54 protein-coding genes, 1 pseudogene, 1 riboswitch and 1 other annotated feature (2 of these 57 only partly in view) are annotated in these 57671 nt (G+C 37.1%); of the genes and pseudogenes, 11 read left to right on the top strand and 44 right to left on the bottom strand.

Annotation, left to right across the window (positions count from 1 at the left end):
* On the bottom strand, window positions 1-531 hold the beginning of the coding sequence (locus IGL17_RS09485; protein ID WP_016618277.1) for a nucleobase:cation symporter-2 family protein. 801 nt of this gene lie to the left of the window's left edge; the window shows 531 of its 1332 coding nt (coding positions 1-531); it begins with the start codon at window positions 529-531; its stop codon lies off the left edge, out of view.
* Window positions 532-534: 3 nt separating this feature from the next.
* A complete protein-coding gene (gene guaD / locus IGL17_RS09490; protein WP_002367060.1) occupies window positions 535-1920 on the bottom strand; it encodes a guanine deaminase in 1386 nt (461 codons plus the stop codon).
* 219 nt (window positions 1921-2139) lie between these two features.
* Between guaD and IGL17_RS09495 the strand changes: the two genes are divergently transcribed.
* Window positions 2140-2766 carry an MBL fold metallo-hydrolase gene (locus IGL17_RS09495; protein WP_002356716.1) on the top strand — a complete coding sequence of 209 codons (627 nt, stop codon included), beginning with the start codon at window positions 2140-2142 and terminating at the stop codon, window positions 2764-2766.
* Between the two features lie 40 nt (window positions 2767-2806).
* Window positions 2807-3511: a histidine phosphatase family protein gene (locus IGL17_RS09500; RefSeq protein ID WP_002364444.1), complete on the top strand. Its 705-nt coding sequence runs from the start codon at window positions 2807-2809 to the stop codon at window positions 3509-3511.
* 55 nt (window positions 3512-3566) lie between these two features.
* On the opposite strand, the gene IGL17_RS09505 is transcribed toward IGL17_RS09500, so the two are convergent.
* The 5 genes from IGL17_RS09505 to IGL17_RS09525 form a co-directional block, all read right to left on the bottom strand.
* The gene (locus tag IGL17_RS09505) at window positions 3567-4415 is read right to left on the bottom strand and encodes a MurR/RpiR family transcriptional regulator (protein WP_002391571.1); all 849 of its coding nucleotides are present in this window, start codon (window positions 4413-4415) and stop codon (window positions 3567-3569) included.
* Between the two features lie 87 nt (window positions 4416-4502).
* Window positions 4503-5957 carry a PTS transporter subunit EIIC gene (locus IGL17_RS09510; RefSeq protein WP_010776007.1) on the bottom strand — a complete coding sequence of 485 codons (1455 nt, stop codon included), beginning with the start codon at window positions 5955-5957 and terminating at the stop codon, window positions 4503-4505.
* A gap of 22 nt (window positions 5958-5979) precedes the next feature.
* A complete protein-coding gene (gene murQ / locus IGL17_RS09515; RefSeq protein ID WP_002381571.1) occupies window positions 5980-6870 on the bottom strand; it encodes an N-acetylmuramic acid 6-phosphate etherase in 891 nt (296 codons plus the stop codon).
* On the bottom strand, window positions 6845-7954 hold the full coding sequence (locus tag IGL17_RS09520; RefSeq protein ID WP_002367067.1) for a DUF871 domain-containing protein: 1110 nt from the start codon (window positions 7952-7954) through the stop codon (window positions 6845-6847). Before IGL17_RS09520 ends, murQ begins: the two co-directional genes overlap by 26 nt.
* A gap of 350 nt (window positions 7955-8304) precedes the next feature.
* Window positions 8305-8865: a PTS sugar transporter subunit IIA gene (locus IGL17_RS09525; protein ID WP_002380597.1), complete on the bottom strand. Its 561-nt coding sequence runs from the start codon at window positions 8863-8865 to the stop codon at window positions 8305-8307.
* 115 nt (window positions 8866-8980) lie between these two features.
* Between IGL17_RS09525 and IGL17_RS09530 the strand changes: the two genes are divergently transcribed.
* Window positions 8981-9811 carry an undecaprenyl-diphosphate phosphatase gene (locus IGL17_RS09530; RefSeq protein ID WP_002356708.1) on the top strand — a complete coding sequence of 277 codons (831 nt, stop codon included), beginning with the start codon at window positions 8981-8983 and terminating at the stop codon, window positions 9809-9811.
* Between the two features lie 38 nt (window positions 9812-9849).
* On the opposite strand, the gene IGL17_RS09535 is transcribed toward IGL17_RS09530, so the two are convergent.
* The 3 genes from IGL17_RS09535 to IGL17_RS09545 are packed head-to-tail and all read right to left on the bottom strand — an operon-like array spanning window position 9850 to window position 12324.
* Entirely contained in the window at window positions 9850-10635 is a 786-nt protein-coding gene (locus tag IGL17_RS09535) for a ChbG/HpnK family deacetylase (protein WP_010713209.1), read from the bottom strand.
* Between the two features lie 18 nt (window positions 10636-10653).
* Window positions 10654-11277 (bottom strand): DUF47 domain-containing protein, encoded by a 624-nt coding sequence (locus IGL17_RS09540; protein ID WP_002356705.1) that lies wholly within the window; start codon window positions 11275-11277, stop codon window positions 10654-10656.
* A 12-nt stretch (window positions 11278-11289) separates the two neighbouring features.
* Window positions 11290-12324, bottom strand: a complete 1035-nt coding sequence (locus tag IGL17_RS09545) for an inorganic phosphate transporter (RefSeq protein WP_002356704.1) — start codon at window positions 12322-12324, stop codon at window positions 11290-11292.
* A 210-nt stretch (window positions 12325-12534) separates the two neighbouring features.
* Between IGL17_RS09545 and rpsT the strand changes: the two genes are divergently transcribed.
* The gene (gene rpsT, locus IGL17_RS09550; protein ID WP_002356703.1) at window positions 12535-12786 is read left to right on the top strand and encodes a 30S ribosomal protein S20; all 252 of its coding nucleotides are present in this window, start codon (window positions 12535-12537) and stop codon (window positions 12784-12786) included.
* A gap of 86 nt (window positions 12787-12872) precedes the next feature.
* Here rpsT and IGL17_RS09555 read toward each other — a convergent pair whose 3' ends face one another.
* Window positions 12873-13430, bottom strand: coding sequence for an acyl-CoA thioesterase (locus tag IGL17_RS09555; RefSeq protein WP_002382741.1), 558 nt, complete (start codon window positions 13428-13430; stop codon window positions 12873-12875).
* 168 nt (window positions 13431-13598) lie between these two features.
* Here IGL17_RS09555 and IGL17_RS09560 point away from each other — a divergent pair, with 168 nt between their 5' ends.
* The gene (locus IGL17_RS09560; RefSeq protein WP_002382740.1) at window positions 13599-14540 is read left to right on the top strand and encodes a 2-dehydropantoate 2-reductase; all 942 of its coding nucleotides are present in this window, start codon (window positions 13599-13601) and stop codon (window positions 14538-14540) included.
* Window positions 14541-14591: 51 nt separating this feature from the next.
* Here the strand turns inward: IGL17_RS09560 and holA are convergent, their stop codons facing one another.
* The 22 genes from holA to IGL17_RS09670 form a co-directional block, all read right to left on the bottom strand.
* Window positions 14592-15620, bottom strand: a complete 1029-nt coding sequence (gene holA, locus IGL17_RS09565) for a DNA polymerase III subunit delta (RefSeq protein ID WP_016618279.1) — start codon at window positions 15618-15620, stop codon at window positions 14592-14594.
* A 57-nt stretch (window positions 15621-15677) separates the two neighbouring features.
* Entirely contained in the window at window positions 15678-17942 is a 2265-nt protein-coding gene (locus IGL17_RS09570) for a DNA internalization-related competence protein ComEC/Rec2 (protein ID WP_181038356.1), read from the bottom strand.
* Window positions 17943-17976: 34 nt separating this feature from the next.
* Window positions 17977-18480, bottom strand: coding sequence for a ComE operon protein 2 (locus IGL17_RS09575; RefSeq protein WP_002395327.1), 504 nt, complete (start codon window positions 18478-18480; stop codon window positions 17977-17979).
* Window positions 18481-18602: 122 nt separating this feature from the next.
* Window positions 18603-19280, bottom strand: a complete 678-nt coding sequence (locus IGL17_RS09580) for a helix-hairpin-helix domain-containing protein (RefSeq protein WP_016618281.1) — start codon at window positions 19278-19280, stop codon at window positions 18603-18605.
* A gap of 62 nt (window positions 19281-19342) precedes the next feature.
* Window positions 19343-20413 carry a SepM family pheromone-processing serine protease gene (locus IGL17_RS09585; RefSeq protein ID WP_002382735.1) on the bottom strand — a complete coding sequence of 357 codons (1071 nt, stop codon included), beginning with the start codon at window positions 20411-20413 and terminating at the stop codon, window positions 19343-19345.
* Window positions 20400-20891: a pantetheine-phosphate adenylyltransferase gene (coaD, locus tag IGL17_RS09590; RefSeq protein WP_002356693.1), complete on the bottom strand. Its 492-nt coding sequence runs from the start codon at window positions 20889-20891 to the stop codon at window positions 20400-20402. Before coaD ends, IGL17_RS09585 begins: the two co-directional genes overlap by 14 nt.
* Before the next feature lies 1 nt (window position 20892).
* A complete protein-coding gene (gene rsmD, locus IGL17_RS09595; RefSeq protein ID WP_002414371.1) occupies window positions 20893-21486 on the bottom strand; it encodes a 16S rRNA (guanine(966)-N(2))-methyltransferase RsmD in 594 nt (197 codons plus the stop codon).
* A 59-nt stretch (window positions 21487-21545) separates the two neighbouring features.
* A complete protein-coding gene (locus tag IGL17_RS09600; protein ID WP_002359714.1) occupies window positions 21546-21896 on the bottom strand; it encodes a YlbG family protein in 351 nt (116 codons plus the stop codon).
* Window positions 21886-22320 carry a YlbF family regulator gene (locus tag IGL17_RS09605; RefSeq protein WP_002356689.1) on the bottom strand — a complete coding sequence of 145 codons (435 nt, stop codon included), beginning with the start codon at window positions 22318-22320 and terminating at the stop codon, window positions 21886-21888. The genes IGL17_RS09600 and IGL17_RS09605 overlap by 11 nt, the downstream gene beginning before the upstream one ends.
* Window positions 22317-23441: a CAP-associated domain-containing protein gene (locus IGL17_RS09610; protein ID WP_078126813.1), complete on the bottom strand. Its 1125-nt coding sequence runs from the start codon at window positions 23439-23441 to the stop codon at window positions 22317-22319. Before IGL17_RS09610 ends, IGL17_RS09605 begins: the two co-directional genes overlap by 4 nt.
* A 16-nt stretch (window positions 23442-23457) precedes the next feature.
* Complete coding sequence (locus IGL17_RS09615) at window positions 23458-26886, bottom strand: pyruvate carboxylase (protein ID WP_025193359.1); 3429 nt, start codon at window positions 26884-26886, stop codon at window positions 23458-23460.
* Between the two features lie 32 nt (window positions 26887-26918).
* Complete coding sequence (locus IGL17_RS09620) at window positions 26919-28127, bottom strand: FtsW/RodA/SpoVE family cell cycle protein (RefSeq protein WP_002356686.1); 1209 nt, start codon at window positions 28125-28127, stop codon at window positions 26919-26921.
* Between the two features lie 3 nt (window positions 28128-28130).
* Window positions 28131-28436 carry a YlaN family protein gene (locus IGL17_RS09625; protein ID WP_002356684.1) on the bottom strand — a complete coding sequence of 102 codons (306 nt, stop codon included), beginning with the start codon at window positions 28434-28436 and terminating at the stop codon, window positions 28131-28133.
* Between the two features lie 226 nt (window positions 28437-28662).
* Entirely contained in the window at window positions 28663-30432 is a 1770-nt protein-coding gene (gene recQ, locus IGL17_RS09630; RefSeq protein ID WP_002356683.1) for a DNA helicase RecQ, read from the bottom strand.
* Between the two features lie 317 nt (window positions 30433-30749).
* Window positions 30750-32585: a translational GTPase TypA gene (typA, locus tag IGL17_RS09635; protein WP_002356682.1), complete on the bottom strand. Its 1836-nt coding sequence runs from the start codon at window positions 32583-32585 to the stop codon at window positions 30750-30752.
* Between the two features lie 220 nt (window positions 32586-32805).
* Window positions 32806-33588 (bottom strand): inositol monophosphatase family protein, encoded by a 783-nt coding sequence (locus IGL17_RS09640; protein ID WP_438839745.1) that lies wholly within the window; start codon window positions 33586-33588, stop codon window positions 32806-32808.
* Entirely contained in the window at window positions 33589-33867 is a 279-nt protein-coding gene (locus IGL17_RS09645) for a UPF0223 family protein (RefSeq protein WP_002356679.1), read from the bottom strand. It lies immediately after the preceding gene.
* A 49-nt stretch (window positions 33868-33916) separates the two neighbouring features.
* Window positions 33917-35182 carry a voltage-gated chloride channel family protein gene (locus tag IGL17_RS09650; protein WP_002384204.1) on the bottom strand — a complete coding sequence of 422 codons (1266 nt, stop codon included), beginning with the start codon at window positions 35180-35182 and terminating at the stop codon, window positions 33917-33919.
* A gap of 76 nt (window positions 35183-35258) precedes the next feature.
* Window positions 35259-35328, bottom strand: a riboswitch (Fluoride riboswitch).
* 50 nt (window positions 35329-35378) lie between these two features.
* Window positions 35379-36629 carry a glycosyltransferase family 2 protein gene (locus IGL17_RS09655; RefSeq protein WP_016618284.1) on the bottom strand — a complete coding sequence of 417 codons (1251 nt, stop codon included), beginning with the start codon at window positions 36627-36629 and terminating at the stop codon, window positions 35379-35381.
* On the bottom strand, window positions 36626-36769 hold the full coding sequence (locus IGL17_RS09660) for a hypothetical protein (RefSeq protein ID WP_002400869.1): 144 nt from the start codon (window positions 36767-36769) through the stop codon (window positions 36626-36628). Before IGL17_RS09660 ends, IGL17_RS09655 begins: the two co-directional genes overlap by 4 nt.
* Before the next feature lie 28 nt (window positions 36770-36797).
* A complete protein-coding gene (locus tag IGL17_RS09665; RefSeq protein ID WP_104674523.1) occupies window positions 36798-41048 on the bottom strand; it encodes a SpaA isopeptide-forming pilin-related protein in 4251 nt (1416 codons plus the stop codon).
* Window positions 41032-41310 carry a hypothetical protein gene (locus IGL17_RS09670; RefSeq protein ID WP_010707303.1) on the bottom strand — a complete coding sequence of 93 codons (279 nt, stop codon included), beginning with the start codon at window positions 41308-41310 and terminating at the stop codon, window positions 41032-41034. The genes IGL17_RS09665 and IGL17_RS09670 overlap by 17 nt, the downstream gene beginning before the upstream one ends.
* A 178-nt stretch (window positions 41311-41488) precedes the next feature.
* Here IGL17_RS09670 and IGL17_RS09675 point away from each other — a divergent pair, with 178 nt between their 5' ends.
* Window positions 41489-41821 carry a helix-turn-helix domain-containing protein gene (locus IGL17_RS09675; RefSeq protein WP_016618386.1) on the top strand — a complete coding sequence of 111 codons (333 nt, stop codon included), beginning with the start codon at window positions 41489-41491 and terminating at the stop codon, window positions 41819-41821.
* 80 nt (window positions 41822-41901) lie between these two features.
* Here IGL17_RS09675 and IGL17_RS09680 read toward each other — a convergent pair whose 3' ends face one another.
* From IGL17_RS09680 to pbp4, 7 genes are all read right to left on the bottom strand, one after another.
* The gene (locus IGL17_RS09680; RefSeq protein WP_002356666.1) at window positions 41902-42402 is read right to left on the bottom strand and encodes an HD domain-containing protein; all 501 of its coding nucleotides are present in this window, start codon (window positions 42400-42402) and stop codon (window positions 41902-41904) included.
* Between the two features lie 155 nt (window positions 42403-42557).
* Window positions 42558-44249 (bottom strand): arginine--tRNA ligase, encoded by a 1692-nt coding sequence (gene argS / locus IGL17_RS09685; protein ID WP_002367081.1) that lies wholly within the window; start codon window positions 44247-44249, stop codon window positions 42558-42560.
* A 72-nt stretch (window positions 44250-44321) separates the two neighbouring features.
* Window positions 44322-44525: a binding site (T-box leader), on the bottom strand.
* 42 nt (window positions 44526-44567) lie between these two features.
* A complete protein-coding gene (tsaD, locus tag IGL17_RS09690; protein WP_002374298.1) occupies window positions 44568-45614 on the bottom strand; it encodes a tRNA (adenosine(37)-N6)-threonylcarbamoyltransferase complex transferase subunit TsaD in 1047 nt (348 codons plus the stop codon).
* A complete protein-coding gene (rimI, locus tag IGL17_RS09695) occupies window positions 45611-46075 on the bottom strand; it encodes a ribosomal protein S18-alanine N-acetyltransferase (RefSeq protein ID WP_002359702.1) in 465 nt (154 codons plus the stop codon). The genes tsaD and rimI (IGL17_RS09695) overlap by 4 nt, the downstream gene beginning before the upstream one ends.
* A gap of 7 nt (window positions 46076-46082) precedes the next feature.
* Window positions 46083-46637: a ribosomal protein S18-alanine N-acetyltransferase gene (gene rimI, locus IGL17_RS09700; RefSeq protein WP_002387121.1), complete on the bottom strand. Its 555-nt coding sequence runs from the start codon at window positions 46635-46637 to the stop codon at window positions 46083-46085.
* Window positions 46609-47328, bottom strand: coding sequence for a tRNA (adenosine(37)-N6)-threonylcarbamoyltransferase complex dimerization subunit type 1 TsaB (gene tsaB, locus IGL17_RS09705; RefSeq protein WP_033624272.1), 720 nt, complete (start codon window positions 47326-47328; stop codon window positions 46609-46611). The genes rimI (IGL17_RS09700) and tsaB overlap by 29 nt, the downstream gene beginning before the upstream one ends.
* 115 nt (window positions 47329-47443) lie before the next feature.
* A complete protein-coding gene (gene pbp4 / locus IGL17_RS09710; protein ID WP_010712696.1) occupies window positions 47444-49486 on the bottom strand; it encodes a penicillin-binding protein PBP4(5) in 2043 nt (680 codons plus the stop codon).
* A gap of 207 nt (window positions 49487-49693) precedes the next feature.
* On the opposite strand from pbp4, the gene IGL17_RS09715 reads away from it, so the two are divergent.
* From IGL17_RS09715 to IGL17_RS09735, 5 genes are all read left to right on the top strand, one after another.
* Window positions 49694-50926: an SPFH domain-containing protein gene (locus IGL17_RS09715; protein WP_002356656.1), complete on the top strand. Its 1233-nt coding sequence runs from the start codon at window positions 49694-49696 to the stop codon at window positions 50924-50926.
* Between the two features lie 103 nt (window positions 50927-51029).
* Window positions 51030-52175, top strand: a complete 1146-nt coding sequence (locus tag IGL17_RS09720; protein ID WP_002359695.1) for a hypothetical protein — start codon at window positions 51030-51032, stop codon at window positions 52173-52175.
* The gene (locus IGL17_RS09725) at window positions 52172-52981 is read left to right on the top strand and encodes a TPM domain-containing protein (RefSeq protein ID WP_016618388.1); all 810 of its coding nucleotides are present in this window, start codon (window positions 52172-52174) and stop codon (window positions 52979-52981) included. The genes IGL17_RS09720 and IGL17_RS09725 overlap by 4 nt, the downstream gene beginning before the upstream one ends.
* A gap of 222 nt (window positions 52982-53203) precedes the next feature.
* Entirely contained in the window at window positions 53204-53755 is a 552-nt protein-coding gene (locus IGL17_RS09730; RefSeq protein WP_010783600.1) for a DUF5067 domain-containing protein, read from the top strand.
* Between the two features lie 101 nt (window positions 53756-53856).
* Window positions 53857-54969: an SHOCT domain-containing protein gene (locus IGL17_RS09735; protein ID WP_016618389.1), complete on the top strand. Its 1113-nt coding sequence runs from the start codon at window positions 53857-53859 to the stop codon at window positions 54967-54969.
* A 23-nt stretch (window positions 54970-54992) separates the two neighbouring features.
* Here IGL17_RS09735 and IGL17_RS09740 read toward each other — a convergent pair whose 3' ends face one another.
* From IGL17_RS09740 to IGL17_RS09755, 4 genes and pseudogenes are all read right to left on the bottom strand, one after another.
* Window positions 54993-55724, bottom strand: coding sequence for an HAD family hydrolase (locus IGL17_RS09740; RefSeq protein ID WP_016618390.1), 732 nt, complete (start codon window positions 55722-55724; stop codon window positions 54993-54995).
* A 146-nt stretch (window positions 55725-55870) separates the two neighbouring features.
* Window positions 55871-56097: pseudogene (locus IGL17_RS09745) on the bottom strand (hypothetical protein).
* An 87-nt stretch (window positions 56098-56184) separates the two neighbouring features.
* Window positions 56185-56835: a hypothetical protein gene (locus IGL17_RS09750; protein ID WP_010823866.1), complete on the bottom strand. Its 651-nt coding sequence runs from the start codon at window positions 56833-56835 to the stop codon at window positions 56185-56187.
* Between the two features lie 763 nt (window positions 56836-57598).
* A protein-coding gene (locus tag IGL17_RS09755; protein WP_002397120.1) for a phosphatidate cytidylyltransferase crosses the window boundary here: on the bottom strand, window positions 57599-57671 show its 3' portion. 728 nt of this gene lie beyond the right edge of the window; 73 of the gene's 801 nt are visible here — the last part of the coding sequence; its start codon lies off the right edge, out of view; its stop codon occupies window positions 57599-57601.

Consider the following 57671-nt stretch of genomic DNA (forward strand, 5'->3'; position numbering starts at 1 on the left):
TAATAAAATATTTTGTCCTAATTCCCCTTTTGCGTGGTAAATATTATCCGATAAAGCGACTGGCATTAACGAAAGCCCCACCACAAAAATAATTGTTCCTCCCACAATTGGTGGAACAAATTTAGTGATTAAACGATTAAAGATACCAGTAAATCCTAATATAATAACAACAATTGCCCCCACTAAACTAGCACCTAAAACTGCGCCCCAGCCATTTCCTTGTTGGTTATTGGCAAAATAAATTCCTGCAATTGCCCCGATTGGAATAAATGAAGGGCCTTGCGCAACTGGTAATCTCATACAAAAATGAGATTGAATAATCGTGGCAAGTCCTGCTGCTATGAATGTTGCTTGGATTAAAGAAGACGTTTGTGCTGTGCTAATCCCAATAATTGAAGCAATGATCACAGGTACGACGTACACGTCCATTGCTAAGACATGCTGAATCCCTAACATAGTGGCCTGCCCAAAAGATACTGAATCTTCTGGCCCCACTGTTAAATGAAGATTATTTTGTTTCTTTTCACTCATTTTTTATACTCCTTTAGTTGCTGACATTAAATTTTTATCATGTACTTTTTCACCTTGTACCCAGACTTCTCGAATATTTTCTGGTCGTGCTAAATATAAGATTTTTTGGAAAATATCAAGCAATGATTCCCCTGGATTTTTAGGGATTCGTGCTTGTGACAAGCTTGTATTAATAATTTGAACATCCCAAGCATACCCTTTTTCTAATTTTCCAATTGGCAAACTTAGCGCTTGACCACCACCAGCAGTAGCTAAATAAAACGCTTCATTTACTGTAATCCGTGCTGTTTTAACACCTCGTACTTCTGGTTTTTTTGTAGCATCGACACCATCTTCTAACATTCTAGAAGAAATAACCGCTTGCTTTAAATTGTCAAAAAGACTTGGTGAAAAACCACCTGAAAGATCACTACCTAAACCAACTTCTACTTGATGTTGATGTACTAATTTTGCAATCGGTGTTACTGCATTGCCAAAATAAGCATTAGAGATTGGGCAGTGCGCCACAGCCGTCCCTGTTTCATGGAATAAATTCATATCTGCTTCTTCTAAAAAGCCTGCATGTGCCATCACTGCTTTTTCTGTCAATAAACCAAAATCATTCAATGCTTGAGCATCATTTTTTCCAAAACGTTCTTGAACAAATTGATGTTCCCAATCACTCTCACTACAATGACTTTGAACATGGACTTGATATTTCGCTGCTAATTCTCCTAATCCTTTAAGTGCTTCTTCTGTACAACTAGGAATGAAACGCGGAGTTACAACGGGATACACGCCTTGTTTTGTTTGCTGCGCTAATGCTTGAATTTCTTGAATAAACCGTTCCGTTTCTTCTAATGCTTGTTGCGTTGTTTGATCACGATAGTATTCAGGATTCTCATTAAGATCATCCATTACAACTTTGCCAATTAAGCCACGCTGCCCTTTTTCCGCACAAATCTCTGCCAAACGACGGCTAGCTTCATAATGAATGGTTGCAAAATAAAGGGCTGTTGTTGTCCCATTAGCTAACAATTGGGTTACCAGTTCATCATAGACTTGTTGGGCAAATGTTAAATCTGCAAATTTGGACTCCAAAGGAAACGTGTACGTATTCAGCCATTCATACAATGGAATATCCAAGGCGGTCCCAGATTGTGCCCACTGAGGTGCATGGACATGTAAATCAACAAAGCCGGGTAAAAGATAAGAATCTTGGGGCAATTCTTGAAAACGTTGTGCCTCTTTTTGTTCTGCTAGCACAGTTTCATACGCTTCAGCATCTGGTTCAATTATTTCCTGAATTACTCCGGCCTCATCTATACAAAAAAGTGTCTCTTCATAAACTTTAATCTCTTGCAAATTTTTACTAGAAAAACCTGTTCCTTTTATTACAAAATGAAACATTTAATACTCCTCCTTACTATCACATGAAGATTATACATAAACTTTCGCTTAATAACTATAAAAATGTGATTTTTTTTAAAAAAATACGTGTTAAAACAAGCAAAAACCGAACATTCTAAAAATGATTTATTTTTTCTTTGGATAAACAAGAAAACTTTCTATTCTTAAGATTCTTCGGTATACTTGAAGAGAATCGTTAGAACTTTAGGAGGTCCTGAGATGATACAGATCGAACAAATTAGAACAGGTGTTATTCAAGAAAACTGTTATCTTGTTTATAATGAAGAAGCATTATTAATTATTGATCCAGGTGCAGAAGGAGCAAAACTAATTCAAGAAATTACCCGTTTAGGGAAGAAACCAGCCGCTATTTTATTAACACATACTCACTATGATCATATTGGTGCGGTAGAAGAATTGCGCCATCATTATCAAATCCCTGTTTATGTTAGTCCATTAGAACAAGCGTGGCTTTCCAATCCTATTTTGAATCTTTCAGGATTAGGCAGACATGATGATATAGCAAATATTATTGTTCAACCCGCCGAACATGAATTTAAACTAACCGATTATGAAATTGGCGGCATGAAATTTTCCGTAGTCCCAACACCTGGTCATTCAATTGGTAGCGTCAGCTTTGTCTTTGATGATTTTGTTGTTGTTGGGGATGCATTGTTTAAAGGTAGTATTGGTCGTACCGATTTACACACTGGTGATATGCAACAATTATTACACAGCATTACGACCTATCTATTCACTTTACCAGAAGAATTTCCTGTTTATCCAGGCCATGGTGATGCCACGACCATTCAACATGAAAAAGCCACAAACCCATTTTTTAATTAGAGATTTATTCACTATTTAAAGAAACTTAGGAGGAGTAGCAATGACTGAAGCAACGACACTTTATATTATTCGTCACGGAAAAACGATGTTTAATACGATTGGCCGTACCCAAGGCTGGTCAGATACCCCCTTAACCAAACAAGGAGAAGAAGGCATTTATCATTTAGGCTTAGGTCTTAGGGACATAGACTTTAAGGAAGCCTATAGTAGTGATAGTGGTCGTGCCATGCAAACAGCTCAGATTATTTTACAAGAACATCAAAACCACCAAAAGATTCCTTACCTAACCGATAAACGGATTCGTGAGTGGTGTTTTGGTTCTTTAGATGGTGGCTATGATGGTGAACTTTGGGGTGTGGTGCCACGCATTTTAGCTTTTAAAAGTTATGAGGACATGATGACCACGAAGATTACCTATCGCGAGTTAGCAAATGCTATTATTGAAGCCGATACGGCTGACTGGGCGGAGCCTTATGAAGTTATTCGTGATCGTGTTTGGTCTGGTTTCGAAGATATCGCTCATCATCGAGAAAAAAATGGTGGCGGCAAAGTCATGGTGGTTTCCCATGGACTAACAATTTCCTTTTTACTTTCCTTAATTGATGCAAGTTTGCCTATGCAGATGGCGCTGGAGAATGGTAGCGTGACGACCTTAACTTACGAAAAAGGAACATTTACCATTCAAGGAATTAATGATATTTCTTATATTGAAAAGGGAAAAAAGATCGCTGAAAAGCGCCGTTGATAGTAAAAAAAGAGAAGGTTATTTGTCATTTTGACAGATAACCTTCTCTTTTTATTTATTCTTTTAAACGTTCTACATTTTTTCTTGAGATTTGAATTTTTTCTAAGGTTTCCTTATAGTTTTTTGCTGCATAAGCAAAAAATAAAACATCGACTACATACAATTGTGCCACCAAGGAAACAGTAGCCGCACTTCTCAATGGCACGTCTTCCCCACTAGAGGTTTGGAGGACGATATCACTTTTTTCACCAATCACTGAGTTTTCATCTTGTGTGATACTAATAATAGGAATCCCTTGCTGCTTCGCTAAATCAGCTAAAGTACTTGCTTCTTTATTCGTTCCAGAATTAGAAATAACAATAAAAACACTAGGCTTTTCTGTTGAGCCTAACATAGAAGCAAATAAATGATGATCCAATGTTGTAAATACCGTTCGGCCTAATCGCGTAAACTTTTGATAAATATCTTGAGCAACCAACGAAGAGGCACCTAATCCATAGACAAAAATTACTTCTGTTTTTTCCAACAAATCAACGGCTTCATTCACTGCGACATCCTCTAATGTCTGACCGCTTCGCTCAACCACATGAACAAAGCGCGCTTGTAACTTTTGTTTAATATCAGCTGTTGATTCCCCTTTAGTAACTTCAGTGTACATTTGCTGCTTCATTTGACCAAGATTTGCAGATAATAAAAGTTTCAACTCTGTGAAGCCATTCACATCCATAGAATGACAAAAGCGAATAATTGCCGCTGGACTTGATCCTGCTTGTTTCGCTAGCTCTTGCGCATTCATTGAAATAACTGTTTCTGTATTTTTTAAAATATATTCTGCGATTTTTCGTTCTGATTTTGGTAATTGTTGTAGACGATCTTGGATAGATAAGACAATATTTTGTTGCATAAACACCCCTCCTGATACACCATTTCCTACGCAATTAAATTTTAACAAAGAAAAAGGGAGAAGCCAAGTTCTCCTTTTTTCTATTTATTATTTAGTTGTTTGCATATCTTTAGGAATCCCAAAGAATAACGTTGCTACAAAACCACCTGCGTAAGCAGCCAATAAACCTAATACATATGCAAGCCATTGGTTGTTGGCAATTAATGGAATTAAAGCCACCCCACTTGGTCCAATAGCAATCGCACCAACATTACCGAAGGCACCAATTACTGCACCACCAATACCACCGCCGATACAAGCAGTAATGAATGGACGTCCTAATGGTAAAGTAACTCCGTAGATTAATGGTTCACCAATACCTAAAATCCCAACTGGCAAGGCACCTTTAATCATTTCAACTAATTTTTTATCTGATTTACAACGAATCCATAATGCTAAAGCTGCACCGACTTGTCCCGCACCAGCCATGGCCAGAATTGGTAATAACAAAGTCATCCCTGTTTGATTAATCATTTCAATGTGGATTGGCGTCAAAATTTGATGTAAACCAAACATTACCATTGGCAAGAAGGTTAAACCAAGAGTAAAGCCAGCAACCATGCCACCTTTTTCTAAGACAACATTGATAATACCAACTAAGCCATTAGAAATAGCTCCGGCTACAGGCATGATTAAGAAAATAGTTGCTAAGCCAATCACTAAAAGTGAAATGGTTGGCGTTACGATAATATCAATTGATTCTGGGACAATTTTATGCAATTGTTTTTCTAACAATGATAATAACCATACGGCAAAAATAACACCGATAATTCCGCCTTGTCCTGCAGATAATGTTCCCCCAGTGAAAATATTACTGATTGGAGCATCCGGATTCATTCCTGTCAACATTGTGACTGCCCCAATAACACCACCCAACGCTGGCGTTGCACCAAAAACGCTGGCGCTGTTAATCCCAGTGTAAAGAGCTAAATAAGCAAAAATCCCATTTTTAATGATATTTAAGACATCGATATATTGTTGCCATGAAGCTGAAATATCACCAGCAACAACTAAGTTAGACATAACAGCTGCAATCCCGCCAATAATACCAGCCCCAACAAAGGCAGGAATCATCGGAACAAAGATACTAGAAATAGCTTTTAATACTTTTTTAAATGGTGAAGTGTTATTTTGTTTCGCTTTTTGTTGTGCTTTCATTTGAGCGGCTTTTTCTTCTACTAAATCTTTTCCAGATTTGCCTGCTGAAGCATCAGTTGAGGTGTCATGATTAAATGGTTCTCCCAATTTGACACCTGCTTGATCTACCATTTCTTGTGCAACCTTGTTAACAGTCCCTGGACCAACAACTACTTGTAACGTATCATCTTCTACGACGCCCATAACGCCATCAATTTTTTTCAATCCTTCAATATCCACTTTGTCATAATCGCGGATATCCATACGAACACGAGTCATACAATGAATGACTTTGTCCACGTTTTCTTGACCACCAACTTCTTTATAAATCCCATCAGCAATGCGTTTAATTCTTTCTTCTGCCATGTTAAAACACCCTCCTAATTCCTTAATTTAATGTATTCTTGATAAATTGATTCCCGTCAATTAATTTTTGTGTTGCTTCTTCTTTAGTACTATCAGTTAAAATCATTACAATTGCTAACTTCACATTTTCTTCTGCCTCTACAAATTTTAGTTCGGCAACTTCATAACTACAACCCGTTGCTTCCATAATAATCCGTTTGGAACGCTCCACTAATTTTTCATTGGTTGGTTTTACATCAACCATTAAGTTATTGTAGACTTTCCCAATACCAATCATGGAAATAGTTGATAACATATTTAAAATTAATTTTTGAGCTGTCCCAGATTTCAAGCGAGTCGAACCTGTTAAAAATTCAGGTCCTGCATCTACTTCAATCGGCATTTGCGCATATTTACTAATTTCGGCATTTTTATTACATGCCACAGTTGCGGTAGCTGCTCCCACCGTTGTAGCATATTCTAAACCGCCAATTACATAAGGCGTCCGACCACTGGCTGCAATCCCAACAACAATGTCATTTGCTGATAATTTTAGATCAACTAAATCTTGACGACCTAGTTCTTTTGAATCTTCGGCACCCTCTACTGCGACAGTCATTGCTTTTTGACCACCAGCGATGAGGCCTTGAACCATCTCTGGCTCGACGCCAAAAGTTGGTACGCATTCGGCTGCATCTAAGACACCTAACCGACCACTCGTACCAGCGCCCATGTAGATCAAGCGGCCGCCTTGATTGAAACTTTTGATGATGGCTTCTACCACTGGTTCAATGGCTGCTAATTCTTGACCCACTGCTATTGCAACTTTTTGGTCTTCTTGATTCATTTTTTGTAAAGCTTCTTTGACACTCATCTCATCTAAGCCCATTGTATTTTCATTTCTACGTTCAGTTGTTAAGTTTTCTAAATTCATTTTCTATCGTTCCTTCCGTGACTAGCGTAAATTGATTGCCTGCCTTGATTAACGGCAATATCGTTTGATCTTTTTCAATAATTCGTGTAATCGTATTGACTTTTTCATCTTTCGGCAAGTCCACAAGTGTGACTTGAATTTCTCCCATATAGCGACCATATTTTTCATTATCAATCGTTACGGTTCCCACTGGACGTGCTTCAGTCTGCTCTGACTCAATCGTTGCAATTTCATCTTTTCTGAACATTTCACTCGTTCTTGATAATTCACTTCGCAAAACATCTCTTGCAGCATCTAAACGATTGGTATGAGTCCCAAGTATTCGCTTCAAATAGCGGCTCTTGCTAGGTGCTACTTCTAACAGAAATTGATTGGTTTGGTGATAATAACCAAATTGAGCCATGGTTCGCTCACTAATTGTAGGATCACCAATATAAACAGCATCGACATAAGGATCAGCCATCAAACCAACGGCAGCGGCGAAAGGATTTTGCCCACGATGTTTTTCTAATGTTGGTAAACCAGCAAAAATTGGGCCTCTTGTTTGCCCATCTCCTGGCACAAAAGTAAAAACTTGTAAGCCTAATTCTTTAAGCCAGCGGTTCTTTTCATTAAAAAATGTTGTTCCAATGCCGGTTTCAGGTCTTGGATAATAATTATGCCAAGCTTCTAAGCGAGAAAAGTCCGCTTGGTGAGCCTTTAACTCAGCCACTTCTTCCAGTGTAATGGTACTAGCATTCAATCCTATATCAATCTTATGTGAAGCATGAGCCATTTGTTCTATCGTAATGCCGTAGTCCATCCGGAGGCCAGTTACGCCCAACTCGATTAAAGGCTCTAATTCATCGAAAGAAAAACCCGCTCTTTTTAACGCTTCACCTGAAATATCTACCATAATTTTCATTTTTTCTGCCTTAGCAATTGCCCCTAAATCAGTCAAGCGTTGGCGGTAAAGGGAAGTATCATCTTCTGGAATGTGTAAAGAAGTGAAAATACCATCAAATCCAAGCGCTTTCATCTTTTTGATATAAATAATTGTATCGTTTGTAATCTCTTCACCAAGAAAAACTGAAATACCATACATCTTTTTAGCTCCTCTCTAATACGCTTTCATTATAACTTGTTTGAAATAAAATTTCAACTATTTTTCTAAATATTTTTCAATTCCAAAATAAAATTTTATTTCTGTTCAAAAAAAAACGAGCGTGGAACAAAAATCACTTTGGATTTTTGCTCCACGCTCAAAAACTGATAAACGGCGGGAACAGAACCAACTCCTTCGGAAATAAGCCGAAATTGTTGAGAATCACGAAGAACGTAGTGATTCGATGATGAACAATACCTACTTGGTCTCCAAAAATCAAAGATCAATTTTCGGAAATTTCTTCTTATTTCTCGGAGCTAAACGGTTCTGTCCCGACCTCGTCTAATGCATTAATTGGCTGTGGCAGAGCCAACTGGTGTACCAGCTGTAACCACGCCAGTTTTCTCTAACGAAAATTGTGCTACTTTATCCATGTTGGTAATAATGACAACCATTTCAGTTCCTTTACCAGCTGCTTTAATTGCTTCTAAATCAGCAATTGCGACCACCGTATCTGCAGTCACTTGGTCGCCTTCTTTCACTTTAATAGTGAACGGTGCCCCGTTTAACTCTACCGTATCGATACCCATGTGTAATAAAATTTCAAGACCGTTTGTCATTTTTAAACCAATGGCATGTTTTGTTTGGAAAACGCTTAAAACTTCTCCTTCAATAGGTGCATAAATTTCACCATTTTCTGGAACTACTGCGTAGCCATCTCCCATCATTTTTTGTGAAAAAACAGGATCATTCACTTCACTAATTGGGATAACGGTTCCATTGGCAACGGCATACATTGTATTATTTTCGACAACTTCATTCTTTTTCTTCAAAAATCCAAACATTTCTCTTCCCCCATTTTTTAAAGTATCACTAGTATAGAAAAAAGTTTCATGAATTACAAGTGGCACCTTTGTATAATTCTAAAATTTATTTTAAAATAAGAATTTGCATTGGCATTTACTTTGTCAGCGGGTATACTTATACTTGATGTATTTTGCATTTATTTCAGAAAGGAATGGTGACATGCTTTTTGCTAACCTATGGAAAGCAATTATTCTTGGTATTATCGAAGGAATTACCGAGTGGCTTCCAATTAGTAGTACCGGACATTTAATTTTAGTGGATGAGTTTATTAAACTCGATCTAAGTAAAGATTTTATGGAAATGTTCAACGTCGTTATCCAATTGGGAGCGATTATGGCGGTTGTTATTTTATACTTCCACAAATTGAATCCTTTCTCACCAAAGAAAAATGGCGAAGAGAAAAAAGATACTTGGATTCTTTGGTCTAAAGTCTTAGTCGCTTGTTTACCAGCGGCAGTTATTGGTCTAAAATTTGATGATTATTTAGATGCACATTTTTATAACTTTTTAACAGTATCGATTATGTTAATTGTTTATGGGATTGCTTTTATTATCATTGAAAAACGAAATAAAAATGTTGCACCGAAGTGTACTAATCTAAAAGACTTCACTTATAAAGCCGCTTTAATCGTTGGTGCTTTCCAAGTACTGGCATTAATTCCAGGAACTTCACGTTCAGGAGCGACCATTTTAGGGGCAATCTTAATTGGGGCCTCACGTTTCGTTGCAACAGAGTTTTCATTTTTCTTAGGAATTCCAGTAATGTTTGGAGCAAGTTTTTTAAAAATCTTTAAATTCTTGGCCAAAGGAAATACGTTTGGATCAGAAGAAATCATTATTTTATTAACTGGCTCTATTGTTGCCTTCGTTGTTTCCATCATTGCGATTAAATTCTTATTGAATTACTTGAAGAAAAACGATTTTACAGTTTTCGGTTGGTATCGCGTAATTTTAGGTGCGATTTTAATTGGCTACTGGTTATTCTCATAAAAATAAAACCGTTGCTTTCAACAGTGAAAGCAACGGTTTTATTTTTTTAAATCGCCAAACGTTATTCGCTCAATCCCCTGTTCTTCAAACCACTGACGAACACAAGGATCACAAATCGTTGCTAATTCTTTACAGCGTAAAGTGGTATAAGAAGAATTGTCTAACACAAATTGATCCAAATACCCAACATCAAAATGCATCTCAGCAATTGCCGATTCCGGCATCCGTAATAAACCAAAGTCATCTTTTAAAAAATTCTCCACTGATACGCCTTCGTGAATATAAGATAACGCCCCAGACTCTAACAAATGTGTCACCTGGAAATAACCTTGTTGCGGTGGATATTCTTTTTCCCCACTATATTTCAGGGTTGTATGAAGTCCGTACTCTTCTGCTAATTCTAAAAATACTTGATCAACCACTTCATCACCAATCGAATGGCAATCAAAATGTTCAGGATAATGTCCAGTTAGTTCCTTAAAGCGCGTCAATTGCGCAATCGTTTCAAGTCGTACTTCTTCATATACGAAGGTTACTTGTTTTTGTTGACGATAATAAGAAGAGCGATGAAAATTGCCTTGTTCATCTACCAGTGAAGGAATCATACATGGGTCCGCACAAGGTTTCCCTAATAAAAAATTCGTATGCTGACCTACAAATAAGCCTGGATAATTTTTTGCTAACGCAACGGCGTGTTCTGCTGTTGGTAAATTGGGCATCAAAAGTGTCGACGTCGTTAAACCATCGACATAACTTTTGATAATGCCATGATTAATCGCTTCTGACATCCCAAAATCATCAGCATCAATAATTACTTTAACCAACAGCTCCCCCTCTTTTCTTTACGTATTTTTGATGACAATTCCGACAATAATATTAACAGCTGATTCACAATCATTAATCGTGCGCTCAAGCTGATCATAAACATCTTTCCACTTGATAACTTTTAATAAATCTTTTTCGTTAGTCATCAAATCTTTCATGGCGCTACTGTATAATTTATCGCCTTGAGATTCAATCGTATTCACTTCATCAATCAATGAAACTAACGTTTTGGAATTCTTAAATTTTGCAAATTCCTTCGTTGCTGATTTAACGCCTTCTGTCGCTTTAACAATATAAGCAGTTAATTCTAGCGCAGGCGCAATCATTTCTTCGACAACTAAATGATCAAGTAAATAAGACAAACTATTAATGCTATCGATAATGTTATCTAAGTGATCCGTAATATCGACAATATCTTCTCGATCAATCGGCGTAATAAAGGAAATATAGAGTTCATTTAAAATTTTGCGAACAATTTCATCATTCTCTTTTTCCAATTGATGAATCGCTTCTGATTTTTTTACTAAGTTTTCTAATGAATAATTGTCTACAATTTCTTGCAAAACCTTTGCCGCTTCATAAGCATTTGTTGCTAACTGGTTTAATTCTCCAAAATAATCAAATTGTTTTTTACGTGCCATGTTTTTCTCTCCTTAAAAAATTGCAATAAATAATTTTGACATCACATAAGCGATCAGCCCACATCCTGGGAAAGTTAAAATCCATGCTATCAGCATTTCTTTCACGATACGCCAGTCAACACTTGAGATTCGCTTAGAAGCACCTACTCCCATAATCGCTGTTGTTTTTGTATGAGTAGTTGAAACTGGAATCCCAAAAGCCGATGCTAAAAATAAACAAATAGCCGTGCTTAAATCTGCAGTGAAGCCTTGATAGCGTTCAAGTTTTACCATATCCATCCCGACTGATTTAATGATTCTCATGCCGCCCACAGAAGTTCCAATGCCCATTGTAATGGAACACAGAACCATAACCCATAACGGAATCACAAAACCGCCACCTGTTTTTTCGACTAAATTATTATAAAAAAGCACTAACATGAACACGCCCATAAATTTTTGCCCATCTTGCGCACCATGTAAAAAAGCATTAGCTCCTGCACCAAAGGCTTGTCCAACTGTAAAAAATTTGTTGGCTTTTCTTCTAGGCACAGCCGAGAAAGCTTTCACAACAAGTTTGGCAATCAAATAACCGCCGCCAAAGCCCATAACGGTAGAAACAACTAGACCAACAAGCACTTTGATCCATTCCGAGCCATTGACTGCACCCAAACCACCTAATGCCATTGCCGAACCAGTCAAGCCGGCAATTAACGCATGGCTTTCACTTGTGGGAATACCAAAATACCACGCAGCAACTGCCCAAACCACAATTGAAAAAAGCGAAGCAGCCAAAGCCACCTGTGAAGCGTTTCCATTTGCGTCAAAACTAACAATGTTGCTAATCGTTTCAGCTACTTGGGCATTAAAAAAGGTCATGACTAATGCACCTAAAAAGTTCATCACAACAGCCATCCAAATTGCGACATTCGGTTTTAACACCCGAGTCGAGACAGCGGTTGCAATTGCGTTCGGCGCATCCGTCCAACCGTTAACAAAAATTACACCCATTACCAAAGTAATCGTTACCAATAATGCAATACTCACAAAGACACCACCATTTTTCATTTATCTATTTTATCATAGCATGTTTTAAAAAAAATGTATGCTTTTTTCTTAAGGCTCTGGCAAATTTTCTTATTTTTTTCTTGAAATTGTCTGTTAAGGAAAAAAACTTGTCGTCTTTTATTGCAATGGAACAATGGATTAGGTATAATGATTACTGTTGAATTACATTGGCTGACCAGTGTAAAACCTAAATCATCGGAGGTGAAACAAATGCCAAATATCGAATCTGCAATCAAACGCGTACGTACAAGTGCTAACGCGAATGCGAAAAATTCATCTCAAACAAACGCAATGCGTACAGCAATCAAGAAATTTGAAGAAGCTGTAGCTGCTGGAGCTGATAACGTCGATGCTTTATACAACGAAGCTGTTAAAGCTGTTGATATGGCTGCAACTAAAGGTTTAATCCATAAAAACAAAGCTAACCGCGATAAAATTCGTTTAAGCAAATTAGCTAAATAATGTGAGATAGAAGTTAGCATTCATGTTAGCTTCTTTTTTCATCAAAAAATGTCCAAGTCTGTTTTCACAAAGACTCGGACATTTTTTTATAAAGGTGAATCAATCCACGGTAAATCTGTTGTGAGATGTTGACTAAATAATTTAGTCTCTTCTCGCAAAGCTAAACGTTGTTGTCTTCTCGTTTCATAATTGGAACAAATCAACTTTTCTTCTGCAGTTTCTGGGACGACTGCCGCTAATTGGAAGTCACTTTCGGGATTCATATGAGACGGAATGGCTACAAAAGTTGTAAAACAAGTCGCCGCTAAATAACGCTCTCCAGTTGTTAAATCTTCTCCTACAACTTTAACAAATACTTCCATCGATTTATGATGCACACCAGAAACAAACGTTTCAACACACACTGAGTGATTTTCTTTTAAAGGTTTTAAAAAATTCAAGTTATCTAAAGATGCTGTAACTGCCCCTCTCCGACAATGTCGTGAAACGGAAATGGATGCGGCGTCATCAATTAAAGACATTAATTTCCCACCAAATAGTGCACCAAAGGGATTTAAATCAAAGGGAAATACACGATGTGTTTGAATCACTCGTGATTCTCGACAAAATTTTTCTTTCGTCATTAACGATTCCTCTACTTTCATTTATAAACTTTTCCACGCTTTACTTTAGCTTACTTTACCATTTGATGCAATCCTTACTTTTTAGGAAACATTTAAAAAATAACAAATTTGCAAGTCCCATTTATTCATTTTTAGGAAAGTTGCTGTATAATAATAACGGTTAAAGAACTTTTAAGGAGATGGATACACATGAAAATTGCAATTGCTGGTGCCGGCGCTATGGGCAGCCGTTTAGGAATTATGTTGCATCAAGGCGGAAATGATGTAACTTTAATCGATCAATGGCCCGCGCACATTGAAGCCATTCGTGAACATGGTTTAATCGCTGATTTTAATGGAGAAGAAGTTGTCGCAAAACTACCAATCTTCTCACCAGAAGAAATTGACCATCAAAATGAACAAGTAGATTTAATTATTGCTTTAACCAAAGCACAACAATTAGATGCAATGTTTAAAGCGATTCAACCAATGATTACTGAAAAAACGTATGTACTATGTTTATTAAATGGCTTAGGTCATGAAGATGTACTAGAAAAATATGTACCAAAAGAAAACATCTTGGTTGGCATTACCATGTGGACAGCTGGTTTAGAAGGACCGGGACGTGTTAAACTTTTAGGTGATGGCGAAATTGAATTAGAAAATATTGATCCTTCTGGTAAAGAATTTGCTTTAGAAGTCGTTGATGTCTTCCAACAAGCTGGTTTAAATCCAAGCTATAGTAGCAATGTTCGCTACTCTATTTGGCGGAAAGCCTGTGTCAATGGCACGCTAAATGGTTTGTGTACAATCCTTGATTGTAATATTGCCGAATTTGGTGCATTACCTGTTAGTGAATCCCTTGTTAAAACATTAATCAGTGAATTTGCAGCAGTCGCAGAAAAAGAAGCCATTCATTTAGATCAAGCAGAAGTCTATACACATATTGCTCAAACTTATGATCCAAACGGTATTGGCTTGCACTATCCGTCTATGTATCAAGATTTAATTAAAAATCATCGTCTCACAGAAATTGATTACATTAATGGTGCCGTTTGGCGCAAAGGACAAAAATACAACGTAGCAACACCTTTCTGTGCCATGTTGACACAGCTTGTTCACGGAAAAGAAGAACTATTAGGAGCTAAATAATAAGAAAGTGCCAGAGACAATCGTCATACAACGATTGCCTCTGGCACTTTCTTAGTTTGCTTTCGCAGTCAATTTTAAAATAAATAATTGGAACAGCAATTCTTTATCCATTTGTCCTGTTTTCATGCGGTAATCATTTTCAACTAATTCATCATAAAGTCTTTCTAATCGAGACAATTCAAATCGTCGGACTTGTTGTAACGCTAACTTGACTCGATAAGGATGAACCTTTAATGTATCAGCAATATTCGCTTGTTGATAGCCCATCTTAGCCAAAATTTTTGTTTGTAGAAAAAGGCGAATCTGATTCAATAAGATTGCATTTAACTTAATGGTTTCTTCTCCTTGTAAAAGTAAATCTTCATACAATTGAACAGCTTTTTCACTGTTTCCAGAAAGTACTTCGTTGGTTAAGTCAAAAACATTATGTTCCAAAGACTTAGGGACTAATTCTTGAACCGCACCTCGTGTAATTATCTTCGTTTCAAGGGCATATAAATACAGCTTCTGTAATTCTCCCATAATTTTTGATAAGTTCAAGTCTGTCAATTGAAGTAATAAATCAAAAGCATCGGAGCGAATAGTGTACCCTTCACTCTCAATCGTTTGAGAAATGTACTGACGAATAGCCTTTTCATCCATTGGATTGACGTCAACCACTGTGGCATTTTTTTTCAATGCTTTGGTAACTTTTTTGCGTTCATCTAATTTTTCATATGAGGCCATAAAAACAAGAACAGTTGTTGGTGATGGACTTTCCAAATAATTCAATAAAAGATTGACATCATGTTCCACACCGTTTGTTTTTCTTTCGGCAGTTAAAAAGTAAGGATTTTCCACAAAGACAAGGCGGTAATCACCAAAAAACGGAATTGTTTCCGCTTCAGCAATCGCTGCACTTAAAGGTGTTTCCTCCATATCAAATGAGAAAAAGTTAAATTGATCATCCTCTTCCGTCAACAATTCTTTCATCAATGTTGTTTTAAATAATTCAGTTAAATAAAGTTCTGTTCCTATTAATAAATAAACTGGAGCGATTTTTTGCTCTCGCACTTCTTTCAAAGCTTTTTGTAACTCCATTGGCTCGCTCCTTTTCTCGTTTCTCTTGTTTATCCTATCATGTTACTTCTGGAAATACTAGTCTTGTTCTTTAACAAATTTGGCTTTAGAAAGCCCTTGCCAGGGTAACCATTGATAATAAATCATTCCTTGAAGATCGGTCCGATAATAATTTATTTTTTGCTCCTCCAGCGTCGCTAATGTCTCCTGATGAGGATGTTTAAAACGATTATTCAGTCCAGCTGAAATCAATGCTTCTCGCGGATTAAGCTGTTTGATAAATCTTTTAGTAGACGACGTTTTACTACCATGATGACCGACTTTCAAGATGTCGATTTTCAACTGGGGATAGCGAGCCAACACTTGTTCTTCTCCTTCGGCTTCCAAGTCACCAGTAAATAAAAAATGCCGTCCGCCTAATTGTGTGGAAAACACTATCGAGTCATTATTGCCCCCAATACTGCTCTTATTGGGCGATAAAATTTGAAGAGAAATGGGCCCATTAATTCGCTTGGGCGCTAAAATTGGCCGACAGTCTGTTCCGCTTTTTTGGAGTTGTTTCAAGACTTGGCGAAACGAAAAATTGGCTTCAGCTGCTCCTTTAGGGAAATAAAGAACAGAAATTGGAACCTTCTGCGCAATGGCTAATAAATCGCCAAAATGGTCTTCATGTGCGTGTGTGATGATCACTTCATCTAAACGTTTGACTCCTTGACTTTTGAGAAAAGGAATCACTGAATATTCCGCTCCTGATCGACTATTTTTCCGTTGCCGCCAAGCTTCTTTGTCAAAAGACAACCGACCACCTGTATCGATCAGTGTATTTTTTCTGTGAAAAGGCGCTTGGATAAACAAACTATCCCCTTGGCCTACATCGATCATTGCAACAATGCCAATTGGCGAAAGGTATTTACTATTTATCAAAACAATTAGTAGTCCGATTGAGAAAAAAATTTTTTTAGACTTGTCTGCTAAATAAATCATTGAAAGTCCGATTAGTAATAACAAACTAATTTGTATCCAAGAATTTAAATAGCCGATGGTCAGCTTCGGATTTAAGTGAACTAGCACCCACTCAAATAAGCCATTCATTGTTAAAAATAGTGGTTCGAGCAAGGCTGCTAAATAACGTGCTGGCATAATAATCACTAGAAAAAAGCTCAACGTCAAAAGCGGTAACAAGAACCGTTCAAAAATTGGTAACAAGAGAAATGTTAAGAAACTTCCTAACAAGGGCCATTCATAAAATGATTGGACTAAAATAGGTAAGGAAGCCACAGCCAATAGGAAAGAGCCTACACAATTTTTAATGAAAGGCGAAGAATAACCGAACAATGTTTGCTCTAAAAACAGCAGAACAAAGGAAAGTAAGTAACTAAATTGTCCACCGACTGATAAAAAGAGGGTTGGCTGAACAATCAAGTGCACTAAGAGAGTTAAACTCCAACAATCGAGGGCCGGAACCTGCCAATTAAACCGTCGATTGAACGTATTGAGGTTTGTTTGTAAAAGCGCCCGCATGACACTGACTGAGAATCCTGTTAAACCAGCATATATCAGTGAAAAAGCGCATTGCCACAAAAAATAACTTTCTTGCGTTCGGCGAGCAATTCTTAGCATTAGCAAGCGAAATAAACGAAGGAAAAAAGAAACATGCATCCCTGACAAACTAAAAAGATGCAAAATGCCTAATGCTGAAAATTTATCGCTTATTTCAGCAAATTCTTCATTACGAAAACCTAAGAGCAACGCATTCATATACATTGCACTAGTCTCAGCAAAATTTTTCTGAATATGTACCATCGCCCACTTCCGCCAGCCGCTAATGATTTCTTTAAACCGCCAAGAAAAAAAGGAACGCTGTTGTCCTATCTCCTCAATGAATAAAATAGCTTCGATTCCTTGATTCTTTAAAAATAGTTGATAATTGAAGCCATTTTTGTTGGTTTGACCTTGGGGCGAGTCTAAAATACCTACAGCGGTTGCCTGAATGGTTGTGGTTAGTTGTTGCCATTGCTGTTTTTCTTTCACACTTTTTAATTGATAAAATACCATCACTTTCTGCCTTTTGCCTTTTACGATCCAATTGGCAGGAAATTTTACTTGATCACCATCGACTTGTATTTCATCTGGCAATATCGTTAGCTGTCCTGACAAGCGGACTTCTTTAGGCAACAAAGAGACTGGCTTTAACCACTGGAAAATCAATATGCCCCCTACTATTAAAAAACTGCACAAAAAACCTCCCAATATAACAGGAAAACTTTTTGTACAGACAATACGGATAACAGTGATAGAAAGAAGAAGAGCTCCTAATAGACTAGGTGCGAAAAAACACCACAGCCCACAACTAGTCAGCAGAGCTATGAAGAACCAATTATTCCTCAGCTGAGGAAGGATTGTCCTCAAGTGTGGCAAATTCTTCTCCCCATTGTAATTCGGCAAAATATTTTGGTACTAAAGTCACTTTTTCAACCGTGGCACCTACTTGTTCAATTAAATTTAGGGCATACTCATCATTACGGTAATCCTTTAAATAATAAATCTTTTTAATCCCTGCTTGTAAAATCATCTTTGTACATTGCAGGCACGGGAAATGTGTCACATAAATTTCTGCCCCTTCTGTAGGGACGCCAAACTTCGCACATTGTAAAATTGCATTCATTTCTGCGTGGATTGTTCGAACGCAATGATTATCAACAACATAGCATCCTTCATCAATACAATGCGTTCCGCCACTGACTGAACCATTGTAACCTCCTGCAATAATTCGTTTGTCGCGAACAATGGTTGCTCCGACAGTTAACCGTGTGCAAGTACTTCTTAATGATAATAAGACGCTTTGTCCCATAAAATATTGGTCCCATGGAATTCGTTCCATAATAAACCTCCTTTATTTTTAATGACTCCTGTGTTCGATTTGCCAAATCATTTAATCTTATTACAAATAGTATGTTATCCGCATCCCATAGTCAAGAATTCTCAGGAATTTTCTGTTAAAAGTTAGCCAGTCACTGTCAACATGTCTTTTAAACGATCTACTGTTTTCTCTCCAATACCGGGAACATTTTTCAGTTCCTCGACGGTTTTAAACGGTCCTTGTTCGTTACGAAATCGAATAATCTCTTGTGCTTTTTTCGCACCGATTCCTGAAATCGTTTGTAGCTCTGCTTCTGTTGCCGTATTAAGGTTGATCTTTTCCTCCTGATTTTGCTGAGCAGATGCTGATTCCTGCAGCGTTTCTAATGACTGTGCCACTGGTTCTCCTTTTTTGGGCACGTAAATAATCATTTGATCTTTTACTTTTTGAGCGTAATTGACCTGGGCAGTATCAGCTTCCTCGCTCACGCCTCCAGCTAAAGCTAAAGCATCCCAAATCCGCTGCTGATTTTTTAGTTGGTAGATTCCTGGTACTTTCACTGCGCCTTTAATATCAACATAGATCATTGTTTCTGCCCTTTCTTTTGTGGCATCTGTGGTGGCCTCTGCCGTAGTGGTCAGACTTGTCTCCTCCCACATTGTGGTGTCTACTCGTGGCTCCTTATTAACCATCAAATAAATGCCCACTAATAGAGTTATCAAAATAACTATAGACGCGCCACTACCTAGCAATAGCCACTTTTTGGGTAACTGTTTCAACCAATCCATCGTTTGTCCTCCCTTCAAAATATAATTACGCATTTTTTAACAAAAAAATGCGCCTGGACCAAAAATCACTAGTAATTTTTGGCCCAGGCACACTTTTATTTTAATTTTTCTAGATAGTTCAAGGCATCTTGAACCGTTTTTACTGGGACAATTTTCATTTTTGTCCCAATTTTTTTCGCAGCTTCTTGTGCTTCTTGATAATTCGATTTGATTTTCGGTTCAACTTTTTTCATTTCTGAAGTTATTTCATCATCGGGTGCAAAGAAAATTTCTGCACCGTTCTCACTGGCTGTTACAACTTTTTTGTCAATACCACCGATTCTACCAACGATTCCTTGACTGTTCATCGTACCTGTTCCAGCAATTTCATGACCTTTACGTAAATCTTTATGACTTAATTGTTCATAGGTCTGCAAAGTAAACATTAACCCAGCCGATGGCCCACCAATATCACCCGCTTCAATAGATACTGGGATAGAAGAATCAATTTCTGTATGATCGGTCAAACCAATACCAATCCCCGCTTTTTTATCTGTTGGCAATTCAATTAATTTGCCGGTCGCTTCTTTTGCTTTGCCATCTTGAATAAATTGAACAGTGACTTTTTGATTCACTTTTTGTGCTTTAATGTAATTCATTAATTCTTCACTGCTTTTAAAAGATTTACCATCCACGCCTGTCACGGTATCGCCAACTTCAATTTTTCCTTTAAAACTTGAGTTGTCTTCCATCGCTAACACATAGACGCCTTTAAATTTCATCTCATATGGAACCTTCGCTAATTTTAAGGCTTGCTCAATTGCGGCGTTTTTTGAGGAATCCATATAGTATTGTTGAATTCGATTATATTCGCTATTACTACTATCTCCCATTAATTCTTTTTTGGACATGACTTCTTGAAAATCCGAAAAGTTTGCTTTTATGGCAGAAAAAATAGTGGCCGAACGAATGCCCACCGTTGTTAAATAAAAAGCACCTGACTGCGTATCTTTTTTTCCATCAACAGTTACAAACTCTTTTAAATTTTCTGTCGTTCCTGGTCCTTCAATATAATAAGGAATTGGGACGATAAACAAACCAATTAGCAGCAATGCCAATACCATTGGAATGAGTGATTTAAACGAAAATTTTTCTGTTTTTTTATTCATTATTTTAGCTCCAGTCATTCTTCTTTTGTTTTAACGCATGATAAATATTGGGAGGAAGATAGTCAGACACATCGCCTCCAAAACGTAAAACTTCTTTTAGTAAACTGGAGCTTACATGTGCATATGGTTCTTCTGCTAATAGAAAAACCGTTTCAATTTCTGGCGCCAGATGTTGATTCATTTTAGCAATGTCTTTCTCGTACTCGTAGTCTTTGACGTTTCTAATGCCACGAATCAAAAAATTAGCCCCTAATGATTTTGCACTTTCCACAGTTAACTGGGTTTCTTGCATGATAACACGCACATTTGGCATTTCTTTAGTTGCTTCTTCAATTAAATATTTTTTCTCTTCTGGCGTAAATAATGTTTGCTTACTTGTATTTATAAAAACGCCAATAATGACTTCGTCAAATAACTTCGCACTGCGTTCAATCAAATTTAAATGACCATTTGTCATCGGATCAAAACTTCCGGGAAATAGAGCAATTTTACGCATCTTACGCCTCCTGACGATAAATCGTTACTTGAGTGATTCCGTAAACGGTTTCTCTTGTTTTTTCTAGTGTACCAATCGTTTCCGGTAATTTGACAGTTTTATCTGTTTCACAAACGATAACGGCTTCGTTTGTTAATAACTGCCGTTCTAACATCTTTTCTAATTGTGAAACAATTTCTTGTTTGGCATAGGGCGGATCCAATAAGACCAAATCAAACTGTAGCTTCTCTTCATAAAACTGTTCTAAGGCACGATTAGCATCCATTTTTCTAACTTCAAATTTTTCTGGTTCTTTTGTAATCGCAATATTTTCTTTAATTACTTTTAGTGCAGCAAAATTCTTTTCAATACAAATACTTTTGTCCATTCCACGAGAAACGGCTTCAATCGCTAACCCGCCACTTCCTGAATATAAATCCAGCGCCATTCCACCATCGAAATATGGACCAATCATATTAAAAATAGATTCTTTTACTTTATCTGTTGTGGGCCTAGTATTGTCGCCATCTAACGCTTTCAAGCGCCGGCCACCATATTCTCCAGAAATAACACGCATTGTTTCGACTCCTTTATCAATCATTCTTTTATAATTCATTATAACAAAAAGAGTGAAAAATGTTTGAAATTTCTCATAACATTTCTCACTCTTTTACATCAGACATTCTCTGCTAAGCGAATCTCTGTAGATAATTCCTCTACTACATAGCCATCGTCTTCTTGTTCTTGATAAGCCGCTTTGGTACCAATTTTTTCAGCAAAATTCATTTCGACATCTGGTCGATACGATTTATCGACGCTACGAACAAAATGTAACTGATTAATTTTTTCCATGTTACTTTCAATATTTTCTTCATTCATGTAAATCACCACATATTTCATTTTTCGTGAAACATAGTGAATCAGTCCATATCGGCGTAACTGTTTTAACGGTTTTAATGTGTATACCCAAACAATTAGGCAACGACGCTCTTGAAGCGTAAATTCTTTTTCTTCTTTAGCTTGCATGGCAGCTTCCTCCACAACCTGAATGTTTCTTTCCTCGTTCAAAGAAAGGATTTCCAGCATCTACTTTAATATCTTCAGAAATTAGTTGCGCAATCTTTAAACCAATTGTATCTAGCAACGTTTGAACGTTTGTCTCAGCAAAACGATAATTTGCAACGATTTCATTTAAATCAAGCGCCCGCTTCGCTTTACGTAGGGCTCGCTGTTTCTCCCGAAAATCGGGTGCATGAATTCCATAAGCCTCTACTCGTTCAAAGGCTGACTTAGCTTCTAAAAATGCTTTTTGTAACTGAGCAACTTCCGCCGAAGCATACATAGCTTTTTTTGTTTCTTTATAGTTTTGAACAGCATCACTTTCTAAAAGTGCTGAAATTAAACATTCTGTTTGATCTTCAATTGCAAATAAATGTTCTGTCACAATCATAACTTTTCACTACTCTCCGTGATTTGCCTATTTTCTGGTCGTTTCTCTAATAAGACTAACACACCTTCATTGGAAAAGGCAACGCCCAATTCTGTCGTTTCTGACTCAGCAAAATAGCTATCATATTGCGGGTCCGAAAACCATGACAAAATAGTAAAGGTACTATCATAAACAGGTTCTTGGAAAATACCTGCTGGTTCTCTCAACGAAAGTTTGCTCGTTTTAACTAATAAAGAAAATTCGTCCTTAGTCAACTGAAAGGGATGAATAGCCGTATGTTCCTCTCTTGTTTGTAACAATTCTGCTTGTCGATTTGCTGACAAAACTGTTGGTGTATGGTTGGCCAGCGTTTGATACAATGTTTGGGCATCTTTTTGACTTTGTGTGGAAACTGAAAAAGCAGCTTGATTTTCTTGCTGTTTAACCAGATTCATGACATAAATCGCTTGGTTACTTTGAACAGGATCGAAGGTCATTGACTGTGTTATATCAACTGGCAAAGGAGAACCTTCATTTAATTGATACGGCATTTCCGTGAGCAACGTTTCTTTATTGACATAATTAACTGCCATTAAACCGCCTGTCCGCTGATTAAAAAATAACACTGCAAAACTGCCATTATCAAAAGCAACCAGTGGTCGATAGTTCATATCTTCTTCCATCAGCTCGACATCGTAAGCTTCATGATGAAAATTAAATGCAAAATTCGAATAAATCGTCATTAAATCAGACAAGTCAGCAAGCTTCATATCTATTTTAAACGGTTCTATCATTTTGTCATTGTTAAAGGCCTTAATTGCGATGACTTTATTTTCTCGAACGTTGACTTCTAAGTAATCATTCATCGTCAAACCGAACGTCCATAATTCATACGTACGACCTGTTTTAATTTTTTCTTTAGGATTGCCAAACTGGCGGATAAAGGTTTCCACATCTTTCCCTATGTATGCTGCGTAGCCAGAAGCTGGCAATTCTTCATGAGGAACAGCGGTGTGAGCGCTGGGTAAGCGCCCACTTTGAGCTGTTTCGGTTGGTTTTTCAGCAGGGAAAAAAACTGGCTCTAAATATCCGATGAGTAGAACTGTTAAAAAAACAGCAGTAAAGGCCCAAAATCGCTTCATTTTTTCCCCTCTCATCTTATTTTTCTTTCACTTCTAATAACAAATCACCTGAGCTGATTGCTTCGCCTTCTTCAACATAAATGTGATCTACCGTGCCCGCAAAACGTGCTTCGATAGTCGTTTCCATTTTCATGGCTTCTGTAATCAGCAACGGCTGACCTTTTTCTACTTTATCGCCACGTTTGACCAATACTTGTAGAACAGAACCAGACATCGTTGCGCCGATTTGTTCTTTATTAGTTGGTTCCGCCTTTTGTTTAACTTGAACAGCTGACTTAATAGAGGCATCTTTAACTAAAACCTCACGACGTTGCCCATTCAAATTGAAGAACAAGACACGGTTTCCGTCAATATCAGGTTCGCCAATTTCATCTAAACGAATAATTAACGTTTTTCCTCGTTCAATTTGAACTTCCAATGTCTCTCCTTGACGAATACCATTAAAGAATGTTGGCGTATCTAATAAGGTTATATCTCCAAAGGTTTCGTATTTTTGACGATACTCTAAAAATACTTGTGGATACATTAAATAACTTAAAACTTCTTCCAATTTAGGTTGATACCCAATTTTTTCGGCTAATTCTTCTTGTACTTTCGCAAAATCAACAGGTGCTGCTAAGTCACCTGGCCGCTCTGTGAAGGCTGGTCGACCTTTTAGAATAATTCGTTGGAGCTCTTTCGGGAACCCACCAACTGGTTGACCTAAATCACCTTGGAAAAAAGTCACAACTGATTCAGGAAAACTTAGTTCTTCACCACGCGCATAAACATCTTGTTCTGTCAGATTATTTTGAACCATGAAGAGTGCCATGTCTCCCACGACTTTTGAAGATGGCGTCACTTTTACAATATCGCCAAACATCAAATTCACTGTGTGATATATTTTTTTGATTTCATCCCAACGGTGCCCTAAGCCTACCGCTTTTGCTTGCTGCTGTAGATTAGAGTATTGCCCACCAGGCATTTCATGCATATAGACTTCTGTTTGCGGGGCATTTAACCCATTTTCAAATGGTTGATAATACATGCGCACATCTTCCCAATAATGATTGATTTTCTGTGCATTATCAATGTTAATAGTTGGCGTCCGTTCACCATTGACTAAAGCATAATATAGACTGTTCATACTTGGCTGGCTAGTTGCGCCACTCATCGCACTCATTGCGACGTCAACAATATCAACGCCCGCTTTAGTAGCTGCTGAATATGTGATGATCCCATTGCCACTAGTGTCGTGAGTGTGGAGATGAATTGGTAAATCCGTGGCTGCCTTTAATTCACTAATTAAACGATAAGCAGCTTGTGGTTTCAATAAGCCAGCCATATCTTTAATCGCAATGATTTGTGCACCTAAATTTTCCAATTCTTTAGCCATATCAAGGTAATATTGAACATTATATTTTGCTCGGGCTGGATCATTGATGTCCCCAGTATAACAAATTGCTGCTTCCGCAATTTTTCCGGTATCCCGAACGACTTGAATACTTTTTTCCATTTGAGGAATCCAGTTTAAGCTATCAAAAATTCGGAAAACATCGACTCCTTGGCGAGCGGATTCTTTAATAAATTCTTCAATAACATTATCAGGATAATTTTGATAGCCTACCGCATTAGATCCTCTGAACAGCATTTGTAAAAGTGTGTTTGGCATCAACTGACGAATTTTTCTTAAACGTTGCCATGGGTCTTCGGTTAAGAAGCGATAGGCAACATCGAACGTAGCGCCACCCCACATTTCACTAGAAAACAGCTCAGGCAGGGCTGCATCAGTTAGACCAGCAATTGCTTTAAAATCTTGTGTTCTCACACGAGTAGCTAATAAACTTTGGTGCGCATCACGGAACGTGGTATCTGTCATTAACACACTTTCTTGATTCTTAACCCAATCGATGACGGCGGTTGCTCCTTGAGCGTCTAGAATATTTTTAGCTGTGATCACTTTTTCTGGAACTTCAATATCTGTCGGCACGCGCGGGGCTTCAAAATATTTTTTCTCCGTTCGTTCAATGCCAGGGAACCCATTGACCGTTACTTCTCCAATGTATTTCATCGTTTTATTGCCACGATCGCGCATACGAGGAAATTCAAATAATTCAGGTGTATTATCAATAAAGGTTGTTTTGGCTTCGCCAGATTGAAACGCTGGATAGCTCACAACATTTTGTAAAAACGGAATATTTGTTTTCACGCCACGAATCCGAAATTCTTTTAAGCAGCGTTGCATTTTACTGATTGCCTGTTCAAAAGAGAAACCATGCGTACAGACTTTAACCAATAAAGAATCAAAGTAAGGCGTCACAGCGTAGCCAGAATAAGCATTTCCTACATCTAAACGCACACCAAAACCACCTGGTGAACGATACGTATCAATTTTCCCTGTATCTGGCATAAATTGGTTCAGGGGATCTTCAGTCGTAATCCGACATTGAATAGCCGCGCCTTTTAATGTCAATTCGTTTTGTTTTGGCAAATGCATATCTTTATGCAAATCAAGCCCTTGCGCAATTTGTAATTGAGAGATCACAATATCAATATCTGTAATCATTTCTGTGATAGTATGTTCTACCTGAACACGAGGATTCACTTCAATAAAATAAAACTGATCCCCTTCTACTAAAAACTCAACCGTTCCCGCATTCACGTAGCCGACATGCGCCATTAACTGCACAGCAGCCGAACAAATGGCTGCTCGTTGTTCTTCATTCATTGATACACATGGTGCGACTTCTACCACTTTTTGGTGGCGCCGTTGAACGGAACAATCACGTTCAAATAAATGCAAGACATTCCCATGATGATCGCCTAAAATTTGTACTTCGATATGTTTAGGATTAGAAATATACTTTTCAACATAAACCTCGTCAGAACCAAAGGCTGCTTTCGCTTCACTTTTGGCTCTCTCGTAACCTTCTCGTGCTTCTTTGGCATCGTGGGCAACCCGCATCCCGCGACCGCCGCCACCTAAAGCAGCTTTAATCATGATAGGAAAGCCATGCGTTTCACCAAAAGCTACGACCTCTTCCACCGTTGCTACTGGCCCGTCTGAGCCTGGAATCGAAGCAATCCCCGCAGCTACAGCTGCTTCTTTCGCTTTAATTTTATCGCCAAAAATATCTAAATGATGTGTTTTAGGTCCAACAAAAATGATTCCTTCTTCTTCACAACGTTCGGCGAAGCGTAAGTTCTCTGATAAAAAGCCATAACCAGGATGAATGGCATCTGCTCCCGATTTTTTGGCAATTTGGATAATATTTTCAATGTCTAAATAGGCTTCAATTGGTTTTTTCCCTTTACCAACTAAATACGCTTCATCTGCTTTGAAACGATGAACAGAATACTCATCTTCTGCAGCATAAATCGCTACTGTCTGGATATCTAATTCTGTACAAGCTCTAAAAATTCGAATCGCAATTTCGCCACGATTGGCAACTAATACCTTTTTCATAACGTCACTCCTACCATCAATTTCCTTCAAATTTATTGGTTCTGTTCTAAAGATAAATAGTACTCATTTTCTAATTTCTGACGTGTTTCATCTGCACTGATATTCAGGACAAAGGCCACAGCAATCGAAATAATCAGCAAACTATTCCCACCTTGACTCAAGAACGGGAAAGTAATTCCTGTTAATGGAATAATCCCAGTAATCCCACCAACATTAATAAAGACTTGAATTAATAACATTGTACCAATTCCAATACACATTAGTGAATTAAAAGGTTTCTTCGAGCGTACACCGACTAAAATAATTCGCGCAATCATAAACATCAACAATCCTAAAATCGCTAGACCGCCGATAATGCCTAACTCTTCTAAAGTAATCGCAAAGATAAAGTCCGTATGTGCTTCTGGTAAAAAGCCTTTTTTCTGAACACTATTCCCTAGACCTTTGCCAAACCAGCCGCCATTACTGATTGCATAATAAGAATTAGCTAACTGATGGCCTAAGTTCCGTTCATCTAAAAATGGATTTTTAAAAACAGCAAAACGATTATAAATATATTGATAACGCGCTGGGAAAATTTTTCCTTTAGACATAATTAATAACTGAATAGCCGTGATACTACCTAAAATGCCCAAGCCACCGACCAAGTAGGTATACATATAATTAATCCCACTTGCTAAAACCATCACGATGGTAATTAATGTTAGAATGGCCGCATTCCCGAAGTCAGGCTGGATTGCAACTAGAGCAATTAATACAAAAACGAGCATCAACGGGCGCCCGGCAGCTTGTTTAAATTGATCCATGCCTCCATTAATTGTCTTTTGTCGCCGTGCTAAAATATAAGACAGATACCAGACAACCATGATTTTTAAATACTCAGCTGGTTGCATCGAAAACCCACCAATCTCAATCCAACCACGTGCGCCGTTAATTTCTTTCCCGATACCAGGAATCCGAACGGCTAAAACCATAACCGTAATTACTGCAATGGCAAACATGATAAAACTTCGATTCTGGAAAACGGATGTTTTCATCTTATAAATAAAAAACATTGCAACTAACCCTACTACCCAAAAGGCAACCTGGTTAATAACGAATGACGTAGGTGAAAAACCTTTCATTACTTGTAATGCGGATGTGGAACTATATACCATAATCAATCCCACGATACTTAAAATTAAATATGGAATAAAAATACTATAGTCTAGCAAATGCCGTTTCTTTACTTTGTTTGGCAAAGCTTAACCCTCCTTGCCAATCTCGTTTTTTTCTTGTGTTTCTTCATAAACATCTGTATATAATTGATTCAATTCGCGTTCTAAATCACTTAGTAAGCGATGTCCTTCATCATTAGTTAAAATCCCCAAACGGGTCGCATAGGTCACTTGTCTTGAAAAACCATACATTTGTGTATCCACCACTTCTTCAAATGCTTTACATTGAGAAATGCACAAACTGTTTTTTTGATTACGAATAAGCATTTTAATGCGTTCTGCATCGTCTTCTAATAATTGAATGGCAAATTTCTTTGAAATTCCTTCGTCCATTTGTACAGAACCTCCCTATCTTAATTAAATAATTATAACATAATTCTCAGTTAGATACATGATGATTTCAGAAAATTTCCTTTAAGAAATTTTCTAAAACCAAGCGATATATTAAGTAAGAAATCTCTTTATATAACAAGCTTATTTTATCAATACAACAACAAATACATTAAAAGACTTTTTTCTTATTTTCTGCTTTTAATTTTAAATAAAATAACAAACTATATCATTTTTTTGTCTCTTGATATTCTTTAATTACTTCTAAAAAGGCGGTGCCATATTTATCTAATTTATTTTGGCCGACCCCTTTTATTTGCAATAATTGAATCGTTGTTTGCGGTAATTTTTCACACATTTCTTTAAGTGTACTATCGGAAAAGACTACATATGGCGGCACGCCTGCCTCTTGAGCCATGTCCATACGTAATTCGCGCAATCGCTCAAACAAGGCATCATCCACTGCTACTTTTCGAACTTTTTGGTCTTCTTTTCGGAAGACTTTCCGTTCCCCTAAAAGCACCTGAACACCTTCTGTCGAGACTGATAACAACGGAAATTGCCCATCAGAAGGAATTAAATAACGTTCTGCTGTCAAATAATCAATCAGCTGTGTGACTTCTTTTTGCGTGCGACCTTTCATTAGTCCGTATGTTGGCAAACGATCAAAATGCCATTGATCAATTTTTTGATCTTTTGAACCAGTCAAGACTTTACCAACTAAGCCCTTACCGAAACGTTCTCCCATACGTTTTACACAAGACAAGACTTTTTGGGCATCGACCGTAATATCGACTAATTCTCGATTATCCAGACAATTCGAGCAGCGACCGCAGTCCGTCCCTTCTTCACCAAAATAGCGTAAAATATATTTTTGTAAACACATTTGTGCATTCGCATATTGTGACATTTCCCGTAATTTCAAGTACTCTTTCTGCTTATAATCAATGGTCATTTCAGATTGTTCAATAAAGTATTGTTGAATTTGCAAGTCTTGTGGAGCAAACATTAACACAGCATCACTAGGTAGACCGTCACGACCAGCTCGGCCCGCTTCTTGGTAATAAGATTCAATATTTCCTGGTACTTGTGCGTGAATGACAAAACGAACATTACTCTTATTAATCCCCATACCAAAGGCATTTGTTGCTACCATCACTTGCACTTGATCATACAAGAACGCTTCTTGATTTTCACTACGTAACTGTTCACTCATGCCCCCATGATACATCCCAGCTGCAATTTTTTTACTTTCTAATAAATGATAAATTCGTTCAACTTCCTTCCGCGTGCTTGCATAAATAATACCTGATTGTCCAGTATTCATCTTTAAATATTCCAAAAGAAAAACGTCTCTATTTTGATCTTTCACGACTTGAAAAGATAAATTTTCTCGAGCGAATCCTGTTTTGATTTCATTTTCTGATGGAATTCTTAATTGCTTGACAATATCCTCCGCTACTTGTGGCGTTGCTGTTGCTGTTAGTGCAATCACAGTTGGTTGCTGTTGAAATTGATCGATAATCTCTGCTAAACGCAAATAGCTTGGACGAAAATCATGCCCCCATTGTGAAATACAGTGTGCCTCATCTACTGCCAATAAATCAATCGGTACATGTGTCAGCATCTGTTGAAAATCATAAGATTCTAATCGCTCTGGCGCAACATACAATAGCTTGACTTCTTTGTTAACCGCTAATTGAATACGATGATTCATTTCTTGATAGGAAATGGTACTATTGATATATGTAGCTGGAATCCCCATTAAATTCAGGGCATCTACTTGATCTTTCATTAAAGAAATTAATGGTGAAATCACCAATGTTAAATTATCCAGAAGTAAGGCTGGCAACTGATAACAAATCGATTTGCCTCCACCTGTTGGCATAATGCCTAAGACATTTTCTTGTCGCAATACATGACGAATAATCGTTTCTTGTCCTGGCCGAAAATCATCATAGCCAAATGTATCTTTTAATAATTCTTGTAATGCACTCATTTATTGCGCTCCAATCTTTGTTCTACACGTCATTTTAACACGCTAATCTAACAGGAACAAGGTGTGTTAAAACAAGACACAATCGTGAAACACCAATTAACGTGAAACATCAAAAAGAATGAAAAATTGTGAAAGCTTGCTATCAAAAGCTTTCAAAAATAACGACATTTGCTTGTTGTGGATAACGAGTAGTTATCCACACATAAAAAATATCCTTATCTTAAAAAAACGCATTAATCCGTTTTTTTCATAAAAAAAACCAACTATTTTCGTAGTAAAACGAGCATAGTTGGTTTAAATGTTTATTTGTCGAAAAATTATTCAGCTTTTTTCTTTTTCTTGCTTGCTTTTTCGCGTTCGTTTTTGTTAAGAATTTGTTTTCTTAAACGGATGCTTTCTGGTGTTACTTCACAGTATTCATCTTCATTCAAGAATTCTAATGATTCTTCTAACGTTAATTTTTTCGGTTTTTTGATGACTGATGTTTGGTCTTTCGTTGCCGAACGAACGTTAGTCATTTGTTTAGCTTTTGTGATGTTCACAGTTAAATCGTTGTCGCGGTTGTTTTCCCCAACAATCATTCCTTCGTAAACTTCTGTCGTTGGTTCAACGAAAACTGTACCACGTTCTTCAATACTCATGATTGAGTAAGTCGTTGCTTTACCAGTATCGATTGAAACTAGTGCACCTTGATGACGGCCACCAATCGTTCCTTGAATCATTGGTAAGTATTGATCGAAGGTGTGGTTCATAATACCATAACCACGAGTCATTGATAAGAATTCTGTTGAATAACCAATTAAGCCACGAGCTGGTGCTAAGAAGATTAAACGCATTTGTCCGTTACCGGCATTAATCATATCTTGCATTTCGCCTTTACGTAAACTTAGGGATTCAATCACGCTACCCATGTATTCTTCAGGTGTGTCAATTTGAACACGTTCAAATGGTTCACATTTAACCCCATCAATTTCACGTTCAATAACTTCTGGACGAGAAACTTGTAATTCATAGCCTTCACGACGCATGTTTTCAATTAAAATTGATAAATGCAATTCGCCACGGCCTGATACAGTCCAAGAATCTGGGCCAATTGGATCAACACGTAAAGATACGTCTGTTTGTAATTCAGCCATTAAACGTTCTTCGATTTTACGAGCGGTGATGTATTTTCCTTCACGTCCCGCAAATGGAGAATTGTTAACTAAGAAAGTCATTTGTAAGGTTGGCTCATCAATGTGTAGAATTGGTAATGCTTCTTGATTGTGAACATCTACAACTGTTTCCCCAACGAAAATGTCTTCCATTCCAGAAACGGCAATTAAATCGCCCGCTTTTGCTTCATCAATTTCCACACGTTGTAGGCCAAAGAAACCTAAAATTTTCGTTACACGGAAATTTTTCACGCTGCCATCTAATTTCATCAACGCAACTTGGTCGCCGACTTTCATTGTGCCACGGAACACACGGCCAATCCCAATACGTCCAACGTAATCGTTGTAGTCTAGTAATGAGACTTGGAATTGAAGTGGTTCGTCTGAATTATCAACTGGAGCTGGCACATGTTCAATAATTTTATCAAAAATTGGGGCCATTGTTGGCTCTTGATCTGCTGGATCATCTGATTCACTTGAAGTTCCGTTTAAAGCAGAAGCATAAACAACTGGGAAATCTAATTGATCGTCGTCTGCGCCTAATTCGATGAATAACTCTAAAACTTCATCTACTACGTGTTCAGGACGAGCAGAAGGTTTGTCAATTTTGTTAACAACCACGATTGGTGTTACTTTTTGTTCTAATGCTTTTTTCAATACGAAACGTGTTTGAGGCATTGTTCCTTCATACGCATCGACAACTAAAACAACACCGTCTACCATTTTCATGATACGTTCTACTTCACCACCGAAGTCCGCGTGTCCTGGTGTATCTAGAATGTTGATACGTGTACCGTTATAATCTACGGCTGTATTTTTTGCTAAGATAGTAATTCCACGTTCACTTTCAAGTGCATTGGAATCCATTGCACGTTCTTGTAATTGTGTGTGTCCATCTAAAGTGTCAGATTGTTTTAAAAGTTCATCTACTAAGGTTGTTTTACCATGGTCAACGTGGGCGATAATTGCCACGTTACGAATATCATCTCTGTATTTCAATTTAATTGCTCCTTATCTATATACGCTTATGTTACTTAAGTCCATAAAAGCCGACTGCTTATTATAGCAAACTTTTTTCATTAAAAAAAGGCTTTCGCCTGCAAAAATAATGAAAGTTTTAGAAATTATTCGGCTTTTTCTGAAAACAAGGACATTTTTTTACAAATCTTTCTCTTTTAAAAGAGGAAGAGCCTTACCTTTCAGCAACGCTCTTCTTTGATTATTCCGATTCATTTAAATACCGGGTAAATACTTCATCATAGGTTTCAGGAGTTGCTGCAATAAAGTATTCACGACCCGCAAAAGTTAATGGTTTTCCTGTAATACCAGAGTATTTAAACCCAAATTCTTCCAAAAGTACTAAGCCTGCTGCATAATCCCAAGGACTTAGATTAGATAAATAGCCATGATGGTTGCCTTTTAACATAGCAATAATTTCCAAACCTGCACAACCGCTAATACGCACGCTCATGCTTGCTTGTCCGATTTCCGTTGCGTGATGAATATTTTTTCCATGCATGTAAGCATTCATGCCCCATAATCCATCTGCCAAGGCTTTCATAGTAGGCGCTTTTAATAATTGATTATTCCGATAAACGCCAAGCCCTTTGCCGCCCCAATAAAGTTCTTCTCGCATCACATCATAGATAAAACCTAATTTACCAATGCCGTCTTCATAAACAGCTAACATAATACAAAAATTTTCTCTTTCCATCACGAAATTCATTGTGCCATCAATCGGATCGATGATCCACACGCGACCAGCAAAACTTTTTAAGGTGTTGTAGCCTTTTTCTTCCCCTAAAATTTGATCTTCGGGAAAATTTGTTTGAATTTTATTCATTAAAAATTCTTGAGTTTGTTCATCCATATTTGTCACTAAATCGGTGCGGCCATTTTTCTGTTGAACGGTTAACTCTGATTCCAAGTTCATTCGAATCACATCGGCTGCTTCAAAAAGCCAACTTTGAATTGTTTGAACAAATTTTTGCGTTTCAGTCATCTAATCATCCCCCAGCTTTAATTTACCGCTTCCCTGTTTTTTAGCTTGTTGAAGCGTACGATATAACGAATATCCTGAAGCATTTTCAAATTCACGACCTAAGCGTTTTTCTTCGCCGATACTTTTAACGACCGTTTTAAATTGTTGATAAGTTGTTAAAAATTTGTCAACAGGTAAGCCTGTTTCGTTGGCTTGCTCAACTGCTGTCCACATATTAGTGACAATCACCATTTCCTCTGTCGTCCAATCTAAATCTAATGGATATTGATAGTCTTTCATGTCTTCACCTCATCTTCTCTAGTTTAGCATATTTTCGTAAAAAAACATCTTATTTACGTCGATTTTTTAATGCGTTAAAGAGAGGATATTCTGCTGTTCCTTTGCGATACAAACTTTGTTGTGAAGCATAAATACCGCTATTTCCTGAACACATAAAACTGATTAAGCAGACCATGAAAAAATAGACCGCCGCTTCACTACCAAATAGTTCAATGCCCATAATGAAGCAAGCAATCGGCGTATTCGTGGCGCCAGAAAAAACACCAATAAATCCTAAACCTGCTAAAAAAGGAATTGACAGATGTAACAAAGGGGCCAAAGAACTCCCTAACGTAGCCCCAATTTCAAACAATGGCGTCACTTCTCCTCCTTGGAATCCGGCACCCAAGGATAACACCGTAAAGAATAATTTCCCAACAAAATCAAAAGGCTGCGCATTGCCTGCAAAAGCATCTTCTAGTAAAGGTAAACTCAAGCCTAAATAACGTTGGTTGTTTAAGACGAGCACAAACAGAACGACAATGGACGCCCCAAGAAACGCACGAAGGTAGACATTAGCAAACCAATTTGCGTAGGTCTTTTTTAAAAAGACAATGGAACGACTAAAAACCCAACCTGCTAAGCCAAAACAAATCGATGCCAAAAATAATTTTACGAATAGATCAACCGACCAAGTCGGAATTTTGCCCATCGGATAATGCGTATGCGTTACACCAAAACTTTCAGTCACAAAATTAGCAAATAAGCCTGCAAAAAAACTTGGGAAAAGTGCCTCTGCACGAACTTTTCCAATCGCCAAAACTTCTAATCCGAAAACCGTTCCCGCTAATGGTGTGCCAAAAACAGAACTAAAACCTGCACTAATTCCGCTAATAATAATTACTTGTCGTTCCAAAGCGGACAGTTTAAAGACTTTTCCTACAGCATTTGCGATTGCGCCCCCCATTTGCACCGCCGTCCCTTCACGACCAACAGAACCACCAAATAAGTGCGTAGTAATCGTGCCAAACAATGTTAAAGGAATTAAGCGCAAGGGAATATCTTCTTCCCCGCCATTGCCTTGTTCAATCACTAAGTTATTTCCTCGGCTAGCATTTTTCCCAAAACGCGTATAGAAATACGTAAAAACAACACCGCTAATGGGGAGAATAAAGAGTAACCAAGGATTTGCTAAACGAACATCTGTTACATAGGTGAGACTCTTTAAGAAAAAGGCGGATAACGCCCCCATAAATAAACCAATAATTGCGGTAATGAGCAACCATTTTGCCATATAACCGCCGATTGATAGTAGTTGCTTTGTTTCTTTTTTCACTTTACATGCTCCTTTACAATTTTCTTATCGCCAATCCTAGCGTACAGAAAAAGCCTACCAAAGGGTACACTTCTCCCGTTTGGTAGGCGTCATTAATTTATTCGTCCGATAAATAGTTCGTGGTGAACACCATCACCATGTTGCTATTAAACTATTAAAAATAATACCACGCAACTCTGGAAAGTGCAATAAAAAATCAATTGCGTTCCGTTTTTATCCACGTGCTATTCCCTTTAATAAACCGATAATAAGCCATTACCACACTAACGAATAAAATTAAGTACATGTAGGAAATAGTAAAAGGTAAACTAATTAACCCCACTTTTGCCGGTACTTCTAATTGAAAATTTTTCAACTCGCGATAATAGTTGATTGTAAAAAAAATGCCGAAAACTAGCGAAATACTGACAGCCAAAGCAAAACTAATACCTAGAGATAACGAAAAACCTAACCTATACAAGTGTTGCAGTTGAAGCCCAGTTAAAACAAAAACGAGGATTCCTGCGACGAGATTAATAAAGGGTTGCGCTAAAAAATAATAGATGCCGCACTTCTGCCTTAGCGTTAATGACTTTGATTTAATCACCCTGGGTAAATACGCTAGACAATCTAAATTCCCTTGAACCCAACGGCTTCGTTGCCGAATAAAACGTTTCACATCTCTCAGTGCTTCTTGAGCCATAAAGGCCTCGTCAATATAAGCAATCGATAACTCTTTCAGCATTAATTTAATGGTTAACTCATAGTCATCCAATAAAGCATTTCCCCAAGGCTGATAGCCTAAGTGTTCGGTAATCATTGATAACCGAAAAAACTGACCATTGCCACCAAGTCCAATGGTTTTTGTTGCTCGACGCGCCTTTTGAATAAAATTATTAATCGTAAAAAACTCAACATCTTGTGCAATAAACATAAAACTTGTAACATCTTTCATTTTGATTCTTGTTTGCGCAGCACAGACTGTTGTATCTGCGAAAACAGCAGTTAGTTCATTGATAATATTCTCACTAAAAAAACCATCTGCATCCACTACTCCCACCAATATTTGATTTCGTGAGTAGTCTTTTTTTTCTGCATCTGCTAATACAATTTGGAAAGCATGGTTCAAAGCGGCGCCTTTGCCTTGTTGCGCATTAGGAAATTGACGAGACAGAACTTGGATTGGACCAGCAATACTGTCCATCATTGCTTTGGTTTGGTCCGTTGATCCATCATCAATCGCAATTATTTTTTTCTTAATTGGTAAAGCAACCAGTTTTTTTAATGTTTCTCCGATGACTTTCTCCTCGTTTACACACGGTACAAGAAAGTAGCAGAAAAATTCTTCTGCTACTTCGACTTCTCTTCTTGTTTTTTTTCTTGTTCGAAAACTGAGAAATAAACTTGTAAATAAATAGGTTAAGAAAATGAACATAATTACTTTGTATAACTGATACAAATAAATCATGTAATTTGTCCTCTTTTCAAAAAATAACGATATAGAATGTAGGCAGTGACAATTGAAACTAGAATAACACCAATTAAATCAGTCACGAAAAGGGCGCCCGTTGAAATTACCCCAAGTTTCGGTAAAGCGGATTGACTCATTAGATACTCCTTTCTCTCTATTTGTTTTTTACCAACACACCACCACGATAACCATGACACATCCCCCATAATAATATCTTGGCGGATTATAGTACACAGGTGGATTATAGTTAGTGATGGGTGGCACATAGGGCCAAACTGTTGGTGGCGGTGGATTATAAACTGGTATTCTGCGATTTTCTCGAACAATTGCAATTGTTTGCCCCGCATGATTTTGCATCAGACTGACACGTGTTGGCGTAGTATTTCGTGAATAACCAGCTGGCGCTTGAACTTCTCTAATTTCATACACTCGGTTTACGGATAGTCCACTGATAGTAACTGTACCATCTCCCCCAGTTGTCACTCTTTGTGTATAGCCGTTAGTTGTATCTTTCCATTCAAAAACAGCGCCTGCTAAACGTACTTTTGTTTCAACATCTTGTTTAATAATTTTAATAGCACCATAGTTTGCTTTATTGTTTAACACTAACGTATACGTTTTTGCGCCTTGGCCTCGTAAGTCAATCCGATGGACCCTACTATCCAACGCATACCCAGTTGGCGCTTGAATCTCGGTGATTTCATAAATACGATCTGACGATAATCCTGGAATCAGTACTTCACCATTTCCATTTGCTGTAAATGTTGCCGTATAGTTATTGGTGGTATCGCGGAATCTAAATTTTGCGCCTGCTAAACGTTGTTTTGTATCCGTATCTTGCTTAATAATTTTGATAGCGCCCTGTTGTGATGTATTATTCAAGACTAGTGTATAGGTTTTACCACCTTGTCCACGTAAATCAACTTTATGAACACGTCTATCTATGGTATAGCCGTTTGGTGCTTTAATTTCTGTGATCTCATAGATACGATCACCGGCTAATCCAGTAATCAGTACTTCACCGTTCCTATTCGCTGTAAACGTTGCAGTATAATTATTGGTTGTGTCTCGGAATTTAAATTGTGCGCCTGCTAAACGTTGTTTCGTATATCCATCTTGCTTAATAATTTTGATGGCACTTTTTTGTGCTTGATTATTTAAGACTAATGTATAGGTTTTACCACCTTGTCCACGTAAATCAACTTTATGAACACGTCTATCTATGATATAGCCATTCGGCGCTTTGATTTCTGTAATCTCATAGATACGATCACCGGCTAATCCAGTAATCAGTACTTCACCGTTCCTATTCGCTGTAAACGTTGCAGTATAATTATTGGTTGTGTCTCGGAATTTAAATTGTGCGCCTGCTAAACGTTGTTTCGTATATCCATCTTGCTTAACAATTTTGATGGCGCCTTTTTGTGCTTGATTATTTTTGGTAAACGTGTAGGTTTTGCCAGCATAATTCGAAGGTAAAAGAACTCTATGCACCGTTTTGTCAAGTATATAACCATTTGGTGCTTTTATTTCTGTAATTTCATAAATCCGGTTGACGGAAAAATTATACAAAGTTGCTTCACCATTAGCATTAGCAGTTACTACGCCTGTATTCCCGTTCACTGTGTCACGCCATCTAAATTGTGCACCTGCTAAACGTTGTTTTGAATAACTATCTTGTTTAATTAATTTTAAATTGCCACGTAGCGCAACATTTTCAATGGTATAATAACCAATCTTGTCAGCAAAATTAGTCGTTAGGGTAACTCGGTAAGTCTTGTTATTTAAGATATAGCCGTTTGGTGCTTTAATTTCTGTAATTTCGTATACACGATTGACTGGCAAATTCGTTATCAGGGCTTGTCCGTTTTTGTCAGCTACAACTGTTCCTTCTTTTCCTGTCACCGTATCACGCCATTTGAACTCTGCACCTGCTAGACGTTTTCTTGAATCTTTGTCTACTTTGATTATTGCTAGACTACCTTCTTGCGCTGTATTTTCAATGGTATAATAACCAATTTTATCTGCAAAATTAGTCGTTAGGGTAACTCGGTAAGTCTTGTTATTTAAGATATAGCCGTTTGGTGCTTTAATTTCCGTAATTTCGTATACACGATTGACTGGCAAATCTGTTATCAGTGCTTGTCCATTTTTGTCGGCTACAACTGTTCCTTCTTTTCCCGTCACCGTATCACGCCATTTGAACTCTGCACCTGCTAGACGTTTTCTTGAATCTTTGTCTACTTTGATTATTGCTAGACTACCTTTTTGCGCTGTATTTTCAATGATTACTGTCACTACTTTATTTGCCTGTGCAGTTGTTAAAGTGACTTTATGCACGGTTTTGTCTAGTACATAACCTGTGGGTGCTTTCGTTTCTGTGATTTCATACGTACGATTGACGGATAAGTTGGGAATTGTGACCGTTCCATCGGTTCCAACTGTCACTGTTCCTGTTTTTCCTGTCACCGTATCTTTCCACTGAAATTCTGCGCCTGTTAAACGTTTTTTACTGTCTTTGTCTTGTTTAACAATTTTGATAGACCCTTTTTGCGCTACATTGTCAACAGTTACAGTCACTACTTTATTGGCTTGTGCAGTTGTTAAAGTGACTTTATGCACGGTTTTGTCTAGTACATAACCTGTGGGTGCTTTCGTTTCTGTGATTTCATACGTACGATTGACTGCTAAATTGGGAATTGTGATGGTTCCATCGATTCCAACTGTCACTGTTCCTGTTTTTCCTGTCACCGTATCTTTCCACTGAAATTCTGCGCCTGTTAAACGTTTTTTACTGTCTTTATCTTGTTTAACAATTTTGATGGAACCAATTTGTACTTGCTGCTTATTCTTCACCCGATATGTTAAAGTGTAGTCGGCTTTTCCAGCAAATGAAATAGGATGTTTAGTATCGTCTAATTCATAGCCATTAGGTGCCTTCGTTTCAACTAAATAATATTCTCCATCAGGTGATAAATTTGAAAATAACAGCTCGCCATTTTCATTCGTGACACCTTTTTCTATTAGATTATTTTTTTGGTCATACAACGAAAATTCAGCACCCGCTAAACGCTTCGCCTCATTATTTTCATCTACTTTTTCTACTTTTAATTGATTTTCTAAACGTGTATTTTCTTTTTTCAGACGAATCGTCTGAGTTTGGCCTGATTTAATTTCAAATGATACTGGCGTTGCATCTAATTTATAGCCGGGTGGTGCTTTAACCTCAATTAATTCATATTGATCAGGTTCTAAACCAGCTAAACGGATTTGTCCAGATTGATTGGTCCTTAAATTCTCTTGAATAACTTGTTGTGTTTTTTTATTCACAAGTTTGAAAATAGCGCCTTGCAGAACTTCAGCTGTCTCTGCGTCTATTTTTTCTAAAATAACACCACCTTGACCTGTTCCTCCACTATTTTCATCCGCAGTGATATAAGCGATGTCTTCATCTTCCCAAGCATCGAATCCCTCATTAGAAATACGCATATAGGTGTAATTTGATAGTAAGGCATCACTTGGAATATTTTCATTTGGAATTGTTTCTAAATAAATATAATAGGCGTTTTTGTTAGAAAGATAACTGCCCGTAGCCGTTGGTATTCCTTCAAATTTCTCCGCTTCATAATTAAGTCCGCTTTTAGAAGCATGTTTTTGGAAAAATTGACTAGCATCGTAACTGTATTCATCATGCTCTAAATTCCGAATCATTTCACCATTTACTTCTAAAATAGGCTGCTTGGTGAGATACGCGGCAATACTGTCAACAGCTAAAGTTTGGTTTGGACCTACATTATCTAAAAATTTAAAGGTTGTTTTTTCTGAACCTGAAAGTCCTGCTTGATTATAGTTAAAGTAAATGACCCAGGCAACTCTTCCTTCTGGCGTAAAACCTAAAGGAACTTTCCGAACGAGCTCAGTTTCTGGAACTTTCTCAACATATTGCCCAATGTTAATCATTGCAACTTTTTGTGAATCTCCAAAAGTAAAAGTCACTTTATCTTCAAAATTTTCTGACAAATTTTGGTTATATCGTAATTTTAATTCTAAATCAGCTGAATAGTCTACAATATTTTGCAACGCTTTAATCGTCCAAGTTCCATCATCATTTGGAGTCACTCGAAGCCCATCACTGATTTCAAAAGGTGTCATTGAATAGGAATATTTTTCGCTATCCATTCTTAATGTAATCGTCTCTCCAATTGCTAATTCGGAAATTGATAACGCCAAGGAAACAGTTGCCCAATCTTTTGTCGCAACAATTTCCGTCTTATTTTCTGGATACTCCACAGATACAGACCGAATTTGCGGTCCACTTTCATTATCTATCGCATAAGAAATAATACTTGTATTAGATCCTAAAATAATAAAAATAATTAAACAAAGCGAAAATAACTTATTAATAATTTTTTTCATTCATCACAATCCTTTCAACATCAATATGTGTCTTTTTAGACACTAATTCACTAAAAAAAATAGTCATAATTTCTTCATTCTTCAAATCCAACAACTGTGAAATCAATTTAATATCCGCTGCTTTGAAAACAACTTCTCCTTTTAATTTTTTGTAAATCGTTGAAGCGGATACGGGCTGCCCGTATGCAGTCATTTCATTTGCCAACCATTCAACATTTTTTCCTTTCATTCTCAATTTTGAGTGAATTAAATTTGATTCCATTTTACTCTCCCCCTTTTCCACTCTTCGTGTCTAATAAGACACAGAAATTATATCATTTTGTGAAAAAAACGTCAATATCATTAAAATCAAATAACTTTTTTGTTATATTTGTTATATCTACTTTCAAAAAAACATGTTTCTTTTGCGACACTTTTTGTGCTAGAATGTTTTTACGGAGGTGGTTTTTTTGAAAGAAAATTTTTTGAAGCAAAAACGGATGGAGAAAAATCTTACATTAGAACAAGTTGGAAATTTTGTTGGTGTTGGAAAAAGTACCGTCAGGAAATGGGAAACTGGAATGATTGAAAATATGGGGAGGGATAAAATTGTCGCCTTATCTAAAGTTTTAGATGTATCACCTCTTGAAATCTTAGGTATTCCTGAAACGGAAGAAACGCCACTTGTTGTCCCGACCAATATTATGAATGTTTACAAACAATTGACAACTGAAAATCAAGAAGCAGTCTATCGATATGCTCAAAAGAAATTAACAGAACAAAATTACTTTTAATATTTATTTTAAATAGATGAATGTTAGACTTTTTAGTCAACGTCAAACAAAAAAAGCTTATCCTTCCGGATAAGCTTTTTTTAGATTGACTGTTGGCCAAAATACTGACGCCATTTGGTTTTCATGGCTGTCGTCATCGGCAACGCTGCTTCTTTGACAGCACAATATTTGTCAACAAAGGTTACAATGTAACTTTCTTTGTATTTTGGTGGTGCAATAGTTGCGCCCCACATATGTTTAATAATAATGTCTCGTTCTAAATCAGACAACTCTGTAATTTTTTCAGCATTTTTGGCTGCAATTCGTGGATGAACATAGGCATGAGAGCCTTCGTCAAACTTTGTTGTGCGCCAATCATAGTAAAACAAATCATGCAATAAACCAGCACGAGCTGTTGCACGAGCATTGCCGTTCCAACGCTTTGCTAATTTATAGCTATGATAGGAAACACTAATTGAATGTTCTAAACGAGTTGAATGCATATGTTGTGTGTATTCTGCTAATTTTTGGACTTCTTCGGTTGCTAATAAATCTTCTACATAAGAAAGATATTCTTCGTCTTCACGCCATTTTTCTGTCATATAATTGGGTGCCACCTTTTCTAATCCTTTTATAACTTGACTCGAGTATAGCACCCCAGCTATTTAATTACTATGAATTTCTCAATCTGTAACTTAACTTTAATATTTGCTTAATAAGTTTAGCGTTCAACGCAGTAAAATTTTCACAAAAACTTCTACATTTCTTCTGGTGCATGTAATCCTAGTAAACGTAAATCTTCTTTTAAAACAGTAGCTACTGCATAAACTAACGCTAAGCGTGCCTCTTTTTGAGCATCTTCATCCAAAATCCGAACATGGGCATAATATTTATTGAACGCTTGTGCTAAATGAATGCTATGTTTCGCAATAACAGATGGTTCATATTTTTCAGCAGCTTGCATCACAGTTTCAGGGAATTTTTGTAACAACTTCACGACTTCCCAGCTATCCTTGTCATTTAGTGCATAACGTTGTGTAGCGTCTGGTGTAAAGTTTGCTTTACGTAAAATACTCATCGCACGAGCATGTGTATATTGAACATATGGGCCAGTTTCGCCTTCAAAACGAACAACTTCATCTAATACAAAATCGAAATTATTTAGACGATCATTTTTAAGGTCATGGAAAATAACTGCACCTACACCAACTTGTTTCGCCACTTCTTCACGATTTGCTAAGTCTGGATTTTTCTCGTTAATTTGATTTCCTGCTAAAGTAACAGCTTCATTCAATACTTCTTCTAATAAAACAATTTTCCCTTTACGTGTGGATAATTTTTTACCGCCTTGAGTAATTAAACCAAACGGAATGTGTTCCATATCATCTGACCAGTCAAATCCTAGTTCTTTCAAGACTGCTTTTAATTGTTTGAAGTGATTGCTTTGTTCGTTGCCGACTACATAAAGTGATTTGGCAAAATCATACGTCCGTTTACGGTAAAGCGCAGCAGCTAAATCCCGTGTGATATATAAGGTCGCACCATCTGATTTACGAATAAGTGCTGGATTTAAATTATATTCTGTCAAATCAACAATTTCTGCACCTTGATTTTCTGTTAATAAATGTTTTTCTTCTAATAAAGTAACAATTTCATCCATTTTATCATTATAAAAGGCTTCGCCATTATAAGAATCAAATTCAACTTCTAACATGGAATAGATTTTATCAAATTCTTTTAGAGACTCGCTACGGAACCATTTCCATAATTCATTGGCTTCTTGGTCTCCTTCTTCTAATTTTTTAAACCAAGCACGTGCTTCGTCTTCTAATTCTGGTTTTTCTTCTGCTTCTTCATGAAATTGCACATATAAGCGCAATAATTCATTAATTGGTTGTTGGCGGACTGCTTCTTCAGAACCCCATTTTTTATAAGCTACAATTAACTTACCAAACTGTGTACCCCAGTCACCTAAGTGGTTAATCCGAATTGGCTGATACCCAATTTTTTCTAAAATAAAGGCAATTGAATTCCCGATTACCGTAGAACGTAAGTGCCCCATAGAAATTGGTTTAGCAATGTTTGGTGAAGACATATCAATAGGAACATTGCCATTATTGCCAAAGGTACTGTTTCCGTAGTTGTTTTTTTCTTTGACTACTGCGCCAATGACAGCTTGACTGACTGCTTCTTTATTCATGAAAAAGTTTAAATAAGGTCCTACCACTTCAATTTTTTCAAAATTTGTGCCATCAATTTTTTCTGCTAATTCTGCTGCAATTTGTTGTGGTGCTTTACGATAAATTTTAGCTAATGAAAAGGCTGGAAAAGCAACATCTCCATGATCAACAGATTTAGGATTTTCCAATAATTGTTCGATTTGATCCATCGTTAATTCTTCATTTAAAACATCATGTAACGCTTTTGCTACGATTTCTTTGTTGTTCATAAGAACCCTCCTGATTAATTTGTAAGTATAAAAAAACAAAAACGTCTCTGACAAAACAAAATGATTTGTTTTGTCAGAGACGAGAATTTACCCGCGGTACCACTCTAATTGTCTATACTACTTGGATAGACCTGCTTCATCGATAACGGTGATTGCCGTCTGCTTTCAGCAGAATTCTAAAAGTGCGCTTCCTCATTCCGATCACTCTTGGCTCCCACCTTCCCAAGATCGCTAAGCTGACGTTGAAATAAGTACTCTCTTTATCATCGAATGTCATTGTTAAACTGGCTTCATTATAGCAAATTTTTGTCTAGCTGGCTAGCCTTCTTCACTAATTGTCATAAAACTAACGCCAGGTTCTGCATTTAAGTTATACGAAGCAAAGTGATTCTTTTCAGCTTCGATAAAGGCGGCAGCGCCAATCATCGCCGCGTTATCCCCACAAAGTTTTAATGGCGGAATAAGTAATGTCACTTCTGGTAATTGTTCACTGATTGCATGTCTCATTGCTTCTCGTAATCCTTGATTCGCAGCAACGCCCCCAGCAATTAGCAATTGTTTAACAGGATATTCTTGACAAGCACGAATGGTTTTAGTCACTAATACTTCTACCACACTCGCCTGAAAACTTGCGGCTAAATCCTTTGTAGACAGTACTTCACCACGTTGCTCTGCATTATGAACCGTGTTAATAAACGCACTTTTCAAACCACTAAAGCTAAAGTCATAGTTATCCTCTTTTAGCATCGCCCGTGGAAATTGATAGGTATCTGTGCCTTCATGGGCCAAAGCATCAATCTCTTTGCCACTAGGATAAGGCAACCCTAACACACGTCCGACTTTATCATACGCTTCACCAGCTGCATCATCACGTGTTTCACCAACAATTTCGAAAGAGCCATCTTCTTTCATGTAGACCAATTCCGTATGTCCTCCACTAACGAGTAAGGCCATCAATGGAAATTCGAGCGGTGCCACAAAACGGGCAGCATAAATGTGCCCAGCCATATGATTGACTGGAATAAGTGGTAATTGGTGCGCCCAAGCAAATGCTTTTGCTGCAGAAAGTCCTATTAATAAAGCACCAACTAACCCAGGCCCATAGGTCACAGCAACGCCACTAAGCTCTTCTGGTGTGACTTTTGCTTCTGTTAATGCTTCTTCAATACAGATCGTCACTTGTTCAACATGATGACGGCTCGCAACTTCCGGAACGACTCCACCAAAACGTTGATGGCTCTTAATTTGCGAAGCTACGATATTGGAAAGAATTTTGTCGCCATCTTCAATGACAGCCACACTTGTTTCATCACAGCTACTTTCCACAGCTAATAATAATTTACGTTCTTTTGTAAAAATTGTCATTGGGCTTCCTTCCTTAATTTCGCACACATTACAAAGGCATTTTCTTGAGGTTCTTTATAATAATTTTTTCGAACAGCTACTTTCCGAAAACCTGTTTTCTCATAAAGTTTTTGAGCTAGTGTATTCGATTCTCTGACCTCTAAGAAAATTTGTGTAATGTCACGACTTTTAACATATTCTTTAAAAGCTTTCATTAATTGACAACCAATTCCTTGGTGTTGTTTCTGACCATTCACAACAACGTGACTAATTTCTGCTTCATCTAAAATAAAATGATAGGCAATATAGCCTAACCACTGGCCATTTTCAACTAAAAAAAGATATTCGCTATTTTCCTGAGCAAAATCTTCCGCGAATTGTGTTTCTGTCCAAGGGGAGCCAGTTGTATAAGAAGAATTACTAAAACGCCATAATTCTTCACCAATATTTGCTACAGATATTTCTTTTTTTGTTACTAACATTTTTTCTTCACTCTTCTTTTAAATCAATTATCATTTCTAGTGCGTCTTCATTATTTTCGTCATAATAGCCTTTTTTCACCGTCTGTGAGACAAAGCCAATTTTTCGATATAAACGTTGGGCTTTAACATTACTCATTCGTACTTCTAGCGATAAGGTTTCACAACGATTTTTCTTGGCAAAAATTCGCGTTTCTTCTATTAAAGAACGACCTAAACCTAAGCCTTGGTATGCTGTATGGACAGCGACATTCGTAATGTGTGCATCCGTTCCTTGAATCCGACAACCAATAAAGCCAACTGTTTTTCCGTTAATTGCCGCTAACAAATAGAGATGCGGCGCTTTTGAGCCAAGTTCTGCCATGAAAGCAGACATCGTCCAAGGAAGTTCCCCAGCGTAAACTTCACGTTCAATTGCTAGTAAATCCTTAATATCTTGGTAGGTGATTTCACGCAATTGAAATTCTTGCTGGTTCATTGCAATGGTTTTAGTTATATACCGTTGCCTTCTTTTTGTAAAGTATTTTGTCACAAAATTAAAGTTTTTCCACATAGCTTTCTCCATTAGGCGTGTGTGTCTTCAACCAATTTTCTTCCGCTTCTACTTTTTTCAAATACGCAGGTAAGAACCCATGAACATTTTCAACAGGTTCAGCCACACTACCTAACGCAGCCAAAACTGCGGCATTAGGAATTTGCCATTGCGGGACATCACAAATTTCTCCATGAGGAATGATTTGAGCTATTTCTTCAGTGAATTTTTCAACATCTTCACCAACAAAAAAAAGATTTGGTTCATTTTTTAGTTGTTCTAATAACTCCCGCAGTGAAATATGTTGGTCCGGTAACTCATTTTGCCACACGCCATCGACAAACCGATAAGCACCAGCATAGACGTTTTTACGACGCGCATCAAAAAGAGGTACAACTAAACCGGTTTGTCCAACACAATTGGCAGCTAACGTTTGTAGACTGGAAATGCCTACTAGCTCTTTCTTTAAAGTATAGGCCAATGTTTTGGCAGTCGTCACGCCTAAACGTAAACCAGTGTATGATCCAGGTCCTTCTGCTACGACAAAACGATCAATTGCCGTTGGCGCCAAGTTCAATTGACTCATCAAATAGTCAATTGCCGGCATCAATGCTAAGCTATGATTTCTTTTAACCGTTGCTGTATAACTTCCCAGAATTTTTTGATTTTCACACACAGCAATACTCAATGTTTGGTTAGATGTATCTATTGCTAAAATTCGCACACGAATCCCTTTCCTTCTACAATTTAGTCGCTTCATTGTAGCACACTTTCCTTTTTCTAAAAAGGGAAAACGAGGTTTCTTTTTACAGAAACCTCGTTTCGTTCATTTTCTCTTTTTATTTAATGGTTGCTTCTAAGTAATCAATTAATGGTTTACTGATATCTGTTGCAGAACCATTTTCTCCTGAATTTTCAACCATAATCATTGTTAAGAATTTATTGTTACTACGATCTAACGTTAGAAGGAAACTGTTTTCTTTGCCATCTGTATCTTGTTTATCTTTTATTTCAGCTGTTCCTGTTTTGGCAGCCAACGAGAAGTTCGGATTGTACATATTATAAACATAACCTGAAGGATCTTCCACACTACCTAAAAGATCTGTGGCAATTGTATTCGCTGCGTTGGCGCTGATTACATTGTCTTTTTTCTTCGTTTCTTTGTCTAAAACTAGTTTTGGATAGACTAATGTCCCATTATTTTGGAAAACACTATACATGGTAGCTTGCTGGATTGGCGAAATTAACAATTGGCCTTGGCCGTAGCCCGTATCTGCCAAAAGAATTTCAGAATTAAATTTATCTTCATTTGAAATTTGAGCAGGCGTCATGGCAATTGGTAAATCTAGTTCCTCACCGAAAATGAATTTATTAAGACCCGCTCTAAATTTGTCTTCCCCCATACGTAATGTTTGTTGGGCAAAATAAATATTATCTGAATTAACTAAAGCGGTACGCAGATTGACTGGACTTGCTTCTTTTACACGTGTTGCAAAATAGCCGCCCCAAGATTTATCTTTTTGCCATTTCAAGCCATTAATTTCTAGCTCTTCATCTGGCTTCAATGTCCCTGCATCTAAACCAATGGCACCGGTAATTGTTTTAAAGGTAGAGCCTGGTGCATAGCCTGTCGCAAAACGTGCTGTGAATGGTAAATCTTTGTTGTTATTGTAAGCATCATATTCTTTTTGAGAAATACCATTGGCCATTTTATTAGGATCATACGAAGGTGAACTAACCGTTGCTAATAAATCGCCTTTTTGAGGATCGGTAATGACCGCACTACCAGGACGTTTGTCAAATATAGCAAAAGCTTGTTGTTGTACGCCACTGTCAATCGTTAATTTAATCGTTTGACCATCTTTTTTCTCTTTGGTTTGTAAAGCTTTTTTGACATTCTCTTTGTCATCTAAAATAACTAGTGAGCCACCATCTTGCCCTCTTAATTCTTTATCAAACGCTCGTTCTAAGCCAGTTTTACCAATTACGCCCGTACTACTTAACTCTGGATTTTTTTTAATATCTTCTGCAGTAATGGTGCCTGTATACCCGATTAATTGCGCAGCTGCTTCCCCCAGCGGATAATAACGTGACTCTGTATCTTTTGTCGCAGCCCCTGTTGGTAATTCTGTCACTGGTTCAGAAGCGACTGTGATTGGTACAAAGGAGTCTGCTTGGACCCACCCTTGGCTTAACTTTTGATTGATTTCATCAACAGAAACGCCGAACTTATCACTAAAAGCTTTGATATTGGCTGTTTTTTCTGCGCCAGAACCGAGTTTGCCAGGCACTACGCCCACTTCGTCAAACACTTTGTTAATTGCTAGCCCACTACCATTACGATCGACAATTTCTCCACGTTTGGCATTATCTACTTGAATCGAAATTTTATCATTTCCTGACATATCTGGAAAAATTAAAGACGGCTTCCAAGCGATTTGGTAGGTATCGCCTTTTTTGGCGATACTTGATTGATAAGACAAATCTTTCATTTCGCCTAAAGGGGTACTCATCGATAATTTATAGGTAAATGTGTATTGATTGTCTTTCGCTTTTTTGACTTGAACATCACTAGCTTTGACTCCTTCAGCTTGAATCCCTGAATAAATTGCTTGGTATTTTTCAACAACAGATTTAGTATCATAGCCATTTTTCTTTAAGCTAGCTTCTTGAACAACGGACGGTAACTTATCAAATTCCTGTTTTGACAATACGTTTAAAAATGTAGTAGCTGTTTTCTTCGCTTCGGCTAATTCTTGTTTGGCTTGCCATTGACTATAAGCATAATACCCGCCACCGGCAGCAGCGATTAGAACCAAGGCAGAAACACCAAGAATAAGTGGTTTTTTTGAAGATTTTTTATTACGATTGCTTCGTTCCATTCAATAATCCCCTAACTATATAATATGTCTTTTCTTCTATTATACGTAACTTTTTTTAAAATGCTTGTGTTTCACCTATACTTTTTTTAATTTCTTAATAAAGTTTGATCAATTTTTTCCATTTCATCAGGCTTTCGTTGGATTTCTCTGCATTCATTGTGTGGTATACTAGCTGTAACAATTAGTTTTTTATTAGGAGGAATGAACATGGGACTTATTAAAGCAGCAACAAGTTCAGTTGGCGGTGGCTTGGCCGATCAATGGCTAGAGGTTATTGAACCTGATAATATGGGGGACACAACCGTCATGACAAAAGGTGTTTTTGTGCGTAAAGATGATAAACGCGGTTCTAATCGTAAAGGAACGGACGATGTTTTAACAGATGGTTCTGTTGTACATGTCTATCCCAACATGATGATGCTTCTTGTCGATGGGGGCAAAATCATCGATTACACTGCTGAAGAAGGCTATTATACAGTCAAAAATGATTCTGCGCCTTCAATGTTTAACGGTTCTTTAAAAGATGCGATTGCAGAGACCTTCAGTCGTTTCAAATTTGGTGGCGTAACTCCACAAAAACAACAAGTTTTTTATATTAATTTGCAAGAAATTAAAGGCATTAAATTTGGAACACCTGCGCCATTAAACTATTTTGATAATTTTTATAATGCCGAACTTTTCTTACGTGCACACGGAAATTACTCAATTAAAATTACAGATCCTTTGCTATTTTATACTAATGCGATTCCTAAAAATCAAACGCAAGTAGATATTAATGATATTAATGAACAATATTTGGCAGAGTTCATTACAGCATTGCAAGCAGCAATCAATCAAATGTCTGCTGATGGGCAGCGTATTTCTTATGTTCCCTCAAAAAGTGTTGAATTAAGCAAATATATGCAAACTGCGCTTGATGAGGATTGGCGCACCAATCGCGGCATGGAAATTGTTTCTGTAGCAGTTGCGAGCATTTCTTATACAGATGATTCAACTAAATTAATCAACATGCGAAATGAAGGTGCTATGCTCAGTGATCCAGGTGTTCGCGAAGGCTATGTTCAAGGTTCCTTGGCTCGTGGTATGGAGGCTGCTGGTAAAAATGAAGGTGGCGCTATGAGCGGCTTTATGGGCGTTGGTATGGGCATGAATGCGAATGGCAACTACTTTGCACAAGCGTCTCAAACAAACCAACAACAAATGCAAGAAAAACAAAACCAGCAAAACGCACAAGGGGCTACAGACACTTGGACTTGCCCACAATGTGGGACTGAAAACACTGGGAAGTTTTGCTCAAACTGTGGGACACCAAAACCAACAAACGAAAAACCAAAATTAGAAATGAAATGTAGTGAATGTAGCGAAATTGTTGACTTAAGTAATGGTATTCCTAAGTTCTGTCCACATTGTGGTAAACCATTCCAAGGGGTTCCTTTATAAGCAAGTAGTGAACAATTAAAGAAAAGGGTCAGGCACAAGTCTACCCTTTTTCTTTGAATCAGATTCCTGTTATTTACTCACTCTATTAGAAAGGACGGTTGCAATGGAAACAACATTTACCCATAAATGCCCCAACTGTGGCGGCCCGCTCTTATTTAATCCCAAAGATCAAAAATTTCATTGTGAATATTGTTTAAATATTTACACGGAAGAAGAAGTGACTCGTTATGAGCAACAGCAACATGAGGCGCATTTAGAGAATCCCTCAACAACGACTGCCGAGGAAAATTTGACTTTCACAGCGGAAGAAGAATCCTCCGCCACGCAACAAACAGAGACCACTGAGAATGAAACAACTGCCGATGCAGGCACAATGGAAATTTTTAATTGTCCAAGCTGTGGCGCTCAAATTGTCACCGATGCAACAACAGCAGCCACATACTGTTATTATTGCCATAATCCAGTTGTCTTGGCTGGTCGATTAAGTGGCGAATTTTTACCAGAAAACGTCTTACCCTTTACAATTGAAAAAGACGAAGCGATTGAAAAATTTCTCGCTTGGACCAAGAAAAAATGGTTCATTCCCCGAGATTTTTTCAGCAAAAATCAAATTGATAAATTAACTGGGGTTTACTTCCCCTATTGGGTCGTTGATGCAGAAGTCGATGGACAACTCCAAGCTACTGGCACAAGTATTCGCATTTGGCGCGTAGGTGATATTGAATACACCGAAACAAAACGTTTCAATGTGGGACGTTCAGGAAAATTATCGTTTAAAGAATTAGTTAAAAATGCCTTGTCAAAAAACGTCCAACAAAAAATGGTGGAAGGCGTTCAACCATTTTTAATTGATCAAGCGGTGCCTTTCAAAAGCCAATACCTAGCAGGTTTCCAAGCAGAAAAACGCGATATTGAATATGAAGCAATCAAAAAACACGTCCAACAAGAATTACAAGATTATTCGGAATCATTGTTACGGGACTCTGCTTCTGGTTATACTACGTTGACAAATGTTCGCACGGATATTTCTCTAAACCAAGAAAATAATCACTATATGCTTTTGCCAATTTGGTTAGTCACCTATCGCAGTCAGGAACAATCAAAAAAAGTTTATTATTATGCCATGAATGGACAAACAGGTAAAGTAAGCGGAGTGCTTCCAATTAGTTACACTCGTTTAGGACTAGCAACGTTAGGCATTTTCGCTGGACTCTTAGCACTCTTTTTATTAGGAGGTTATTTCCTATGAAAAAACGACTTTTACCTATTTTTTTCCTAATACTTCTTGCTTTTGGCCTTGCCCTACCCGTTTCGGCGGCTGAAAATTCAATTGATGATGACGCACAATTACTGACACCTGATCAAATCAACCAACTAAAGCAAGAGATACAACCTTTAGAAGAAAAAACAAAAGCCTCTGTCTTTATTGTGACCACAAATAATAATACCTATGACGATGAACAAGAATATGCAGATCATTATCTTTTAAATAAAGTTGGCAAGGACCAAAATGCGATTCTTTTTCTCATTGATATGGACTTACGGAAAATCTACATCTCTACTTCTGGAAACATGATTGATTATATGACGGATGCACGAATTGATGATACCTTAGATAAAGTAATGGATGGGATGAGTCAAGGAAATTATTTTGCGGCTGCTCAAACCTTTGTTCAGGAAACTCAAGCATTTGTTAATAAAGGGGTTCCTGGGGGGCACTATCGTGTGGACAGCGAAACAGGTAAAATCACTCGTTATAAAGTCATTACCCCGCTGGAAATGGTAATTGCTTTTGCTGCTGCGCTGATACTCAGTTTGGTCTTCTTAGGCATTAATATTTCTAAATATCAATTAAAATTTTCAAGTTATCAATATCCCTTTAGGGAAAAAACAACTTTAAACTTAACCTCCCGCACAGATCAGTTAACCAACTCTTTCATCACTACGCGTCGTATTCCTAAAAACAATGGCGGCAGTGGCGGAATGGGCGGTGGTGGTAGCACCACCCACTCAACTGGCGGCGGCACATTCGGTGGCGGCGGTCGAAGTTTTTAGATTTTTTATCTTTTTTAATTATTTCATAAAAATAATGGTGTTATTTTTATGAAATAATGATAAAATAAGTATACTGTGGTGTGTTATTTTTACACAGGACGGTATACTTATTTTCATTTAAACTAAGTGATTTGTAGTTCAAAGTTATTTAATTGGGGATTGTTTTCAACTATTTAGTAAGCGCTACAAATCATTAACTAAACTATGGGAGGGAAAGTGAAAATGAAAAAATTTTCTATGTTAGGATTAGTTTTAATTAGTACTCTGATTTTAGGTGCATGTGGTTCTGGAACAAACAACACTAATAAAACTAAAAAAACCTCAAGTACTGCTACCGCAACAACTGAAACAAAAGCTAAAGAAGATAAAGGGACTTATAAAGATCGAACATTGACTGTTCCTGATGGTGTATTAAAAATCACCGAATTCCAAAAAGGTACAAGTTTCGATGGTAAACCAATCTTTTATGTACTATTTGATTTGACTAATAACACTAAGGAAGCACAAGATGTACAAATGTTATACTCTAGTTTTGTTAGCGTATCACAAAATACCGGCGATACAACAGAAGATTTAACTTATGGAATTGTTAATGATTCTCCGATTAAAGATAGAATTGACATGTTAAATAAAAAAGTTAATCCTGGCGCAACTGTCCAAGCAGCATACCCTTATGAATTTGCTGATGAAACAAAACCTGTAACTTTTACTTTCAGAGACAGTATGTTCAGCATGGGAGATCCTATCGCTGTTGAAGAAATTACAATTAAATAGTCTGTAAGCAAGTAGGCACTTAGTTCTACTTGCTTTTTTGGTTTGTTCTTCATAGAGTTGAATGGTAAAATTAATTTATCTTAACAAAAAGGAGTCATCCCATGAAAAGTATGTGCGAACTGTGTGATCTAAATCCTGGTAAAATCATCACCTTTGATAATCACGGTATCTGTAAACATTGTGCAGAACATTTAGAGTTAAAACCAAAAGAAATTAAAGATCGAACAATGGAAAGTATTATAAAACGTCAAGAAGAAATTATAAAAAAGGATCAAGCAATGCAAGCAAAGGGAAATTTATGTTATCTTTGCGAAGAGGAAACTGGCAAGTACTTTACGAGTGATTTTTATCGCGTAGGAAAAAGCTGTTTAAAAAAACTTAAAGTATCCACTTGGTCCGTTGATAAAAAAAGTTTAGCTGATTTACAACAAATGCAAGAGTTAATAAACAAGCAGTCTGAAATCGCAAAAGCAAATGAAAAAAATGCTGAAGTTTATGGAAATCTATGTGCTCTTTGTCAGGATAATAAAGGAAAATATTTAACTTCAGATAATTACCAAATCTGTAAGAAATGTGCAGGTCAACTCGGTGTCCAGGGACAAGGATATACCCAAACTTGGACATTGACGGATTTAAGAAATGTCCAAGAAGACAACCGGCTATTCAATCCTACAACAACTATTGCTGGCTCGATTGAATTCGATGAACCTGAAAAAAAATTTCGACTGGTTGGTTCATCAAAAATTTTGCCAGTAAGCATTATCGCTGATTACAAAATTTTAGAGAAAAAAAATACCCATTTCACCGAAGAAAACGTACCTTATGATCGCGTCAGTAGTGTCTATATTTTGATTAATCTAGATGATTTGCAACGCCCAACCATCACTATTTCCTTTTTAAAGACACTTAGTGAGCAAACCACTGAATTTGATCGTCAATTAGCGATCGATAGAGCCCGTTTCAACGCCGAACGAGCCCTTTCATCATTAGACACTATTGTTCGTCGAATAAAAGAAAAAGAAATACCAACTCCTATAAAGAGTGATGAAAACCAACCGATTGAACCAAAGCTATCTGATTCACAAAAAAACTCATCTAGCGCTATTGAAGACGTAATGGCTGAGTTAAGAAATTTAAAACTGTTAGTTGATGAAGGAGTTCTAACAGAAGAAGAATTTCAACAAAAGAAACGGCAATTGCTTCAATTAGATTAATAAAAAAATCCTGAAAAGACTCGTCATCTTTTCAGGATTTTTTTCTTCTTGGTATTTTCCCATAATTCTTGATAAGGTATTTCATGGATATCACGGAAATAGGCTACTTCAAACTTTTCAAAATCAGTTGACTGGCAGTTGCCTGTTAAAACACCAATTCCTGCTTTGCCATGACAAGTTCCCATGAAAACATCCACGAGCGAATCCCCCACCATAATTACTTCTGTCGACTTCAATTGACATGACTGACAAAAGGCTTGGAGCATGTCCGCATCTGGTTTCGGTAAGTAACGATCTCCTGTCGCAATAAAATCAAACATTTCTGTTAAACCAAGATATTCCATAATCAACATAGTCGCTGGCAAAGTATCTGAAGTTGCTAATCCAATTTTATAGTTCTTCCGTTTTAGCTCAAGAAATAACTGTTTTAAATCACCAATTGGTTCAATCTTTTTCAGATTTTTTCGTAAATAATCATAAAAAAATTGCTCCAGCCATCGACTGCTGATTCCCTGTTCGACTAATTCCTCAAATTGCGCCAATTCCTGATAAAGTTCCTGATAAAGGACTTCATCAAGTAAATGTTTTTGCAAAAAACGTTGCTTCTGAATAGCTAATGTCTTTTTTATTTCTGCTGAATGATGAGGGGCTAACATACTTAGTGTTTCAAAACAAGCTTTCAAACCTGCTTGCCAAAGAGTATCAAAACGAATACACGTACCATCTTTATCAAATAAAATTCCTCGATTTTCCATGAAAGAACACCTCAAAACGTTTGCTTTGCTTCCTATTTGTTTCTTCAAGTATACTAATCATTTATTTGATTTTGATATTCTTTTTGTATCATTTGTGTAAAAAAATATAAAAAAGCAACGAATTTAGAAAAATTCGTTGCTTTTTTTTAATCAATCACTTTTTTTACTTTGAATTCTTTTGTTTCAGCAGACGGTTCTGTTTGATCAGCTAATCAAATAAAATATGGGTACCATTTTCTTCATCTTCAACGATAATCAGTTTTCCTGGAATCTTTCGAGTATCTTTCGCAATTTGGGCTTCTTTAATTAATTCTTTTTGATCTCTTTTTGAAGCAAGGGCATTTCCTAAATTAAAAAAGACAGTTTCTTCCATAATTAACCACTCACTTTCTCTACTTTTCTTAAGTCAATTATAGCATATCGCTAGAAAAAGTGGCAGCTTGTGTCCTTTTACTTTCATTTAAGCATCAATAATCAAAGAATAAGCATAAGGACTTTCATAAATTCCTGAAGTATAATAATTGAGCCTCTTTTTAAATAGCGGGCCGTCAATTACCAACGTATGGTACTCCCCGTTTTCTCCGCAAATATCTAATTGATGCTCTTTAAGATACGTTATAAATGTTTCATTTAACGGTTCTCCTAAAAATTTTATTGGAATACCTGCCTCTTTGCTGACCGTTTTGATAATTGCTGTGTACCCTTTTGCCAAGAATTCTTTGACAAGTGCTTCGCGATTCTCCTGCCAAAGAGGTAATTGTGGCTCAAGCCCAGCACTTAATGCAACTTGGCGATCCCAAGCACCATTTTGTTCAATATCTATATCGCCAAAACAAACCGTTTCTGCACCCAATTTTTTAGTTTCATGCAGTGCCTCAACCACTTTTTCTGTGTAATTTGTTTCATTGTTATGCGATATAACAAGTGGTAAATCTAACGCTTCGGCTGCTGATTCTAAGACGGAGATTGGTATCCCGTGAAACCAAGAACGATTAATTTCATCACTTAATGTTGTCACTAACGCAACTGGCTGATTTCCTGCTTGTACCAATCGATCCATCGCCAATAAACAATCTTTACCAGAGCTATAACTTAAACAAAATTTTTTCATAAACGTTCCCTCTTTTCTCTATGACTATACCTCAAAACAATACATCCGTATACATATTTATTATTTAAGTATAACTAATACTGAATAGTTATTTGAATCAAAACATGGTATAAAATAGAGGTAAAGCAAGCTTTATTCACTTCTTTATATCTCTTTTCAACGGATGATCAGCTGGCGGAAACCAGCTGATCTTTTTTTCAAAAAACACAGCTATCTTTTGCAGTTTTCTTTTCCTCATGTTATAAAGAGAGGGTAGGAAGCATTTATTCACTTCTTTACAAATCTATCTTAATCTTAGACAGTCGGCGGAAAACGGCTGTCTATTTATCTGGAAAAATTATGAACTCGTCAGCTAGTGGTCAGTTGACGAGTTTTATGTTATAATAATTAGAACACGAAAAATATTTTTAAACGAACCATTCAATTGTTTTGATGATTTTATTCAAAACTGGCGTGTCTAGAGAGACACAAGGATGTATTAGAGGTAGGGAATACATCGCTTAAATGAAAAATACTTGAATACTAGAAATAGTCTGATCCAACTTTAAAATAATAATATTGATTCGTTAGATAGCCTTCTCTTTAAAGAGAAGGCTATTGTCAATTAAAGAGTAAAACCACCGCATGTTTAAAATTAAACTTATCTCAAACATACCCTGTCAGTGTTTCACGCATTATCTCAATAAACAGCAAAAATCCAGAAGAGAGACTCTTCTGGATTTTTGCTTATTTGACGATACTTTTTTAAATTTTGTTAATCAATTTAAAATAATCCACATAAGTGCATAATTGGGAAAACAAATAATAAACTATCAAAACGATCTAAAATACCACCA

This window comes from Enterococcus sp. AZ088, assembly GCF_051714845.1.
GTDB lineage: Bacteria > Bacillota > Bacilli > Lactobacillales > Enterococcaceae > Enterococcus > Enterococcus faecalis.

Excerpts from the sequence above, each read along its gene's own strand:
- IGL17_RS09615 (WP_025193359.1), bottom strand. The coding sequence starts at position 26,886 with ATGAAAAAGGTATTAGTTGCCAATCGTGGCGAAATTGCGATTCGAATT.
- holA (WP_016618279.1), bottom strand. The coding sequence starts at position 15,620 with ATGGAGTTACAAAAAGCTTTGAAAGAAGTGCGAGAGCAAAAAATCGCT.
- IGL17_RS09605 (WP_002356689.1), bottom strand. The coding sequence starts at position 22,320 with ATGATTGTGACAGAACATTTATTTGCAATTGAAGATCAAACAGAATGT.
- IGL17_RS09585 (WP_002382735.1), bottom strand. The coding sequence starts at position 20,413 with ATGACTGGAGCTAAAATAATGAATAAAAAAACAGAAAAATTTTCGTTT.
- rimI (WP_002359702.1), bottom strand. The coding sequence starts at position 46,075 with ATGTTAGTAACAAAAAAAGAAATATCTGTAGCAAATATTGGTGAAGAA.
- guaD (WP_002367060.1), bottom strand. The coding sequence starts at position 1,920 with ATGTTTCATTTTGTAATAAAAGGAACAGGTTTTTCTAGTAAAAATTTG.
- IGL17_RS09625 (WP_002356684.1), bottom strand. The coding sequence starts at position 28,436 with ATGGACGAAGGAATTTCAAAGAAATTTGCCATTCAATTATTAGAAGAC.
- IGL17_RS09500 (WP_002364444.1), top strand. The coding sequence starts at position 2,807 with ATGACTGAAGCAACGACACTTTATATTATTCGTCACGGAAAAACGATG.
- IGL17_RS09530 (WP_002356708.1), top strand. The coding sequence starts at position 8,981 with ATGCTTTTTGCTAACCTATGGAAAGCAATTATTCTTGGTATTATCGAA.
- IGL17_RS09600 (WP_002359714.1), bottom strand. The coding sequence starts at position 21,896 with ATGCAAGCTAAAGAAGAAAAAGAATTTACGCTTCAAGAGCGTCGTTGC.
- IGL17_RS09750 (WP_010823866.1), bottom strand. The coding sequence starts at position 56,835 with ATGAAAAAATTTTGTTTAAGTTATAGCTCTGGTAAAGATTGTTTATTG.
- IGL17_RS09580 (WP_016618281.1), bottom strand. The coding sequence starts at position 19,280 with ATGCGTAATTATATTTTGAAGGGAGGACAAACGATGGATTGGTTGAAA.
- argS (WP_002367081.1), bottom strand. The coding sequence starts at position 44,249 with ATGAACAACAAAGAAATCGTAGCAAAAGCGTTACATGATGTTTTAAAT.
- tsaD (WP_002374298.1), bottom strand. The coding sequence starts at position 45,614 with ATGACAATTTTTACAAAAGAACGTAAATTATTATTAGCTGTGGAAAGT.
- murQ (WP_002381571.1), bottom strand. The coding sequence starts at position 6,870 with ATGAATTTAGAAAACTTAACAACTGAACGTAGAAATGAAAATACAATG.
- rimI (WP_002387121.1), bottom strand. The coding sequence starts at position 46,637 with ATGGAGAAAGCTATGTGGAAAAACTTTAATTTTGTGACAAAATACTTT.
- IGL17_RS09665 (WP_104674523.1), bottom strand. The coding sequence starts at position 41,048 with ATGAAAAAAATTATTAATAAGTTATTTTCGCTTTGTTTAATTATTTTT.
- IGL17_RS09730 (WP_010783600.1), top strand. The coding sequence starts at position 53,204 with ATGAAAAAATTTTCTATGTTAGGATTAGTTTTAATTAGTACTCTGATT.
- IGL17_RS09680 (WP_002356666.1), bottom strand. The coding sequence starts at position 42,402 with ATGACAGAAAAATGGCGTGAAGACGAAGAATATCTTTCTTATGTAGAA.
- recQ (WP_002356683.1), bottom strand. The coding sequence starts at position 30,432 with ATGAGTGCATTACAAGAATTATTAAAAGATACATTTGGCTATGATGAT.
- IGL17_RS09720 (WP_002359695.1), top strand. The coding sequence starts at position 51,030 with ATGGAAACAACATTTACCCATAAATGCCCCAACTGTGGCGGCCCGCTC.
- IGL17_RS09640 (WP_438839745.1), bottom strand. The coding sequence starts at position 33,588 with ATGACTGAAACGCAAAAATTTGTTCAAACAATTCAAAGTTGGCTTTTT.
- IGL17_RS09735 (WP_016618389.1), top strand. The coding sequence starts at position 53,857 with ATGAAAAGTATGTGCGAACTGTGTGATCTAAATCCTGGTAAAATCATC.
- IGL17_RS09520 (WP_002367067.1), bottom strand. The coding sequence starts at position 7,954 with ATGTATGGTATTTCAGTTTTTCTTGGTGAAGAGATTACAAACGATACA.
- IGL17_RS09645 (WP_002356679.1), bottom strand. The coding sequence starts at position 33,867 with ATGAAAGACTATCAATATCCATTAGATTTAGATTGGACGACAGAGGAA.
- IGL17_RS09540 (WP_002356705.1), bottom strand. The coding sequence starts at position 11,277 with ATGGCACGTAAAAAACAATTTGATTATTTTGGAGAATTAAACCAGTTA.
- rsmD (WP_002414371.1), bottom strand. The coding sequence starts at position 21,486 with ATGAATTATAAAAGAATGATTGATAAAGGAGTCGAAACAATGCGTGTT.
- IGL17_RS09505 (WP_002391571.1), bottom strand. The coding sequence starts at position 4,415 with ATGCAACAAAATATTGTCTTATCTATCCAAGATCGTCTACAACAATTA.
- IGL17_RS09555 (WP_002382741.1), bottom strand. The coding sequence starts at position 13,430 with ATGAAAGTAGAGGAATCGTTAATGACGAAAGAAAAATTTTGTCGAGAA.
- IGL17_RS09495 (WP_002356716.1), top strand. The coding sequence starts at position 2,140 with ATGATACAGATCGAACAAATTAGAACAGGTGTTATTCAAGAAAACTGT.
- pbp4 (WP_010712696.1), bottom strand. The coding sequence starts at position 49,486 with ATGGAACGAAGCAATCGTAATAAAAAATCTTCAAAAAAACCACTTATT.
- IGL17_RS09655 (WP_016618284.1), bottom strand. The coding sequence starts at position 36,629 with ATGATTTATTTGTATCAGTTATACAAAGTAATTATGTTCATTTTCTTA.
- IGL17_RS09660 (WP_002400869.1), bottom strand. The coding sequence starts at position 36,769 with ATGAGTCAATCCGCTTTACCGAAACTTGGGGTAATTTCAACGGGCGCC.
- rpsT (WP_002356703.1), top strand. The coding sequence starts at position 12,535 with ATGCCAAATATCGAATCTGCAATCAAACGCGTACGTACAAGTGCTAAC.
- IGL17_RS09610 (WP_078126813.1), bottom strand. The coding sequence starts at position 23,441 with ATGAAGCGATTTTGGGCCTTTACTGCTGTTTTTTTAACAGTTCTACTC.
- IGL17_RS09740 (WP_016618390.1), bottom strand. The coding sequence starts at position 55,724 with ATGGAAAATCGAGGAATTTTATTTGATAAAGATGGTACGTGTATTCGT.
- IGL17_RS09725 (WP_016618388.1), top strand. The coding sequence starts at position 52,172 with ATGAAAAAACGACTTTTACCTATTTTTTTCCTAATACTTCTTGCTTTT.
- IGL17_RS09715 (WP_002356656.1), top strand. The coding sequence starts at position 49,694 with ATGGGACTTATTAAAGCAGCAACAAGTTCAGTTGGCGGTGGCTTGGCC.
- IGL17_RS09560 (WP_002382740.1), top strand. The coding sequence starts at position 13,599 with ATGAAAATTGCAATTGCTGGTGCCGGCGCTATGGGCAGCCGTTTAGGA.
- IGL17_RS09670 (WP_010707303.1), bottom strand. The coding sequence starts at position 41,310 with ATGGAATCAAATTTAATTCACTCAAAATTGAGAATGAAAGGAAAAAAT.
- IGL17_RS09510 (WP_010776007.1), bottom strand. The coding sequence starts at position 5,957 with ATGGCAGAAGAAAGAATTAAACGCATTGCTGATGGGATTTATAAAGAA.
- coaD (WP_002356693.1), bottom strand. The coding sequence starts at position 20,891 with ATGCGTAAAATTGCTCTATTTCCCGGAAGTTTTGATCCGATGACAAAT.
- IGL17_RS09575 (WP_002395327.1), bottom strand. The coding sequence starts at position 18,480 with ATGGAACGAATTCCATGGGACCAATATTTTATGGGACAAAGCGTCTTA.
- IGL17_RS09545 (WP_002356704.1), bottom strand. The coding sequence starts at position 12,324 with ATGAAAAATGGTGGTGTCTTTGTGAGTATTGCATTATTGGTAACGATT.